Genomic DNA, 56,411 nt, shown 5'->3' on the forward strand with positions numbered 1-56,411 from the left:
CGCACGCACAGCGCGCCGGGCTCGAGGTCCAGGCGCTCGGCGATGTCCGGCGGAGCGGGGACCTTGGCGATGCTGTCCGCCTCGTAGGTGCCGTCGGCGCCCAGACCGGCCAAGCCGGCGGCCGGGGTGCGCAGCATGGTGCGCCGCTGGTATGGGGCCCGTACGTAGGTGCCGGATCCTGCGCGGCCCTCGAGCAGCCCTTCGGTGATCAGCAGCTCCTGGGCGCGGCGGATGACGTTCTCCCCGACGCCGAACTCGGCGCCCAGTTCGCCGCGTGAGGGCAGCCGCTCGCCGTGGGCCCAGGTGCCGTCGGCGATGCGGGCGCGGAACGCGGCGGCAACGCCCAGATACGGGGCGGCTCGTGAGCTGCCGTCAGCCATGCTTCTCCTCGCCCACGGCGCTGACCTGTGCTGATTGACAATCTAGTGGACTAGATCAAAGCTAGTGACTAGTGTCACGTTCTGTGCTGATTGGGGGTGAGTGCGTGGCTGAAGACCACCAATCGGACGCAGTCCAGGACGCGGCCTCGCAGCTGGAGACCCTCGGCGGCATCCGGCCCCGCATCGTCCCCGGACCCGGCGACATACGCATCGAGGCCGATGTGACACCGCGCCTGGCCGACAACTGGCCCCAGGTCCTGCGAGTTCTCAACCGCGGTGCCGACTTCGGCCTGACCCTCACCGACACCGGCCAGGTCGCCTGGCTGCGCATCCCACGGGAGACCGGCAAGCACCCATGACCGACCCCGCACTCCACCCGTTCGTCAAAGGACACGGTGCCGAAAACGACTTCGTCATCCTCCCCGACCCCGAGAACCACCTCATCCTCACTCCGGAGGAAGTGGCCCGTCTGTGCGACCGGCGCACCGGCCTTGGCGCCGACGGGATCCTGCGGGCCGTGCGCTGCGCCGCCGACCCCGAGGCCATCACGATGACCGATGCCGAGTGGTTCATGGACTACCGCAATCCTGACGGCGGCCTCGGCGCCATGTGCGGCAACGGGTTGCTTCTGCTGGCCCGCTACCTGGTCGACGTCGGCCTGCACCGCCCCGGCGCCCTTCTCATCGCCACCCGCGCCGGCACCCGCCGGGTCCACGTTCCCGACGACCACACCGGTCCGGTCACCATTGACATGGGACGCCCCTGCCTCTCCGGAGCCGGGGGCATAGAGGTCACCGCGGCGGGCCGTACCTGGCCCGCCGTCCACGTCGACATGGGCAACCCCCACGCCGTCGTCTTCCTCGAGGACACCGCGCTCGCCGAAGACCTGCGCACCGCGCCCACTGTGACGCCCGCCGCCGCATACCCGCACGGAGCCACCGTCGAGTTCGTCGCCGCGCGCGGCCCTCACCACCTCCAGTTGAGGGTCCACGAGCGGGGTGTCGGCGAGACCCGGGCCTGCGGCACCGGGGCCTGCGCCGCCGTCGCGGCCGCCCGCGCTCACCAACCGTCCCCGCCCCTGGCCGTCCACTACGCCGCCGACCTGCCCGGTGGGCGCCTCCACATCGTCGTACGGCCCAGCGGGGCCATAGACCTCACCGGGCCCGCCGTCATCACCGCTCAAGGCACTGTCCACCTCACCCAGCCCAGCGACTCCAAACTCCCGATGGGAGCAGCCCGCACATGGGCACAGCGAGGGTCTGGAGAATCCGAGACCGGCCCATTCAGGGGGAGCCGTGCTGAACACGCCCAAGGCTGAGGCCGATCCTGAGTGGTCCGCGCTGGTCGAGCCGGAGGAAGCCACAAAGAGCTCGTGGGATTCCTCGCCGTACGTCACCAGGCTGGTCGACTGCGGCCTGGAGTGGGACGCCATCGTCATCACGCCGCTGAAACGCGGCCTGGCCGCGCTCACCCGCCTCAGCCTCCCAATCAACCGCGGCTACCCCGTCCTGGCGGACTACGTCCGCCAGGAGCTCATCGTCCACGTTCCCGCCGGCACCGCCCGCCGGTGCACCGTCAATGGCACCCGCTCCCTGACAACGGGCTCGTGGCTGCTCATGCCGACAGGCCAGCGCGGATCCCTCTCCGCCACGTGGCTCAGCACTCCGCACCCCACCCGGCCTCGATTCGTTGACCCCGGCGAGCTGTCCGACGCATTACGGCAGGTCGACCAGACCGGCGCCGCCTGAGTAAGCAGCCTGCTGTCTCCCCCCGTGGCAGCAGGCCGCAGGGAGCCCCGGCGGGCCACACATGGCCTGCCGGGACCTCTCTACACGGGTTCCCTACGCTCTTCCAGGGACTCGTTGCGCATGGCCGGCTGGGCGCGGGAGCTGTGGTTGGGGGGAGCGTGGGCGTCCAAGTCTTCGGGGGAAGGATCAGTTCCCTGGTAGCCGACAAACTGGAAGACCGCTATATGGCGGCCGGCGCAACGTGTGATGAGCTGGCCGTCAGACCACGCTTCCGGTACGGCGGCTCCGTTGCGGTACGCCTCGCGTCCGGCCATCTGGGTCAGCGCGGTGACGAGCAATTCATCGATCAGGGTCGTCGGCAGCTGCCTCGCGATGGCGGCGGCCCGCCCGGTGAGCTCATATCGTTCATCCTGTCCGGTGGTGACCACGCGAACGGAAGTACTGACCCCCCTGGCCCGGCGGCGTGGACGCTGGGACAGGGGGCGCTCGTGGCGGCGAGCGCGGAGCCGTGTGTAGGCGTTGACGTAGAAGTGCCTCTCTACAGGGGTAACTCCACAGGCTATGAGAAACCTGAACAGTTGATCGCCGTTAGCTGGCAGGCCCTTGCCGTTGACGATCCGCCACGCGGTGGTGGTCGGCACTGAGCACTCGCGCAGAGAAGGGGCGCCGCCCCGCTCGTAGACCGCGGCCAGGGCTGTGGCGAGGTCGGCGCGGGTGCGGATGTGGTCGAGGGCCGGGGCGTTCAGGGCACCCAGCCGGTTACGGGCTGCCGCGCGGCCGCGGTTGCGCAGTTCCTTCGCCCGTGCAAGGTCGTCAGCGTCGCCCCGGCATGCGCGGACGTAAGCACTGAGGACCGGCGGAGAAGGCGCAACGGTGCCAGATTCCGCGCGCTGGACGGTGTTGCGGGAGATGCTGGCGGCCTCTGCCAAGGCGCGCTGGGTCAGACGAGCGGCCCAGCGCAGGGAGAACAGATGCTCGGCGAGGAGAGCGTATGGGAGGTCGTGGTCGCTGGCGGAGCGGGAGTGGATCACCACGCTGCCCCCCTACTTTCCGGCGGAGGACCGCACGGCGGTCTCAGCGAGGACCGTCACCAGGCGGCGGCCGCCACCGACCGCAGTGAGGGTGGCCGCGCCAATCGCACCACAGCCTCCGAGGAGTAAAAAGATGCTGCTCAGCGAGGTGCCGACGAGAAACAGGCCGCTGCCCAGCACCAGGACTGCGATCAGCAGGATCAGCCTGTGCGTGGGTCCCAGGCGCCCGGTGGCGCTGGATACGCAGGGGCAGACCGAGTCCGGCGGGGTCGGGCAGGAAGTGACAGCAAGGCCGCTCATGGTAGGAGAAGTCCGTCCTGACAGGGGTCATCGGCAGAACACCGGGACCCGGGCTACTGGTTGCAAAGTCGCGCAGCGCAAACGGCAGTTGGCCCTGCCGAACGAGCGGGCTGCGCGGCCCATAGCCTTCCATGTCCCGGCGCTGCGCGGCCCGGACGCCGTGGGGGAATTGTCTGAATGGCTCTGTACTGGCCTCGACGGGTTTTCACCTGCTCGCTACGGGGCTCTCCGCCCCTCGGTGCTGTGAACTGGCGATCGACCACGATGAGTGCGAAGGCGGCCCCTGTGGCCCCACGTTTGTTTCAACCGGCTTGCGGCCAGGCCGTTTCGCCATGAGAGTGCATTCCGAACAACGCCGATGGCGCGAGCCGTTGGCAACCTCCTGACGGCTACTGGTTGCAACTCGAAACCGCTTCAGGATCCCACCGGACGCGTTGGCCCGCGTCCACGGTTGTAGAAGCCAGCGCCGCCCACGGTGCTGGCTTCTACACCATTCCCCGGCGCCAACTGCCAGGCCACAGGCCACTCCTCATCCCCACCCGATCCGGTCTGCCTCTGCTCGCAGCGCACGTCCCACCAGGTGCGTGCCCAGCTCGGGCTGGGGCACGCTTCTTGACCTACACGATCATCTGGGACGAGGGCGCGGTGAACGCGGCCGCCCGGTTTCTCAAGGACGATCCTGACGGCCTGCGGCAGCTGATGGACGCTGTCGACCTGCTCGCCGACACACCCCGACCGGCGGGCACCGCGGAGTACGGCTCACCAGACCTGCGCCGCATGCACGTCGGCCGCTACCGGGTCCTTTACGAGATCACAGAAACCACGGTCACCATCGTGGTCATCCACATCGGCCGAACCGGCTGAACACGGCCGCAGCAGGCGGCCCGCCCTCACCTGCGCGGAGAGCACGGGCGGACGGGGAAGCGGCGTGGGGGTGCGGGCAGCTCACCTCCGCTCGCGCGGAGAGCACCGGAGAGCGGCCTGGAGGGTCGGCTCGTAGTCCGGCTCACCTCCGCTCGCGCGGAGAGCACGGCACCGCCACCGCTTCCGACGGCACCCAGACCGGCTCACCTCCGCTCGCGCGGAGAGCACTGGCGCTCGGCGTCGATAGCCTCGGCGAACTGCGGCTCACCTCCGCTCGCGCGGAGAGCACGGGCTCCCGGTCCGCCGGACCTGAGCACACTCCGGCTCACCTCCGCTCGCGCGGAGAGCACTGCTTCGCATCTGGGGGCAGCGGCCCCGGCTTCGGCTCACCTCCGCTCGCGCGGAGAGCACCGGCAAAGCCGACTCCAGCTCGATCGCGGGCGCGGCTCACCTCCGCTCGCGCGGAGAGCACGTCACGGTGTGGTCACACAGGACACCCCGGAAAGGCTCACCTCCGCTCGCGCGGAGAGCACCTGTCCGTCGGCTCCGGCTGCGGTGCACCGTCCGGCTCACCTCCGCTCGCGCGGAGAGCACGTGCATGATGGCCCCGGTGACGAGGTCCTCGGCGGCTCACCTCCGCTCGCGCGGAGAGCACCCGGTGATGAAGGACCCGATGCTGGGGAATCTCGGCTCACCTCCGCTCGCGCGGAGAGCACGGCGGCACCGTCCGTCGCGCTGCGCCCGTTCCTGGCTCACCTCCGCTCGCGCGGAGAGCACTCGTCATAGGACTCCCCCGTACCGAACGGGAACGGCTCACCTCCGCTCGCGCGGAGAGCACTCCAGCTCCGCGGTGCCGGTCACCCCGAAGTACGGCTCACCTCCGCTCGCGCGGAGAGCACAAGTTCGATCATGTGAACATGCGTAACTGTTACGGCTCACCTCCGCTCGCGCGGAGAGCACTTGAGCTGCGGCGGGATCGAGATACCCAAATCCGGCTCACCTCCGCTCGCGCGGAGAGCACGCACGCATCCCCGCCCTCCAGCGCGCCCACGTCGGCTCACCTCCGCTCGCGCGGAGAGCACCCTTCGCGACCTGCGATGTTAGAGGGGTTTTGCGTGTTCTTGACTCAAGGAGCAGCTGTTGTGCATGCGCGCCAATCTATCGCGCGGTGGGCGGTTGTCAGTGGCTGCTGGTAGTCGTACGGCATGGACGAGATGCCGTTAGTACCTGCCGGGACTTGCCTCGATGCGCGGTTGTGGGGGAAGGAAAAGGGGCTGCTGAGGCCCTACCCGTTGATCTGTCACCTGCTGGATACGGCGGCCATCGCCGGTCGGCTGTGGGACGTGATGCTGGGGACCCGTTCACGCGGGCTGATCGCTGAGCGGCTGGGACTGGGTGAGGATGCGTCGCGGCGGTGGGTGTGTTGTTGGGCGGGGTTGCATGATTTGGGGAAGATCACTCCGCCGTTTCAGAGTATGTCGGCCAGCAGGTATGCCGTCCTCGCCGCAGACGAGGCGTATGCATCGGCGCCGGGTGCGGAGGGGGAGCGGGGGCTGCGGCATGAGCGGGCGACGCACTGGGCGCTGACGGGCTTGTTCGCGGAGTGGGGCTATCCGCACGGCCGGCTGTCGCAGTCGGTGGCTCATCAGGTGGCGCAGTTGCTCGGTGGGCATCACGGGGTGTTCGGGTGTGCGTTGGAGGCGTCGAAGCTGCGTGCGCCTGAGGTGTGGGAGCCGGGGTTGGGCGGGCCTGGTTGGGCGGGGCAGCGGGCGGTTCATGCTGGTGTGGTGCGAGCGTTGACGGGGGCGGGTGGGGTGCCGTCGGGCCGGTTGTCGGGTGAGGCGGCGGTGGTGGTGGCGGCGGTGGTGGTGGTTGCGGATTGGCTTGCCAGTCAGGAGTCGGTGATCGCGGGGCGGTTGCCGGTGGATGGCTGGGCGAGGGAGAGGAAGGAGTTGGTGGCGCACTGGCGGGAGGCGGTGGAGGCGGCTCCCCGGGTGGTGGCGGGGGCCGGGCTGGGGTCGGCGGTTTTCCCGGTCCGGTCGTTCGCGGGGCAGTTTCCGTTTTCGGCGAATGCGTTGCAGGAGAGTGTGGAGCGGGGTTTGCCGGGGTTGGTGGGTGAGTGTGGTTCGGGGTTGGTGCTGGTGACGGCGCCGACGGGGGATGGGAAGACGGAGGCGGCGTTGCATGCGGCGTCGGTGTTGGGGCGGGTGTCGGGGGCGGGGGGTGTGTTTGTGGCGTTGCCGACGATGGCGACGGCGGATGCGATGGTGTCGCGGGTGGAGGCGTTCGCCCAGGTGAATGTCGGTGGGGATCGGGCGTTGGTGTTGTTGCACAGCATGGCGTGGCTGAGCCGCTGGCGTGGGTCTGATCAGGGTGATCGTGGGCCGGTGGTGGCTGATGGGGTGACGGCGCTGGAGGCGGGGGAGTGGTTGCGGGGTGGGCGGCGTGGGTTGTTGGCGCCGTTGGGGGTGGGGACGGTGGATCAGGTGCTGACGGGTGTGTTGCCGGTGCGGTTCAACGTGCTGCGGTTGCTGGGGTTGGCGAACAAGGTACTGGTGGTTGATGAGGCGCATGCGTATGGGCCGTGGATGCATACGTTGCTGGTGCGGTTGCTGGAGTGGTTGGGGGCGTTGGGTGCGCCGGTGGTGTTGTTGTCGGCGACGTTGTCGGGGCGGGTGGCGTCGTCGCTGGTGGAGGCGTATCGGCGGGGCTGTGGGTTTCGGGAGCCGGCCGTGGTCGAGCCGTGTTACCCGGGCTGGCTGTTCGTCGATGCGGCATCTGGTGAGGTCTCGCGTCCGCGGGCGGTGGGCAGTGACCGGCCACGGACGTTGCGAGTGGTGGTCGAGCCGGTGGCGTGGGATGTGCGTGAGCCGACCGGCGTCCCGGCGGCGGGCTCGCGTCGGGCGGCCCTGGCCGAGTATCTGACGCCGGTGGTGGAGCAGGGCGGCTGCGTGCTGGTGTGCTGCACCACGGTGGACGAGGCGCAGCGCACATTCCGTTTTCTGCGGTCGGTGTTCCCTGAGCTGGCGGGGGAGGAGGGCGGGCTGCGGTTGCTGCATGCGCGGTTTCCGGCGTGGCGGCGTGAGGAGATCACGGGGGAGTGCGAGAGGGCGTTCGGTAAGCCGGGGGCCGAGGGTGTGGTGCGGCCGGTGCGTTCGGTTTTGGTGGCGACGCAGGTGGTGGAGCAGTCGCTGGATCTGGATTTCGATCTCGTGGTGAGTGATCTGGCGCCGTTGGCGCAGTTGCTGCAGCGGGCTGGTCGGTGTCTGCGGCATGAGCGTGGGGGGCGGCCGGGGTGGGTGGGGAGTGATCCGCGGTTGGTGGTGCTGGATCCGCTGGGAGAGGAGGGGATGGAGCCGCCGCGGAGTTGGGGTGAGGTGTATGACGCGTCCCTGCTGATCCGGACACGGCGGCTGCTGGCTGAACGGGCGGGGAAGGGGATCGCGGTCCCCGGGGATGTGCAGCAGGTCGTGGACGAGGTCTACGCGGAGGACTTCGGCGAGCGGCTGGACCAGGCGGCCGCGGAGGAGCTGCGGCGCCGGGATGCCCGGCGGGTCGCGGGCGAGGCGGCGGAGACGCAGTTGGCGAAGCTGACGGCCATCCCTTCACCGTATGCCTCGTCGCTGCGGGACCTGTCGCTGCTCAGCGGTGCGGAGGGCCTGGTCGATGAGGCGTTGGTGACGACGCGGCTGGGTGCTGATTCCGAGCGTGCGGTGTGCGTGTACGAGCATGCGGGCGGGGCGTTGACGCTGGATCCGGAGGGGCGGCGGGAGCTGCCGGGAGTGGATGGGCAGCGGTTGTCCCGGGGGCAAGTGGCTGAGGTGATGCGGCATACGGTGCCGTTGCCCGGGCGGTGGCTGGCGGCGCGGGACGAGCGGCATGCCGCGTTGGAGGCGTGGTCGGATCGGCCGGTGCTGGCGTCGTTGGTGGTACTGCGGTTCCGCCTCGGGATGAACGAGAAGTGGTCGTGTTCGGTCGGAGATCGGTCATTGCTGCTCGATGACCTCGGTGTCAGCGAGCGATAGTGGCCAATCTCCGCATTCAGCAACATTTACCCACATCTCGCTTCTACTGTTCAGCGTGGTCGTCCCGCCCGCGAGCTCGGGGCGGGACGACATCGGCCCCGGCTCCCGAGCTCGAGGCGAGACAACTGGGCCCCCGCTCGCGCGGGGAGAGCAGGAACCTCCGGGCGAGCCTTTGCCCACCTCTCGCGGCTCACCCCCGCGCCAGCGGGGTCTCCTGTCTTGTTGAAGGCTACCCACTCACACGCCTGGGGAGGCGGTATGGAGCAGACACCACCCGATGAGGGCTACGACCTGTTAGAGCAGCGGTGGATACCGGTGCGCTGGGCGGCAGAGACCCTCGCGGCTGCCGGAGGAACGGCTGCGGGCGCCGGGGGAGCAGCCGCTGAAGGCGGGGAGGAACTGCCTGCTGCAGTGGGGTTGGGTGAGTTGCTGGAGCGGGCGCACGAGATCGAGGCTCTGGCGGTGACGGTGCCGCCGGCGCTGGCGGGTTTGTACCGGGTGCTGTACGCGTTCACCGCCCGGGTCACGGGGCTGGACCGGCCAGGCGATGACTGGAGTGACCGCCGGTACGACGTCCTGGACGATGGCCGGCTGGACCCGGATCGGGTAAGGGCCTACCTGAGCCGTTACGCGGATCGGTTCCGTCTGTTCGATCCGGTGTGGCCGTTCCTGCAGGACCCGCGGCTGGCGCAGCAGTGTGAGAAGGCCGCCGGGGTGAACAAGCTGATCACGACGCGTCCGTCGGGGAACAATCACGCCTGGTTCCAGCACACCCGGGATGCGGCGCCGCAGGCTCCGTCCGCGGCGGAGGCGGTGCTGCATCTGCTGGTGTGGCGGTATTGGGGGCCATCGGGGCGGTGTTCGTCGAGGACGGTCGGGTCGGTGAAGGCGGCGAATGTGACCGCCGGACCGCTGCGGAGTGCGCTGTCCTACCACCCGGAGGGCCGCACGCTGCTCGAGACGCTGCTGGCCGGGGTGGCCGAGCCGGATCCGGATGTGCGGCCGGAGGCGGACCTGTGTCCGTGGGAGTGGGAGGAGTTGCCGGACCCGATTCAGGCTCCGGACGTGGTGCGCGGGCCGTGTTCGGGGCTGACGGCGCGGTCGCAGCACGCGCTGCTGCTGGTGCCCGAACCCGGCGGGCAGGCGGTGCGGGATGCGTACATCTCCTGGGCGTTCCTGGAGAAGATGCCGCGGGACGATGACTTCCTGATCTGGCAGACCAGTAAGGAGGGCAATCGGTACCCGCGGGCAGCGGATGCGGGCCGGGCGCTGTGGCGGGATGTGGATGCGCTGTTGCTGGAGGATCCGCCAGGGGTGGCGCGGCCGCGGCGGCCGAAGGTGTTCCGCACCGCGGTGGAGGCGTATGAGGAGCTGCGGGTGCGGGCGGTGGGATTCGACCAGGACGGCCAGGCCAAGGACATCCAGTTCGTTTCCGCGTGCACGCCGCCGTTGGTGGGGCTGCTGAAACTTGAGGATGTGCCGGCGGCGCGGGAGGTGGGGCGGCTGCGGGTGTGGGGGGAGACAGCCGGGTTCCGCCTGGCCGCGGCGACGCGGAGGGCGTGGGCGCTGTTCACCGATGCGTCCAAGGCGGTCGAGTGCGGCTGGTCGCAGGAGGCGGCGGCCAGGTTCTGGCCGCGGGCGGAAGAGGAGTTCTGGCGCCGGGTGCGCGAGCGGGACTTCGAGGGCGCGGCGCGCGGGTTCAGAAGGATCGCTGAGCAGGTGTATGAGCAGGTCACCTACGGGGCGGCGGGTACGGCTCGAGGGGCTCGGGCGCGTGAGGAGGCCCGGGTGGAGCTGTATGGGGGCCGGCCGAAGACGGTGAAGAAGAAAGCCGCCGCGGGCGGCGGGGGAGGGGAAGCGCGATGAGCGAAGGAACGATCCCCGCACAGCAGACCGGGGCAGAAGAGCCGGGCGAGGCGCGGGTACCGGGTCGGTTGGCGCATGCCAGGGAGTTCGTGGCCGCGATGCTCCAGCTGTGTGCGCAGGACCGCGGGGCGCGGGCCGCGTTGCGGACCGGTGTGGGGAAGCATCCGGATGAGGCCCGGCGGATGCACCGGTATGTGGCGGTGTGGCTGCCGTCGCTGGATGAGGACACGCAGCGGGCCTACTACGCGGTGGCCGCGCTGATCGCCGCCCGCCGCGACAGCGAAGCGCCCGGCCAGGCAGGGCAGGCGGGGAAGCGGCCGCCGGGGTCGCGGTTCGGGGAAAGCCTGGGCGTGGCCTTCGCGGCAGCGGTCGCCCGGCCGCGGGACGGGCTGCGGGAGAGCAGCGCCGAGATGCGGCTGAATCTGCTGACGCGGCAGAGCGTGGCCGGGATTCACCGGCATCTGCCTGCGGCGGTGCGGCAGCTGTGTGACAAGCAGATCCAGCCGGACTGGGCGCAGCTGGTGGTGGACGTGCGCGGCTGGCGTGACCAGCGGGGGCGTACGGGGCGGCGGTGGCTGCAGGACTTCTACCGCGCCAGGCGGCAGGCCGAGATCGCGGCCGCCAAGGACGCCGCCGAGCGGGCTGATGCCGCCGACGCCGACCAGCCTGCGGCAGCGGCCAGCTGACCCCACCTCACCGAACCTCTGGCATCACACCCGGACCTGGCCGAGCCCGGCCGTGGTTGTGGTCCGAGGGGCTGTTCCATCGCTATGTCCGGGCCGGACCCTGTCGGGCACCGGTTTGACCTGCTGTTTTTCGACTAAAGGGGAGAAGTTTTCATGCAGCGAGCGGTTCATGCTCCGGGGCGTTTCGTCGATCTGCACGTGCTGCAGAGCGTGCCGTACGCCAACCTCAACCGGGACGACACCAACTCGGTCAAGACCGTCCAGTACGGGAACGTGGAGCGCACGAGGGTCAGCAGCCAGTGCTGGAAGCGGGCGACGCGCCTGTACTTCGAGCGGACGCTGGGGCAGAAGGCGCTGCGGACCCGCCGGATCGGGGAAGCCGTCGCGAAGGATCTGCGGGAGCGGTGCGGCTGGCCGGAGGATCTGGCGCGGCGGGCCGGGCAGCACATCGCGGCCGGCAGCAGCATCAAGGCGGACCCGCCGGACGATGCTGTGCCGGCGTGGTCGACCAACGCGATGGTGTACGTGCCGGGTACCGCGGTCACCGAGCTGGCGGACCTGGCCACCGAGCACCGCCAGGTCCTCGAGGCGGCGCCGGATATGAAGAAGGGCGGCAAGAGCGTTCTGCCCAAGGGCGATATCGATGCGGTGCTGCGGTCCCGTAACGGGGTCATCAGCCTCCTCGGCCGGATGCTCGCGGAGGTCGACGGCGCCGGTGTCGACGGCGCCGTCCAGGTCGCCCACGCGATGACCACCCACGCCACCGACGTGGAAGTCGACTACTTCTCCGCCGTCGACGACATCACCGCCGACTGGAAGGACACCGCAGGCAGCGCCCACATGGGCAGCACCGAGCACAGCGCCGGCGTCTTCTACCGGTACGCCACCGTTGACCTCGATGACCTGCTGCGCAACATCGACGGCGACATCACCGCGGCGCGGGAGCTGACCTCGGCTTTCGCCGAGGCCTTCGTGCTCTCCGTGCCGCAGGCGAAGAAGAACTCCACCGCCCCGCACACTATCCCCGACCTGGTGCACATCGCCGTCCGCGGCGACCGGCCGGTCTCCTTCGCGGCGGGGTTCGAGGAGCCGGTCACCGCCGACCGCCACGGCGGCTACGCAACAGCCTCCCGTCAGCAGCTCGCCGCCTACGCCACAGCGGCGCACCAGCTCCTCGGCGAGCGCGGCCTGCTCGCCTCCGGCTGGGCCAGCCTCGAGGACAAAGACCTCACCGGGCTCGGCGAGCGTCACAGCTCCTTCCCCGAACTGATCGACCTCAACCTCGATGCCGCCCTCGCCCCCACCGCTCCTGCCGAGGCGGAGGCATGACGGCGCCGTCGGCCAAGCCGTTCCTGGGGCTGCTGCTGCACCTGGCCGGACCGCTGCAGTCCTGGGGCGAGCACAGCCGCTTCAACCAGCGCGACACCGCGCCTTTCCCCACCAAGTCCGGCATCACCGGCTTGCTGGCATGCGCCCTGGGCCGCCGCCGTGGCGAAACCGTAGAGGACCTGGCCGGCATGTCGCTGACCGTCCGTGCGGATCGCCGCGGTGTTCTGCTGCGCGACCTGCACACCGTCGGCGGCGGCCTGCCCGCCAAGCAGACCGTCGCCACTGCCGAAGGCAAGAAACGCCCCTCCTCAGCAGCCACCCTGCTCTCCCACCGCTACTACCTGGCAGATGCCGCTTTCACCGCCGCCATCACCAGCGACGACCACCAGCTCCTGCATCGATGCGCCGCAGCGCTCAAGGAACCTGCCTGGCCCCTCTACCTGGGGCGCCGTTCCTGCCCACCCCACGGGCCCCTGCTCATCGGCAACGGACTCTTCCGGAATCCGCTGCACCACCTCATCCACCTGCCCCTGGCCCAGGCATCGCCCTCCCGCCACGGCGACCCGGCCGTGGAGGAGACCGTGATGGTCGACTTCATCGGTGACCAGCCCCTGGACGCCCTGACCGAAACCCCGGAGGCCGCTGGGCTGCACGACGGCGCCACCCCGACCGGCGAGCTCAACGACTATCCCCTGGATTTCGGCCCGCACCAGCGCACATATCGGGCTCGTCCGGTCTACCGGCGCGCCCTCCCTCTGCCCGCCACCCAGCGCGGCGGCCTGGGCACCGCCTACCTGACCCGGATCCACACCTACCTCAACGTCCACCGTGACGACCTGCACCAGGAGGCGGACGCATGACCGAGCTGTGGCTCACCCGCATCATCCCTGACCTCCGCAGCCGCCAAGCACGCCGCGACCTGCCCAGCGCAGTGGGCATGCACCACCGCGTCATGCAGCTCTTCCCCGACACCGAAGCCGAACAGGCTCGCGCCGTACTCGGTGTCCTGTTCCGCATCGAAGACGGCCCCCAGGGCCCCCACATCCTGATCCAGAGCCAGGCCCAGCCCGACACCACAGCCCTACCCGTCGGCTACGGCACCATCGCCACCAAACCCCTCACCCCACTGCTCGAGGGCCTCCGGGCCGGGCGCCCGGTGCGCTACCGCATCGCCGCCAGCGCCGTCCGCAAACCCGGCAAAACCACCCGAGCCCTCTACAACCTCAAACCCGTCGTCCCCCTGTCCGGCACCGCCGCCGACGACTGGTGGATCCGCCAAGCCCACCAAAGCGGCCTCACCATCCACACCATCCACAGCACACCCCTGGACGCCGCCCGCGGAGAACACGCCCAGGGAAAGCACCGCATCCACCACGCCCGCACCCGCTTCGACGGCACCGCCACCATCACCGACCCCGCCCTCCTCCAGAGCCGCCTCACCGAAGGCATCGGGCGCGGCAAGGCGTACGGATGCGGCCTGCTCACTCTGGCACCCGCATGACCACACCCCGGCGCACATCAAAAAGCGGGACCGCAGCTCGTCGCCGACTCGCCGCACCGACAGTCGCCATGCTGCCGCGCATCGGCGACAGCCTGTCTTTCCTCTACCTGGACATCGTGCGCCTCCATCAGGACGACACCGGGGTATGCGCCGTCATCACCACCGAGGAACGCGGCACCGAGATTGTCTACCTGCCCACCGCGGCCCTGTCGTGCCTGATGCTCGGCCCAGGCACATCCATCACGGCCCGGGCTCTGACCACCCTGGCCCGGCACGGCACCACCGTCGTGTGTACCGGAGCCGGTGGAGTGCGCTGCTACACGGCCACCACACCCAGTTCCCTCACCACCCGCTGGCTTGAGCACCAAGCCCGTGCCTGGGCCGACGACGAGCAACGCCTCGTCGTCGCCGTTCGCATGTACGAACAGCGTTTCGGGGCCGACGCTGCCCCTCACGCCCCGACGCTGGCACAGCTGCGTGGCCTTGAAGGGCAGCGCATGAAAGCGCTGTACCGCCTCCTCGCCCAGCAACACCGCATCGGGCGCTTCCGCAGAACCTACGATCCCGAGCAATGGGAAGCCCAGGACCCGGTCAGCCTCGCCCTCTCCGCGGCCAATACCTGCCTCTACGGCATCGTCCACGCCACCATCACTGCCCTGGGTTGCTCGCCCGCCCTCGGATTCGTCCACAGCGGCAACCAGCAGGCCTTTGTCTACGACATCGCCGACCTGTACAAAGCAGACCTCACCATTCCCCTGGCCTTCAGCCTCCACAACAGCGACCACCCAGAGCAACAGGCCCGCCGCAGCTTCCGCGACGGGCTACGCCTGTTCAAACTCATGCCTCGTATCGCGGCCGACATCCAGCGCATTCTCGACCCCCAGCGCGCCGCTGATGTCCAGGAACCAGAAGAACAACTCGTCGACCTGTGGGACCCGGTCTCCGGTCCGATTCCTGGCGGCATCAACTACGCAGCGGACGCACCATGACCACACGAGAGCTCCCATGGCATCCATGATCACAATCGCGGCCTCGGCGGTCCCCGAGCACCTACGCGGGGCGCTGACCCGGTGGCTGCTGGAGGTCACACCCCAGCTGTATGTCGGTACTGTCTCGGCCCGTGTACGCGACGAACTGTGGAGCACGGTCACAGCCTGCACCGCAGACGGTGTCGCCGTGCTCGTCTATCCCGCCGACAACGAGCAGGGCTTCGAATTACGAACCGCAGGCCAACAACGACGGCGACCGATCGACTTCGAGGGACTGACGCTCGTCGCCTTCGGATCTCTCCAACCAGATCCGCTAAGCAATAGTCAAGGAATGGCAAATCGGTTCTAACCGTGCAGGTCGCGAAGGGTGCTCTCCGCGCGAGCGGAGGTGAGCCGCGGGCTCGGCGGCGTATGCCGGTGGGCTGGTCGTGCTCTCCGCGCGAGCGGAGGTGAGCCGGCGGACAAGGCCGCGCTCAAGAGCATGGCTGGGTGCTCTCCGCGCGAGCGGAGGTGAGCCGACGTTCATGGAGGCCGTGGTCTCCGAGAACGTGTGCTCTCCGCGCGAGCGGAGGTGAGCCGGACTGGTCGATCCCCATAAAGGCGTCTGTCACGTGCTCTCCGCGCGAGCGGAGGTGAGCCGCGCGTTCGCCTGCTGCGTGGTGAACACCGGTTGTGCTCTCCGCGCGAGCGGAGGTGAGCCGTCCTCACCCGCACCGAACCACACATCGCGCTGGTGCTCTCCGCGCGAGCGGAGGTGAGCCGGAGTCGAGCACGGCGGCCGCACTTCTTGATGGGTGCTCTCCGCGCGAGCGGAGGTGAGCCGCCCCAGGTGTCAGACCTGCGCGAGTCGGGATCGTGCTCTCCGCGCGAGCGGAGGTGAGCCGCAGAAGCTCGAGGCGTCGTGATGGAGACCGCCGTGCTCTCCGCGCGAGCGGAGGTGAGCCGGTGGTTGACCCGCCGACGGTCTCGGCGCGGACGTGCTCTCCGCGCGAGCGGAGGTGAGCCGTTCACCACGTGGGACACCGTCGGGCCGGGCGAGTGCTCTCCGCGCGAGCGGAGGTGAGCCGCACGCGTGGCACTGCATCACATGCGCGCCGGGACGATGGGCGACGAGGACTGGACGTCTAAAACTGACGTTCACACGAGGCGGCGGCTCGAGGAAGGGCCATGACCTACCAGCGCAACCAAGACGACTACGGACCACACAGTCCGGACTACGGGCTCTCCTACGACCCAGACCCTCACGCGAACCCCGAACCCATCGACGATCCGGAATCCTGGGAAAGTGACTTCCATGAACAGGACCCTCACGAGGACCATGCCGAGGCCCAGTGGGAACTGGCCTACCGCAACGGCTGGATCGACCGCGATCAGTTCGCTCGCAGGCACCAGCGTGAGCAAGTCGACCCGGCGCCTGAAGCTCCGGACCCAGGGCCCGTCGTCCGTAGCGCCATCGAGAAGCTGAAGGCCAAACTCGCCAGCGGTGAGGTGAGTGAGGAGGAACGGGCGCAGGAGGAGAAGGTGTTGGCCTCGCTGGAGCGGATGCTCAAGCCAGGCGAGTAGCACGGAATCCAGTCAGACGCGCCCGGCCTGACCGGCTGCTTCATGCGTGGCCCCGGCGCCGTACGGCCCATACTGGGTCACACCCCTGCCAGTCTCAACCGGGCGGTGCTGCTGCCGGGGGAGCAGAGGCGCCCCCGATCGGGTCGGGGAGCGGGAGGGCGCCTTGCCTGGGCAGCGGCGGTGGGGACGGTACGGCGGCTGGGCCGCCGTCCAGAACCTCGATGCGCTGTCCGGGGCGGGCCTGCGCGGCGATGCGCCGCCGCTCCCTGCCGGATGCCACGAACAACACCAGCGCCGCGAGGCGGTCCCTGGCGGCGGCGACCCGGCTGGCCACGGGGCAGATGACGCCGTAGGGGGTCATCCCGACGTACACCGGCACGCCCATGGCGAACTCGGCGACGCCGCCGTCCTCTACGAACGGGTGGATGCCGGTCTCTCGGCGCACGAACTCGAAGGCCGGTTTCTCCAGGGCAGCCTGCCGTTCGAGCAGAGCGTGAATAGCCCCCTCGTGATCACCACGCGCTCTGGCCCGCTCCAGGTCCTCCCGTCGCCGGCGCTCTTGGAACCGCTCCCACCGGGCCCGCTCCTCCTCCCGGAAGCGGCGCTTCTCCTCCTGCGCCAGACGTTTCCGGCGTTCCTCCGCCTCCAGATGGACGACCTCCTGCTGGGCATACTGCGGGGCCGTCCAGACCGAACGCCGAGCCTGAAGGGGGCTGCGTACGAGAGCCCGCCGCCAGTGCGACACCACCCGGCTGGCGAACACCCACCGCAAGAACTCCGCGAGCGGCACCTGCGGGCCCGCCTCCCACTGCCCACCGGAGAACTTCGCCAAGCCCTCCACCACGACCAGGCCACCGCAGTCGACGGCCTTCACCCGTGCCGAGGGCACCCACCCGAACCACGGCAGCTGGTACCGGTCGCTGAACCACACCGAGGGCACACCGTCCGCCTGCATCCGCTCCATGCGGGCCGCGATGTCATCCGGCGTGATGGGCGAGAGCTGGGCCTCCAGGGCCATCCGCCAAGCTCCGGCCGGATCGCTCGCCAGCACATCGGCCCGCCATGCACCCTCCGGACCGCTGACCTCCAACTCGGCGTGCACGCCGACGTCCCGGGCGGCGGCTGCCAGCTCCAGCTTCAGCAGGTGGTGCGCCAGCGTCTCCCCTGCGAGCGCGCATTCCGGGGCCCCCGGGGCGTGGGCGAAGAACCGCAGGCCGCTGGGGGACCGCTTGGCGTACATCGAGTGCCGGCACTCGTCGCAGGTCAGCGGCGCGGGCGGCTTTACCTTCCATACCTGGTCCCACGAGCGCCCGCAGCCGAGATTGGGTAAGTGCGCGAAGACGGTCCCCCACTGTGATGGGGATTCTTGGAAACGACCAGGGCTACTCTTCGACTCACTTGATCAAGTCGTCAAGGGAGTGGGGAAGTTCGGTGAGCGCCGGCCCCGGGGTGAGCCGGGGCCGCCCGCTCGTTCAGTGTCGGGGCCGTGTCGGCCCGTCAAGGGCGCCTTCGGCGTCGCTTACGCGATGCGCTGCGCGCACCCTGGACCGGCCACCACGTCCCTGGTGCTGGCTGGCTACCGGGCGGCCCCTCCCATCTGGCGCCCGTCCGCAGGTCAGCGCGGGTCTGACTGGGGAATCGAGCCGAGCAACTCTGAGGCGGAGCCGATCAGGGGTGGCCGAATTCAAGGAGCCCCATCAACTGCGCGTGCACGGCCCGGAACGCCATCGGCCCCCCTGCTTCATCGGCGAGAAAACCAGTGTGGCGTGAACCACTGACCTCGCATCAGACCGCGATCCGGCCGTACGAGATCACCAGCGGGGCCTGGGCACGGTGGCCGCCATCGGTCACCACGGCCCTCGCCTCCCTGAAGCGGATGGCCGACCTTGCCCCGCCCGTGATCCTCCCCTCCCACGGACCGATCCCGTGGGGACCGCCACGCTCCGGGTGATCTCCGCGCCGACCTCTTCGGGCACCATCTCGATCAGCACGGCGAACGCGTCGGCCGCCTCCAGCGCCTTCGCGGCGGCACCAGCCGCTGCGCGTCCTCACCCCGCCCCTACGCGGTGGGCAGGACCAGGCGGCCGGGTTATCCGACTGCGCGGTGAGGGGCGTTCGCCGGCCGGACGGACCGAGACCGGCCCGGCGGCGCCCCCGTTCCCGAGGAAGCCGCCCCAGACCCACCCAGCTCCACCCCCAGCGGAAAAGGCGGCGTACGAGGGAAAGTCCGGGCTCGGTACGACATTGACCACGCGGCGCCACCTGCACAAACATCGCGGCGCCCGGGACGGGGCCCGCACCGCATCCCGCACACGGTCTCGCAAGGGAAATCGCAACGAAATCTGCGCCCCTATGCGGCCGTCCGCTCGTGGGGACCGTCGCCTGTCACGCCCCGCGAGCTATCTCCATCAGCGCGTCCCGGTCTTCGATCTCATAGAACCGGTTTGTGCGACCACCCGGCATCGACTTCATGAGGGCCTTGCGCTCGCGCAGTGTGGCAAGGATCTTCTCCACCGTCGCTCGGCCCAGTGCCAGAGCGTCGGCGAGGTCTGCTTGAGTGGGCCCCTCGACAAGGCCTCCCGGGGCGTGCTGCACGACCATCTGGCCGCGCTCGTCGCGCACGTGGTAGATCGCATTAGTAGTACCGGCTGAGAGATACAGGAGCAGATTGGCCACCCGAGACGTGGGGGACCGCCTGCTCACCCCGTACAGGGATTCCGTCAGGTGGTAGCGCTCGGCCCCCATCGCTGCAAGCGCAGTGAGGAGATCGGGGTGCTCCCTGGCGAGCTGGCGCACGTCCATCACGGGGATGGACAGTCCCGTGCCCGCGGTCGACAGGAGGATTCCGTTCGCCCCGTAGAAGCCCCTCTTCGAGGCGGTCCACTCGCCGAACATTGTGTCCGATCTCCACAGTCGGACTTCGCCAGTGGGGAGTTCCTCCCTGATGCAGCCCTGGCGGAGAAAGAAGATCCTGCCCCCCCGCCTGCGGACTGTGAAGCAGACTTTGTCCCTGGTGAAGTGGCGCGCCATCATCCGCTCGGCAACAGCCCTGACGACGTCCTCCGACAGCGCGTGTTCCTTGAAGAGATCTTCCGCGTGCCGGAGCACAGCACGACGGATACGAGGCGCGGTGCGCGGTGCACGAACGGGTTCGGATTCCATGGCCGGCCCCGTCACAAGCCGCTCGCGCTAGAAGTGGCCGCGGGCTGCTTCGAGGCCGGCGCTGTGGCAGGCCCCGAAGGGGTAGCGGGCTCGCTGGGCGCGACGGTTTCGGCGCGCTGAGGCTCGCTCAGCAGCGCGACGAGGGGCTTGAGCGCGCCGACCAGAGCGGCCAAAGCCATGATCACCGCGACGATGCGCGCTGGCGTGCTGGACAGGCGGCGGATCGCGTAGCAGACCACGGCCAGCACGCCGAGACAGATGAGCAGGATTGTCAGGTTCGCATCCAAAGCGACACCATCCTTGAAACATGGCCGACGCGGAAAGGGTTTCGGCTACCTGAGCCGAAACCCTTTCCGCGTACACGGAATTGGGCGCACCGACACAGGTGGATCTTGGCTAGAGATCCGCTATCGGCTTAGCGCAAAAGCGTACGCCATCCGTGCAGATCCTCTCCAATTCCCGCCCGAGCGTGGACGTTCGCGTCCCAGATAACGTGAAGGAGGCTCATCCTCCGGAAACTCCGGTTGCTTTGACCTCTCGCCGGATCCGGGATGTCCCGAGCGGACGCCCGGATGCACGGAGGCCCCGCCCGGAGCGGGCGGGGCCTCAATGAAGAAGAGGGCCGGGCTCTCCCGGGGGAGCCACCCCCGGGAGAGCCCGGCAACGCTGATGCAGCCCAATTCCGTAAGCCGTGTCTCAGCGCTAAATAGGTAACCCCCGCTCGCCCTCGAATAATCCCTACCGCGAGGGATTATGGCTGTGATGCAGCAGACATTCCCTCCCTGTAGGGATTCCGGGACCACTATTAGGGTGTTTCCGTGGGATCTGGCCGAGCACACCCCCGAAGCCCATAGGTAGCCACTCGTGATCACGCTCTTCCTGATGGAGAAGCGCGTGCTTCAGGCGCAACAGGACCTCGTTGGCGGGAGATGGCGCTGTGGGTGATAGACGCCCGCGCCGCGGCGCGGGATGCTGCCGCGCGTAGCGCGGTGCGGGGCGTCGCCGGCCGGATGGACGAGACCGGCCCGGCGGCGCCCCCGTTCCCGAGGACGCCGCACCAGACCAACCAGCTCCACCCCCAGCGGAATAAGGCGGCGTACGAGGGAAAGTCCGGTCTTGGTCAACGTTGACCACGCGGCGCCACCTGCACAAACGCCACCGTGCTCCGGACGGGGTCCGCAACGCATCCCCACACGACCTCGCAAGGCATCCCGCAACCGACGGCGCAACGCATCTCGCGCCCTATGCGGCTGTCCACTGGTGCGGGCCGTCGCGGCGCCACTCCACCCAGGCGGGGCCGTCGAGCAGTGTCTCGGGATCGGTCAGACCCGTCCGCCGGAGGAACCCGACCAGGTCGGGATCGCTGGACGCCCAACCGAGGACCCTGCCGTACGCGGTGACCCGCCGCCCGCCGACGACTCCGGAGATCGAGTGGACGACGATCGGCGCGCTGCTCATGAGGTCAAGGTCCGTCGGGTGGGCCGTCGACCGCATCCTCGCCGCTGCCCGGTGTGGTCGTCACCTCCTGCGCTCCTGAAGGCGCCGCATCAGGTGTCGCACCTTCAGTGGGCGACTCACCCGGGGGCTACGTATGGTAATCACATTTTTGCTCTGCGTGCATATTTTGGGGCTGTCGGCTAGACATTCAAGGTTCCCGCGACGGCATAAGAGGTGAGAGCGAACGAGCTCTACCGAGGCCGTGTGGGGGCGGTGCTCGGTCCCAACCCACCGAGGGGAACACGATGGTCTCGGGCGTAACGCCGCCGACCCGCAAGGCGAAGGGCATCAGCCAGCGGAGCGCGCTCAGCCGCTCCATGGCATCTGGTACCTGGCAGGCGGGGCGGTGACCCTCCAGAAGGCCGTGCTGGGCGCGGCAGATGAGATGGCCGGGGAACAGCCCTCCGTGATCTTCGAGTCTTTCGTCGCGGGGAACCGTGACTACTTCGTCCGCTGGGCGTACAGCCGGACCGGCTCCATGGACGACGCCCGGGAGGCGGCCAATGACGCGTTCCTGACGATCTACAAGCGGTGGGATGTGGTTCTCGCCAGCGAGAACGCCGATGCCTTCGCCCGCAAGATCCTCAAGGACGCCGTAGCCGACATCCTGCGCAAACGCGATCGCCGCCGCTACTCCCTGGTCGGACTGGCCTTCGACCCTTCGGCGAGCCCGGTCAACTGTGCGCCTGACGAGGAAATCGACCTGGTCGCGCTGCGCTTGCAGGTCTACAAGGCCGTCGAAGCCCTTCCGGACCAGCAGCGGGCCTGTGTCACCGAGCACTACCTTCTCGACACTCCGGTCGAGCAGATCGCCAGGCGCATGGGCATCACGGCCTCCACTGTCCGCAGCCATCTGGCCGCTGCCAGGACCACCCTCGCCGAGGCGTTCGGCGTGCACTCCGAACCTTCCGACGAGAAAGGCGTTAACGGATGATCGAGGACATCCTGCGAGCTGCCCGAATCAACGTCCCCGTGTACACGCTCGAGCAGCGCATGGAAGACGAACGACGGCTCGCCGAGAGGATCAAGAAGGCCACAGGCAGCCTGGGGGCGGCCGAACGCCGTAGCGCCAAGCGCTGGCTGGCTCCGTCCTCCCCGGAACTGTCCGTCCTCCTCCAGGACCTCACCGACGCGGCGGCCGAAACGACCGCCATCGTCAGCCTCAAGCAACGTCTGATGACTGACCTGCAAGCCCTCTGCCGTCGCGTACTCAAGGGTGACGGAGCCGCGGACCGGCTGGTCGAATTCGCCGAAGCGGTGCGCCGCACCGACGCCGCCGGCGCGCTCGCCTTCGGCTGCCTGATCTACCTCGCCGGCAACGAGGACGGCGCCCGCTTCTGGTGGCGCTTCGCGGCAGGGGCCGAGGACTCCACGGCCGCCTACTGCCTCTTCCTCGAGGGCCTGCTGCGTGAGGAGCCGACCGAAGCAGTCCACTGCTACCGGGCCCTGAACGCAGCCGCCTTCGTCCGCGGCACCCCCGGAGAACAACTACGCCACGCACACGAGGCCAGCCCGCCGGCAAGACTCCAGGCCGAGGTCAACGAGCACATCCGTGAAGTCAACGTCAGCGCCGGCATCGACGGACGCGTACCCATCCCCGAGAAGTACCTCGAAGAGGTCCCCGCAGAGCACCGTGCCGAACTCGTAGCCCGGTAAGCCCCTCACCGGGGTGACCCGCAAGGCGCCCGCACCATCGACCTGACGTTTCCGGGCTCGTCCCGGGCGCCGTCAGGGGACAGCTGACACTCGGGAAACATGCTGTGGTGGGGGCCCGGCATGCGAGAGCCGGTACCGCGATGCGGTACCGGCTCTCGGCGGACTCGTGCGGCAACACGAGCCCGGTAAGTCCCTGTTCGGCGTTGGTTGGAGCCAGTAGGAATCAGGGCCAGCGCTGGAGGACCAAAGGGCCCCCCGGGGGAGCTTGAACGCCCCTGCCTGGACGCGGATCGTCGCAGCCAGGGCAGAGTCCGCGCAACCGTGATTGACACGGGAATGCATCAATCCTCCCGTAACACGAGGCACCGACACCGTTTTCTTCTCTCGCCGAGGATGACGGAGGTGCAGGTCGCGACCCATTTCGCTGCATTAGGTTGACCGTGCGTCATTTAATGTGCCAAGGAATCATCCTTTTGCACGGGTACGGCAGCAGTGCATCAAAAGCTCTGGGTGACCGGGCAACCGGCCGGGGGAGTCCCGCACTGCTGCCACCATCTTGTCCACGCACCACGCGGAGGGCGGCGGCAACTGCTCTGTGGCGCGTGTCCGGTTGGAGCCAGTAACCAGGGTGTCCGGCGGCCTCGAGGCCGCCGGACCCAGATCAGGAGTACCTGTGTCCAAGCCCCCCGCCGTCTCCTGCGTGGAGCACGGATCTCCGGCCCCCCGGCGCCTCAGCGGCGCCGAAGCCATCGTCATCATCGTCATCGTCGGCATGGCCGCCGGCCTGGTGACGCTCGCGGACTTGCCCATGGGCCCCGTGCTGCAGCTGCTCACGGGGGCCGGCCTGGTCGCTGTCCTCCTGGTGGGCCTGCTCACCGCGGGACCGCTGCGGGCCGTGCGCGGAGTGCTCGGCACCCTGCTCTCGCCGACCGTGTGAGGGCCGGACCATGGGGCGCAGGGAGAAGCCGGTCACCACCAGCCGCAGGGCGTTGCGCGAGCTCGCCGAGTGGCTGCGGGAGCAGCGTGAACGTGTGGGCCTGTCCTATCGGGAACTAGCAGTACGGGCCGCGGTCTGCCACGCCACGACATTGCAGCGGGCGGCCTCCGGCGACTACGTGCCGCCGTTGCCGACCGTGCTCGCCTACGCCCGTGCCTGTGATGCGTCCCCCAAGGAGGCCAGGCGTCTGTGGGCGGCCGCCCGCTGCGAGGAGAAGCGAGCTGAGAGGGGCGGGCGCAGCCTGCCCGCCCCTCGCCCCCAGTACATACGCGACCTGGTGGAACTGAGCGCCGCGCTGGTCGATCTGTACGAGAAGGCCGGCTCACCGCCGCTGCGCACGATGGAACATCGGGCGGGCGAGTACGGGCTCCTGCCGCACAGCACGGCTGGACGCATCGTGCACAAGCAGACAGTGCCGAAGACCCTCCGGCAGTTCGACGCATATCTGCGGGCCTGCGAAGTCCCCGAGAACGAGTGGCCAGCCTGGCAAGCGGCATGGAACCGGGCGTGGCGGCAGGAGAAACAGGACGACTTCCTCTCCGCATCTCTATCTCTCGTATCCCGTGAGGCGGCGGAGATGGAGGGCTGGCGGGTGGAGCGTCACCGAATTGACGATCCGGAATTGATCGGCGAGCTCCGCAAGCTTCACGCGCGCGTCCAGGCTCGCAGCTCGCGGAAGGCTCGCGCACGCCCTCGAGGCCGAGCACAGCACCGGGTCGAACGCGCCATGCCTGGGCAGCAGCTCGCCCTCCCTGTCGGTGAGACGCCGACGGAGGTCAGCACCCTCTGGTAGGGCTTGGGTGTTTGGGATCCGGTTGACCGTCGTCTCGGCTCCGGTGAACAGCACAATGCGCGGGAAGCCGGACGGCGTGGGCTGGTGCGGCTCGGAGCCGGGGCGGCACGATGGCGGCCGCTCCCACCGTAGCGGCCTCGCCCCGGCGAACGGTTACAGTCACGCGCGAGGGGGCCGGAGCCACTGGCATTGGCTCCGGCCCCCTCGCCTTCCCGACGGTGTCAGTCGGTGTCCTCATGCGGTTCGAGCAGTGCGAAGTACGTCTGGCGCTGCTGCTCGGTCACCCGGGCGGCGGATGCGCACTCAGCGTGGGCGGGGGCCTGCTCGCGCACACGCTCCCTCCCGTCGGCGCTCACTCCCGCGTCCGGCTTGTCCGCTGGCGCTTGCGCTGGGAACGGCGGTCCCAGTACCGCAGCCCCGCCAGCCACAGGTCTCGCCTGTGCTCGGAGTCCTTGGGGACGAAGGCTTGGACCAGGAGGATGGAGCCGGGCACCACGATCGCGAGGACCACGGCGATGGCCACTACCCACCAAGGGGCGTCCACGAGAGCGAGCGCGGTGATGGCGGCGGCTCCGCCGAGTACGGTGACGCCCGCCCGGCGTGTGGCCCCCTGGCGAGGCGTGGCCGGTGCAGGGTGCGGCCCCGGCTGCTGCATCGGGGTGGTCATCAGGCGGCCTTCTTCCTGCTCTTGGCCTTGGCGCGGGCGCCGCGCGCCCACTCGGCCTGGATCGACGGCGGGACGTGCAGCTCACCGCTCTGTCTGAGCTGCCTGATCTTGTTGCGCAGGCCGTAGCGGGCGTTCTCGACGTCGCCGGCCTTGATGCCGAGGACGTCGGCTATCTCGTTCTGGGTGAGGCCGTCCACCGTCAGGCGCCATACGGCCCGGTCGCGCGGCTTGAGGCTGTTCATGATGTCGGTGACGGTGTTGCACAGGTCGGCGACGTCCTCGGGGACGGGCTCGGGGCCGGTCTGGCCGAGCGCGTGGGCGAGGAGGCCGTCTCCCATCCCCGCGGCGTGGAGGAGGAAACGGTCCGTGCGTTCGGACTTCCAGGTGTAGAACACCCGGGGGAAGACGAGTCCGCACCGGCCGTAGAAGTACGACGTGAGCCGGGGCGGTCTGCCGTCTTTGCCGCGGTTGTGCGCGGGGTCGTACCCGCCCAGCTTCAGCCGCTGCGGGAAGGTCTCCATCGCGACGCTGATCGTCAGGATGGTGAGGTGCTCGCGGTCCGGGGCGCTGCGGTACAGCGTGGACCGGTCCTTGTCGGTCATCGACAGAGGCGTCTTCGACTTCGCGGTCAGGTCCATGAGCTTGTCGGTGCGGCGCATCGCCGCGCGCAGCGGCGTAAACGCGTAGGCGTACAGCTCATCGGCCATCTGGCGCCATACCGGGCCCGTGAAGCCCGCCTCGACCACGTCGGCGACGCGGTCCACGTCGTACTGGACGTCCTCCGGCAGGTCCTGCCCGCCGCTGATGCTGTAGTCCCGGAACTGGGTGTCCGAGTCCCCCGTAGAGTTGAAGCGCATGACCTTCCTTCTCGACGGGGTCGTTGTCGGCGATGACGCCCTGGTTGCCGAAGCCGACCCACTGGGAGAACCGGTTGAAGGACTCGACCTTGTTCGTCGCCGCCGTCACCCGTCGGCGAAGTGGGGCGTCCGTCAGATACCGCAGCAGTTGCACGGTGCGGATGACGCGGCCGACCTCGCGGAACGCGGTGTAGGTGGCGTTCTTGTGCGACCCCGACCGCAGCCGCTTGAGCTGCGTCGCCGAGGAGATGACGCCCTCGCGGACGGAGACGGCTACCCGCATCAGGTGCCGGAACTGGGACTCGATCAGGTCCCAGTCGATGACGTTCTTGCCCGGCTCGCCGAACAGGGCGTCGATGTGCACGTACTCGCTCTGATTGCTCGGCCGGTAGAAGGTCAGGCCCTTCCAATTCCGGATCCTGGGCATCAAGTCGAAGCCCAGCAGGTGCGCAAGGGTAAAGACAGGCAGCGACTGGCCCTGCGTATCTGCATGCACGGTGGTGGGTCTGACCTCGGAGGCGTTCTTGAGCAGGCCCTCGATGATGTAGACGGCCTCCCACACCCCACATGGAATGAAATGGGTGAAAAGCGCAATATAAGTATCTGAGATGTGATGGTACGCAATGCCACCCGGCTTCCCGTACCGGACGGACGTCTCGGCGAGCAGGTTGTTGAGGTAGGTGTCCATGTGGGTGCCGTCGGCGGCCACGGCGGTGCCGTCGCCCCACGCCTGCGAGATGTCGAGGCGGGCGTGCGCGTTGACCAGGTCGGCGACGGCCTTGTTCAGCAGCGCGATGGAGAAGTGCCGGTTCGCCGTGTACGACAGCTCGTGCCCGGAGATCCCGGGGATGTGCTTGGCCGCCTCGTACGGGCCCATATTGGTGCCCTTGACGAAGGTGGTGAGCACGTAGCGGCCGAATGGGTCGGCGAGTTTCGGGTCGTGGCCCGAGGGCGGGCCGAAGCGGCGCCACCACTCCACCCAGTACGCGGTGCGGGCCACGATCCCCATCAGAGTGCGTTCCGGCATCCTCGCTTTGACCTCCTGCTCCAACCGCTTCGCCGAGGGCCGCTGTCCCTCCGAGCGGTGGGCCTTGAGGGAGGGGATGCCGGTGGCCGGGTCGATGACCAGGCCCTCGTTGTCCGGATACCCGGCATCCGCCGCCGCGGCGGCGGACCGCAGCTTGTCCTCCAGCTGCCGGCGGAAGGACGCCCCGTCGAAGCCGCCGGTCTCGCCCTCCTCGCACAGCCCGACATCCACCAGGTAGTCGGCGAGCTTGTCCTGGACGTCCTCCCAGGCCAGCAGCTGTGTGGACCAGTCCGCGTACTCCTCCGAGCCCACCACCGCGACGTCTCCCGTGCGCAGTTCCTCGGCGAGGTGGGTGAAGACCATCGCCTCGAAGTACTTGCGCACGAACCGCCTCGGACGCGTCCTGTCGAGCACGGCCTTGCGCCAGTTCTGCGTGGCGAAGGAGATGTCGACCGGCCTGCCATCCTCGCCGAGCGCGCTGATGTACTCACCGCGGGCACCCTCGTTGCGCATCGCGTGCGCGAGCGCGTCCAGACCCGCCCGTCCTCGGACGTCGCGGTGAACTCCAGCTTCTCGGCCAGGTCGAACATCACCGACCGGTCCCGGCCGATCTGCCCGTACAGCAGCACCTCCCAGAAGTTGCCGTGATGCGCGGAGACCTTCTCGATCTGCTCGTACTGCCCGGCGAACCCGCCGAAGCCCTCCACCGCCCTGGTGACCGCCCCCAGGCCCCCGGCCTGCACCAACTGGGCCTGCACCAGGGCGAGCACGGCCGGGGAGATGTCTCCGCCCAGACGGCGGGCGACCTCCTCCGCCGGCGCCGCCTCATCCAGCCCGTCCAGGGCCCTGACCGCCTCGGCGCTCATCGCCGCCGCCCGCTCAAGCGCCTCCTGAGCAGGGCCGTCGGCGTCGAGGTTCTTGAGCACGGTGCGGTAGTTCCCGATCAGCCTCTCGACGATCTCCCGCTCGGCGAGCCGGATCTCCTCCAACTCCTCCTTGGCCTTCTTGATCTTCATGGCGACCCGCTTGCAGAACATCGTCGCCAGGTCGTCCCGCACCCGCATCCGCGCCTTGTGGGCCAGGCAGGCCAGCAGCGCGACCCGCTTGACGGCTGCGTAGTCCCGCAGCTCGGAGGCGTCCGCCGCATCCGCCTCCCCGGCGAAGTCGGTGACCTTCGGCGCGGCCACTCCGTCCACCCACACCGCACTGTCGCCGAGCGCGTCCAGCCACTCCAGGCGCATACACAAGCGCTTGAAGTGCGACCAGGTCGGAGCCTGCGCGGTCTGCTTCAGCCGGTTGAACTGCGTCGTTCCGTCACTGTCGCGCTCTTCCGGCAGACGCAGCAGCCCCGCCCGCTGGACGGCACTCATCCGGTCGTGGATGCCGCGGCAGATCGAGGCGTTCACCTCGGTGCGGACCGTCGAGGTCATCAAGTCGAAAGTAGAGAACGCCGGTAGCTCCAGCCCGGCCGCCACCACCTTCTCCAGCGCGATATTGATCAGGTCGGCGGGCCGATTCTTCGACGCGGCCTCCTTGCGGATCGCCGCCTCAGCGATCTGCCGGGCCTGGGACTGCTGGTACTTCGTCCCCACCCGCTGGCGCACCTCCGCACGCTGACGCTCAGCGGTGCGGCCCGTCTCGTACAACGGGAGCGTGCCCTCCGGCAGCTCGACCGTACGGCGGACGAAGTCGACCACCATCTCCGGATACTCGTCCGGCTTCGGGAACCGCCCCATCCGCTGATACGACTTCAGCGCCAGCAGCAACGCGAGCTGATGGCCGTCAGAGTCCATCCGCTCGGCGGCCCACGCCGCCTCCTCCCGCGTCGGCGCGAAGAACAAGTGCAGCTCATGCGCGGTGATCAGCCGCTTGAACCGCGGGTAAGCGGTCCGCTCGATCGAGGTCAAAGTCCCGCCCCAGGCCCAGATTCAGTCAGTACCATTACCAACGACCTTCAGCCGAATGGGTGACGGCCCCCATCCGACCGGGACCAAGATCAAGTTCTGACGGCTTCTGGGCTTACCTCGGCGCTACCCCCCATCACCCGGACCCGGACGGGCTGCCGCACGTGTGCCGGCGCCGCTCCCGGGGCGTGGTCGAGGACCGGGTCCGCCGCTTCGTCTTCCGCGTTCCGGCCTCACCGCGTGCCTTGGCGGCTTCTCGGGCTTGGTGCAGTGCGACCCGGGCCAGGTCCACTCCACTGGTGTTGCGTGCTTCGGTCATGACCACTGCCTGACGGGAAAGCCAACACGGATGGCAAGCGGGGCGAGCGAGGGAATTGGGTGATTCTTCGCGCAGATGGCGAGGCACATGTCCGGGCGGTCGATGGTCACGAGCCGAAGGTCTCGGATCTCTGTGGCTTTGGCGCCGTGGCGCCCGTGATCGGCGAGCTCAGCCACGGCGCGGACCGGAGCACTGGTGCCAGCGGTCGTCGCGGCGTGCTGGGCAGCCCAGTCCGCGACGAACTGGTCAGCAGGAGTCTGTGCCGTGTGCCGCAGGATGACGGGATGTCCCAGACCTGGACGGCGTCGTGGCAGGTTTCCAGCAGTACGCCGTCGAGGACCTGGTGGTTGGTGTTGGGGCATGACCCAGATACGCCAGAAACCCGGCACGGGATGATCTTGGTTACTGGTCGAGGTTGCTGACGCGGTTCTCGTACTCGCGGCGGGCCGGCTGCAGAAGGAGGACGCCGCGTCCGGCAAGCACTCCGTTCCCGATGTGGCAACGCAGGTCAGCGCGGTGCGCGCATCCGCAGCAGCGCGGCTCTCAAAGAGAGCGGCAGAAGGCGCCGCGCCGTCATCACGTGCCGGGAGGGATCGCGTTACCTCCGCCAAGGAGGCGGACCGGCCTAGCGGAGGCACCGCGGCTACTGCGGGCGCCGCCAGCATCAGGGGCTCAAGCCCTCCGATGCTCGTCAGGCATCCGGAGTTACGCCGGACAGCGTGCCCGCGGACCCTCAGGGTGTCCCAGCTCCGAACGGCATCACGGCCCGCTTCCCGGACAGGGGCATGCTGATGCTTTTCGCCTTTCTCACGGTATTGGTGTTGATCGCGGCCGTCACTCTCCTCCTTTTACCGCGGGACGCCCCGGGCGGGAGCCACCTGCAGGACGCCTCGGGCGAGAGCCGCGGGGAGATGACCGAACGTGCGCTGGCGTGGGCAAGGACGGAGTACGGCGTCGGCTGCGAGGGGTCATGCCGCATCTTCAGCTTGGCCCAGGCTGCCGCCTTCGACGCCGACAGCTGGGGTATCAGCGCAGCAGATGATGTTGACGTCATTGCGGATCCGAAAGAGGCGCGGTTCTCGTACGGGCTGGAGGCACTCAACCAGGGGCCCTGCGTGTGCTGCCCAACGCGACGAAGGCGCTGGACGCGCGGCGGTGCTCCACGGTCAGCACGGAATACACGGGCACGGCACAGGCCGCTGACGGAGCGGCCGTCTGCCTTCTCACTGCGGGCGGTACCCGCGTGATGCTCATGCGTATGGGTAAGCCGCCCGACGGTATCGGGCGGCTCTTCATCGCTTCGGTCGATCCTTCCTGAGGCAGCCGCCGGATCCTCAGCCCTTCGCCTGGCGGGTGCTGGCCTTCGCCCAGCTCGCTCCGGATCTGATTCAAAAACTCCGTGCGCACCAGTCGGCACCTGCGGGAAACCGTCTTGCCGACCGAGCCGAAATAGAAGGAGAAGCTGGGTGGCTATGTACATGAGGAACTCGCGTACATAGCCAATGGCACTGTCACAGTTATGCCGGTAACTGTGTCAGTTTGACCAGGTTGAGGGTAGGAGTAGTCCGGTCGGCATGGGGGACACACCTGCTAGAACCAGGCCAGACGGTGCAGAGCCGGTCGCGTTGCTGAAATCCACCTCGCCCCCTGAGAACGTGGCGTTGTCGAAGTGCACATCGCTCCCGGAGAATCTCGCACCCTCGAACGTGACCTCGCTCCCGGAGAATGTCGCCAAGCCGAAGTCCACCTTGCCGCCCAAGAACTTAGCGAAGCGAAACGCGACGTTGCCTCCGGAGAAGGTTCCCGAGATGAAGTTGACCGTACTACTACCTTCGAACGTCGCCATCGTGAAGTCGACGACGCCGTGAGGGAACGCTGCGTTGATGAGGTCGACCTCGCCACCGAGGAACTTCGCATCGGTGAAGAGAACTCTGCCCCCGGAGAATTCTGCTTTGTTGAATTGGATCTCGCCATCGGAGAACTTTGCGCCGTTGAAATAGACCTCGCCGCCGGAGAACTTCGCGCCGTTGAAATAGACCGCGGCACCAGAGAATCTGGCCCAGGTGAAGTTGAACTTGCCACCGGCGAATGTGGCCGAGCTGAAGTCAACTATGCCGCCGGAGAATGTTGCAGCCGACATGTCTCCTCCATCGAAGACGACTTCCGTGAAGTCGAAATCATGTCCTTGCCACGAGCGAGGGTGCTGGCGAGGCAAGCGGAGACGGTCGGCGATGACTCTGATGATCGTGTGGCGCACTTCGCGATTAGCCAGGTAACCAAGTCGGGCTTCCGCGTCATCGTCAGGTAGATCGGTATCGGCAGTGTAGGGCAGGCGAAGGTAGGCGCACAGGACGTCGATGCACGTCTGGCGCAGGTCGCGGGTGGGGGCGTCGTCGGCGAGGCCGGCCAGGGCGTGCACGCCGCCGAGGCGGACGGCGGCGGATTCGTCGCCGAGCTGAGAGACAGCGGTAGTAAAGCGCTCGGTGTGCAGGCGGGTGGCCTCACGCAGGGCGCCGTCCTCGTCGACACGCTGGCGCCGGTAGGCGACGACCAGAGCGACTAGGGCGCCGGCTCCGGCGACCACTCCGAAGGACAACTTCACCAAGTCGAACAGCGTCTTTGAGTCGATGCGGTGTTCGGGCCTGAGCCCGCGGGCGCCGAGCAGGTCCCATCCGGTGTAGAACACCGCGGCGGCCACTAGCACCGCAGTGGTGAAGCTCAGCACGAGCACGGTGCCGACCGGCCACAGCCGCAGACCGCGCCGTTCCGCCCGGCGCCGCAACGTAGGTACTCCCATACCGGATCAAGACTGTGGCCGCCGCCAGTTGGTTGCGGCCGCCGTGCCGGCCCGACGGGAGCCGGTCGGGTGCCCTCCGTGTGGGCGCCGGATAAGGTCCCCATGTCCGAGAGGGGAACTCAGTCAGGAGGTGTCAGGCTCCAGGCAGAGCCCCGGTCAGGAGATGGTGAATCCCTTATCAGGTGTGATTGCGATCGTGACCATCTGGCGGGGAGGATGGCCGCCCTTCCGCTCCCAAAGCAGTCCATAGGCATCGACATACTGGATTGTCGGGACTGGTTGTTCCTGTGTTTGCGGCTCCAGGGCCTCGACCACGTCCTGCGGCACCGGCCACTCCCAACACTTCCCACCTGCGATGATGTCGCTTAAGGAGGGAGGGGCACGCTGTAGCGGTAGGGGAGGCCACCCCAGGCGCGTTGGTGAACTCGACCCAGTAGTCTCAACTCGGGCACAAGGGGGGAAGTGGCTCACTGGTGGACTTAACGCCTGAGATTGTGTATCACCTGGATGGGAAGTCGGTGGGAATCTCTCCTCCGCCAGGGGCTATAGCATCGGCATCGTCCTCGTCTGCGGGGAAGGTGCGATAGGTGCCCTCGGTGCCGGGAAGGGTGGTGGTCTCGGCGCCCTGCGGGCCATCCCAGTCCAGGTGCAGTCGCCAGCGACAATCTGTTTGCTTTGACTGGAACTTCAAACGGATACGTACGGTGTCTCGCTTGTGGACGGTGTATGAGAAGGCAGACGGTGACAGGCGGGGTTGGGTGTCGTCCAGGTCAACGAGGTAGTGATGTTCGGGGAGGTCACCGCACCCTCCAGGAATCACGAACGATGGCACGGGGGTGACCTTCGTCCGTTCGACGACCTCGATGCGGATCCGCTTGAGCACGACGTCGTCGCTCAAGGAACTGCGCACCACCAGATCAAGCTCCTCGATCAGGCGGTCAGCCCCAATCTTGTGCAAGCCCGCCTCGAACCTGTCCCAGCGCTCGATCATGGCTTGCTCGTTGCCATCAGTCATCTCATCAACCTTCCGTTGTATGTCAGCCACGGAAAGCTGGCTGGGCAGCGCGTAGAGAGGAGGACAACCTAAGGGATCAGCGCGGGCAGTAAGCGGTGCGGGCGGCGCATCGTCACCGATGCCTTGGTCGAGCCGAGTCACGAACTGCGTGGCTAGCGCGGCTCCCAACGCTGTCAGGAACGTTCCCGTTCCCACCAGGACCCGTCGCCGCGAACGCCTGGCTCGTTGCCGAATCCCCGCCGATCGCTGATTTTGCCCGGGCTCTCCTGCTGCAGGAGTTGTCAGGTCATCGTCGCCATCGGCTGGGGTCGTGTCGCCGGCCGATGACGAAGGCGCAGCTGAGTCGATGGCATCGGCCAGGACCTGATCACGGCCGCGGCGCACATAGCCGGGCAGCGCCCGCTGCGCCCTGGCACCGGAGCCGGCTGAGACGGTGGCGGTTCCGGCGGGATGGACCTCCAAGTCGTGAGGATCCCACCGTCCGATCGGCTTGCCGAGCCCCTCATCCCGCACATGCGCCACAGGGCCCGCCGCCGGGATGCGGCTGATCAGTTCGAAGGCGAAGGCGGCCGCGTGCCGGGAGGCCGCCGGCTGCCAGCGCTCGTCGTGCGCCTCGCCCTTGTCGCCGAGCAGGTCCGAGATGCCGCGGATCACCAGCGCGTCCAGCTGCTGGTTGGCATACGCGCCGGCGAGGAAGCCGAAGCCCTCCATGTCCACCGCGAGCGCGTCACCTGCACTGGCGGCAAGCCTGAGCCCGACGTCCGAGCGGTGGTGCGCCACCACCCGGCCGCCCGCCGCGAGGGGTTTGACATGGGCACGGGGGCGTGGCGCGTCGTCGCCCGGGCGGATCCGCCGCTGCCATGCGTCGGCCGCCGCCACCAGCCGGGCCAGCTGCACCAGCCCGTACGCGGACTGATAGGTCTTCTGCCGGGGCAGAAAACCCGACTCGGTGTCCTTGCCGGTCTCGTAGTCGTACACCGCGTCGGCGGCCACCACATCGCCCAGCGCGACGTCCTTGACGCCGCCCGCCACCCCCACGAACAGCACCGCCCGGGGCGCGAAGAGCGCCGCCGCCCGCTCGACCGACACCCCGGCACCCGGATTCCCCGGCCCCGTCATATGGATGGCGACCCCCTCCGCTCCCCGGCCCCCTCGCGGAACACCCCCAGCTCGAACACCGCGCCCCGCTCCGCCTGAACCGGACGCGGATCCTCCAGATGGGCGCGCACCGCCCGGTACTCGACCTCCAGCGCGGTCAGGACCACCACATCGGCCCGCACCGTACCCCCGTTATCACCTGTGCCCACGGATCCCCTAGGACTGCCCTTGCCCATACCTTACGGACGCCGACGAGCACCATGCGGCTCTATTCACGAGAACGAACAGCCAGCAGTTGTTCAACCCCGGGAACGCGCTCTAGTCGAACGGGTCCGTGGCCCGTGCCCGGGTGGACCACGTCTTCTGACGGATGAAGTGCTGCGAGATTCTGCGCGACTGTCGGCAGGGTGGTGACGGCCTGCCCTCGCTCCAGGCCGTCACCCGCATACACAGTCGCGGCCTCACCGCAGGGCCAGCACCTGCTGGCCCTGCTCAGGTGCTGGCCTGCGCTCAGCCTCGTAACAGGCTTTTAGCCGCCGCAGGCAGTGTTGTTGTTCTTGAGAGAGTGCGTTGAGTCATTGAGCTGGTACGAGCGGAGGTCGTGGATGGAGCCGCCGTTACGTCCCACGCAGACGCGGCGGCCGTGGAAATTGTCTTTCTGGTAGACCCGAGCGGTCCTGCCGGAGTTGTTGATCACGGAACTTCCCTGACTGCGGATGTAGTCCGGCAGGTGCTTGACGCTTCCATCGGAGGCGCGCTTGACGTACGGCTGCCCACCGAAGTTGATGCTCGGGTAGATGCACACGAAACCGCTCGGGCACGCGACCCGCGCCTGTGTCCGTCCTTGAGGAGCGGACACAGCGGCATCCGCAGTGGCGGGCACGGCAACTGCCAACGCGGCACCTACGGCCAGTGCCGTCAGAGCCCCGCTCTTCGTGTTGCGCATGTTGTTTCCTTCCCCGTCGATGTTGAGGGCGGCGCGGGCCGTCCCGCGCCGCCCCGGTTTGCACCACAGAGATTGCTGGCCAATCCGCATCCGCGTCTGTGAATTCGGATACATTGCGACACTGCGGGACGCCTCACCCATGGCCTGCTGAGATGCCCGGCAAGATGCGGTAGCTATGGGACGTTCGCCTCCGTGGGGCGTGCCAGAACGGCATGGGGTACGCCGTCTCGGTCGGGCCCGGAGCCCGTGTATCGCCCTCGGCGACAACCTCTCCGAGTGGGTCTCGCCCAGCTGTGCGAGCGTGGCGTGCTCGGCTCACCTGATCGGCCCTCCTGACCGTGGTGCGTGACGACAGGCCGTGGTCCGGCTGCCCACAACCCCGTCGTCGCCTTCCTCGATCTCGACCTCACCGACGAGGAGGCCCACTGCCTGGAGGCCCCTTCACCCCCCGCTACTACTTCCAGGGCATCTCTGATGTACGCGAACTCGAGCGCATCAAGGCCAGCATTCCCGGCTACACCAACGTCTGTCCGGGCGCGCCGGGCATTGCGCTGGCACCGAGTTGCCGGGAAATCAGTTGTTTAATTCACTATTAAATATCACACTATAAGATCCGGTCATTTTCGCTTATTATCGGCCACCTTTTAGGTGCGCCACGTTCGAGCTGGACGCCGGGGGTGCATTGGGCTGTACCGCAGAGGTGAGGCTCGCGGGGCGAGCGGTAGGTGAACTGGTGCGGGGCCCGGCTCGGAGATGCTTCCTGCGTCTTGCCGGGCCCGGCCCAGGTTGCAGTCGGCGACTGGTGGGCTGATGGCTTTGTCTGGTGGCACGCCTGGTTCTGTACTGTAACTATGTGATGACTGTGCGTTTTCGGCCATTGTGGCTGCAGGGGTCCGCGTGAGCATTACGGAGAGCGGCTGAACCTCGGGGCGGTCTCGGATTGCGACTCGCTCACGCGTGCGACCTGGATGGATGCGGCATCCACCTCTTCGGTCGAGCGATGCGGTCGCTTACGAGTGGATTCGAACGATGCGAAAAGCAGTGCGACACTCGCACGCTTTTGGTCGTTATTCAGCGCGATCATCGCTGTGAATCGGAGATGTGGATATATGTTCGTGCAGCGATCGCGAGCACGACAGCGCTGCATCCGGGGGGAATGCGAAAGGTGCTTCCTCCGTCATGCCTGCATGGCTCATGTCATGCGCAGGACACAGGAGCAAAGAATGCACATGCACCGGAAAGCCGTTGGTCTCGTCGCTGGGGCCGTGTTGCTGGGATTCGCCGGCGCGGTCCCGGCCCATGCCGAGGGCAGCCGCACCACGTACTTCACCGGCTGGCACCCCGGCAACGAGTCCTCCCGCTGGAGTGACAACAACACCGACGGTGTCAGCACCTCGGTGACCCTCAGCGGCTGCCACACCGACGGGGCCAACGGCTTCCAGAAGGCCAACCTGAAGCTGTGGAAGAACCGCGACCTGCTGCCCGACGACGACAAGGGCACCCGCAGCAACAGCTGCGGCAAGTCCGCCTGGGGGGACCAGTCGTCTGGTAAGTACTACTTCGAGCTCTTCAGCTTCACCACGGGCGGCACCATGAGCGCCAACAAGGTGGTCATCGCCTACTAGAACCCGAAGACAGTACGGCACGTCTTCACAGGTGCCCGGGCGCAGGCGGGCTCTGCCTGCGCCCGGGCACCTCCCGCTCCGCTCCTCACTACAGCCTCCTCGGGGTCACCCCTGGCGGCGGATTGTGCGGCTCATGGCCTTGGAATTCCGCGGTGTCTCCTTCCGGTACAACCGGAAGACGACCGTTCTCGACAGCTTCGACCTTCGCGTCAGCAGCACGGCAACGGTGCTGCTCGGCCCGAACGGGGCGGGGAAGTCCACGCTGATGGCGCTGGCCGCCTCCCAGCTCAAGCCCCTGGACGGCACTGTCACCTGGAAGGGCCGCAGCCCCGCGGCCCGCAAGGACGTGACGGCGTACCGGAAGGCCGTGGCCTGGCTGCCGCAGCACATCACGCCCGTACCAGGCCTGACCGTACGGGAGCAAGTCGCGTATGCCGGCTGGCTCAAAGGCATGAACCGCACTGACGCCTGGAAGGCATCGGCCACCACGCTCGGCCGTGTCGGCCTGGACAAGCTCGCCGACCGCCGCAGCCACCAGGTCTCCGGCGGCCAACTGCGCCGGATGGGCATCGCCGGAGCCCTCACCCACCACAGCGAGCTCATCCTCATGGACGAACCGACCGCCGGCCTGGACCCCACCCAGCGCAAGGTCTTCCGGTCCTTACTCGAACAGCTCGCCGACGACGTGCACATCGTCGTCTCCACCCACCAGACCGAAGACCTCGCCGACCTCTACCAGCACGTGGTCGTCCTGGACCGGGGAACGGTGCGCTTCCACGGCACCACCACCGAATTCCACGCCATGGCCGACAACGCCGGCAACGCCCAAGGCCCTCGCGAGCGCGCGGAAGCCGCCTACACCCAGCTCGTAGGCGAGGAGATCTGACCCGTGCTGCTCCGTACCCTCGTCCGCGTCTCGTCCGGCACCCGCCTTCTGCCGTTTCTGGCCGGCTTCATCGTCATAGCCCTCGGGGACAACTTGTCCGAGTGGGTCACACCCCACTACTGGCTCTCCGCCACCGGCACCGCGAGCCTGGCCCTGTCCTTCGTGGGCCCCGCGTGTGCCGGAGCCGGTGCCTGGGAGGGAAGCCGACTCAGGCGCGCACGCATCTCCGACCAGAACGCGGTCCGCTCGCCACTTGCCATCGCCTTCCCCCTCTTGCTGCCGGTGTTCGTGATGGGCGTGGTCGGCATGACGGCGGCCCTGTTCGTATCCGCGGCCGCCGCCGACGTCGGCTTCGGCATGCCGAATCCCGGCATCCTCGCGGTCGAAGCGGTGCTGCTCGCGGCCAACACCCTGGTCGGTTTCGTTCTGGGCCGTCTGTGGGCTCCGATCGTCGCGGTGCCGGTCACGCTGATCGCGAGCTTCGTCGCCAACGCCTACCCGGTCTCCTGGAGCATCGTGTGGATCCGCCACCTCGTAGGCGGAGGACTACAGGACTGCTGTGTGCTCGACCAGAGCCTGGACGTATGGGCGCTGGTGAGCGCGGGAGCATTCGGTACGGGCGTCTGCCTGTCCGCCGCCGTACTGATCCAGTACCGAAAGTCCGCTCCCGCCGTCGTCGCCGCGGCCGCGCTGCTCGCCGGAGGGCTCGCGGGCGGTGCCGCCTCCGCCCACGGCATGGGTGCCGACCCGGTGACCTCCCGCCCGACCAGCGACCTGGTGTGCGACCACGGGCAGCCCCGCATTTGCCTGTGGCCCGAGATGGACCAGCGAGCCGACATGGTCCGCACCGAGTCACGCAAGGCCGTCGCAAGGCTCCGCCAGGCCGGCGTCGCGGTGCCCGCAACCCTGACCATGGCCGACCGACCCGGCCCCGACGAGACCAAGCTCGCCATCGGGCCCGGCATCAGTGCCCTCGGTGTGCCCACAGGCGTGGCGGCAGGGCTCCTTCCACAATCCCCTGCCTGCGCGGACAACGGGGAACCTTACCCGGCCGCTGACGCCTACGGCCCCGTCGGAGCGTGGCTCTCCCTGACCGCCGGCGCCTCGCCCCGGACCCTCACGAACCGGGTCGCACCGCCGGAACTGGCCCTGGCCCAACACGTCCTCAAACAGTCCCGACAGGTCCAGCTCGACTGGTACGAGCGCAACACCCGCGCCATGCGATCCTGCAACACAACCCCCCAACTGGACATCAACGGGAGCCACGGATGAACTGGTGGCTGAAAGCCCGCGCCGTTCCCGCACTGGGCGTGTCCGTCGCCGCCACCAATGCGGTGGGACTCCTCATGGGCAACGCCGAACTCCCCGTGCCCGTGCTGACCGGCCAGTCCGGACACTTCCTCGTCGGCCACCTCATCACCCTGCTGCCGGCGGTGATGCTGCTCCACGGCATGGGACGCGGCGACCTGCGCACCGAAGGCGTCGCCTGCCGCCCCGTTCGCAGGTGGGACGCCGCACTCGGCTCGGCGGTCGCCGCCACCGGGGCGGGGGTGGCAGCCCTCTGCTACGCCCTGGGGGCCGACAGCATCGCTCTGGTGCTGGGGCGCAACATCGCCGGATACGTCGGCCTGGCGCTGCTGCTGTTTCCCTTCCTCGGCCACCGCATCGCGGCTGTCACCGTCGCCATCGTGCCCCTGCTGTGCGCGGCGGCCGGCTGGAGAAGCGGCGGCCGCCCCGAGCCATGGGCCTGGATCCTGTACCCCGCGAACTCCCTGGTCGCCCCGCTCATCACGGCAGCCATCGTCCTGGTGGGCATTCTCGCCTGCCTCACCCGACAGGACCCGTTGCGGTCCGCTCACTGAGGAAGCCATCGGTATGGAACAACCCGGCTACTTGGGATCGCTGGCAGTGGTGCGGCCGGGTCAGGTGACGGGTGCGGTGGGTTCACCGCGCAGCAGGTCGGGGCGGGCATCGGCGATCGCGAAGGCCCGCCGGAGCCCTTCCACCAGTGCCGGGTCGATGTTGTAGAGCCGGGCCCGCTCGTCCCGTTGGAGCAGCCGGGCAGAGCCGGCCGGGCCGACGCGGCGCTGTACCGCCGGGATGCTGGTGAGGGTCCCGCCGATCTTCGCCTTCGTGATCGGGGTGGTCGGATGGTCGGCGAAGTACTGCTGCACTTCGTCGAACGAGGCGGTGCCGCCCAGGTCGGTGATCCGTCGCAGCGCCGCGCGGGCCCCGGGTATCAGGGAGGCGATCACCCGGAAGAGCGCCTGCTCACTCCAGCCGTCCCCGATGTCATCGTCGCCCAGGTCCTGCGGGCCGGGACGTGGGTCGACCGGTGGTGGTTCCGGCCAGTCGCCAGGGGTGACGGGACGCAGTCCGTAGGCGGCCTGCACCGCCGCAATCGCCTGCTCGTAAGTGTCCGTCTCGGTGTCGATCGTCAGCCGCACGACGCCCCCTTCGTGATCGCCGCCAGGCATTCTTCCTCAGGACGGTGATGTGCCTGCTGCCGAAGGCTGGGCGCGCCGGGAGCACACCACCGCGTGGACCAGACCGAGGTCGGGGGACGAGGCGGGGCGACCTCACATCGACAGCGCCCGCTCATATCGGTCGCAGACGCTTCGTCGGGATCCACTCCCCGGGCGGGTGGTACAGAGTAGGTTCATCGCTCCGGGCTCGGATTGGGAGGGGACAGGGTGGGATCGCTGCGTTTTCCTGATCTGCAGGATCTTGGGCCGTTGAGCGAGGTGGAGTGGGAGACGCTGCGTTCATTGAACCGAGCGTGTGTGGATCTGGAGCAGGAGTGGGAGGCGGCTCGCGTCCAGGCCAGCCGTGCCATGACCCGGTTGGAGGTGGCCGAGGGCTACACGGAGGACGGCGGGTTTCGCTACCACGTTGCGGCCGTGGACGAGGTGAGCGAGCCTGCTGCCCAGTACGAGCGGCAGATCAGCGAGATCACCTGGTGGTACGCAAGCGCGAGTGCGCTGCTCGGTATCACGGTCCTGGACCGGCTCGTTTCCGGCCGACCCCCGCTGAACCGGAGCGTGGTGAAGCAGCTCGCATCCACCGAGCCCACCCTCGGCCAGCTGCAGGAGGCGTTCTCCATCCCGTCGAGCCGGCTGCGTGCGGCCCGCGGTGCCAAGGAGCAGCAGTTCGGCGAGGAGCAGCGCGAACTGCTGCTGGCGGGCTTGAAGGGGGCCTACTACAACGTCACGCACCAGGAAGTCGACGGTCGACGCAGAAGCAGGGAGGAAGCCGACGGGTGCCGGCTGACCGTGGTCTCCGAAGAGGGCATGGACCCGTTCTGGGACCACCTGTTGGAGCCCGTCCTGCATCTGGCCGAGTCGTTGCCGTACGAGATCTCCTGCTCGCTTCCGTACCTGGGTGCCTACCGGCACGTTGTCCCTCGGGAGTCCGACGCGCCGGTGGGCCGTCGGCCGGGCGCAGGAAGAGAGGTCACCGGACTACCAACCGTCCTGGACTGCTCCACATCCGGCACGGCGCTGCGTCAGGGCCCCGACACTGGCGACGGACCGGCTTGGCTCCTCCATCTGTGCCCCGCGCACACCGAGGCGCTTGCCTCGTGGCCCGGTGCATGCACGGACACCCCTGAGCTCGCACTGGATTGCGGAACGGTCATCGAATACCGCACCACCGAACAACTTCTGCAATCCCACGCCGGCCTGTGGCTCACCAGATTGACGGGCCTACGGCCCGGAATCCCCGAGAGAACCTGGGCTGATCTTCTTGAGCAGGCGCACCAGCAGCAGGCCACCGTCGCCCTCATGAGACCCATCTGACCCCCTGTCACCCCTCCCCGCATCTCGGGGGAACCTCAACCGCGATGAGGGCTGCGGACTCATCAGCGGAGACAGCCGACACGTCAACAATGCCGAGTGGACACCGGTCGGCGAAGCACAAGATGCTGGATATCGACCCTGCGCACGCTGTGGTGGTTGACGGCTGTCCTCTCTCAGCCCGCTCAGGAATAGCGGCTGTGGCGGGCCCTTGAGCCGGTTGTCCTCCCGGAGCCGTGTGGCCCTGACACGGCAGTACCGGGATCTCCCGCTGTCTGGCAATGGGACGGGGCTCTATGGTGGCGACGGCGCCCAGGCGGCTCTGTCCTCCCTGCGGTGACTGGATAGGGACGCAGACGGCCCTGGAGATCAATCGAACCGTGGTTGGCGCTGAGATTGATCAAGGTCCGAATGTAGCCGTCGGGAGGCGCTGACGCAGTTCTCGTACTCGCGGCGTACTTTGTGCTGTGCCGGGATGGCTGGGGTGCCCTGGGCGCCGGAACTGCAGGTCGGCTGAGGTCCCGTCGGCGGCAGGCGGCCAGCCGGTGTCTTCCGGATCGGGGGCTCCCCGCTGCCAGGCGGAGGCCCCCGAACCGCGGCCGCGTGCCAAACGCGACCCTCATCCTTTTCCCCGGACTGTTGGAGTCAGCAGCAATACAGGGGGTGTGGTGCAAGGTGCTCGCGAACCGAGTTCGCGCATTCACCCGCCACTTACTAGATGTGAGTGTAGATACGGCGCACCAGAAGAGCGGGTCTTGAAGCTGGACAGATGATGAGCCAACCCGCGACGGCGTGGTGAACCCCGAGGTCAAGCGTGTGCGGCCTTCAGCGCTCCAACTTAGACGGAATATGAGCCAATCCGTAAGTCGTCCGTTTCCGAGGCGATTTGCTGGAAGGCTAGGGGATTGGAGGACCGACGTCACGCCTGGGCCGAATGCCAATCGGCTCGTGACCGGCCTCCGCCACGGACTCGTGACCGCGGATTTCGGGGGCCAGCCAAGCTCCCGCGTGGTCCCCCGGGTTCGAGGAGTCAGCAGCAAGAGGACAGGGAGCGGGGCGGTGGCCGCGGTGGCGCCGCCCCCTTGGTGCAGAGGACTTTTCCATGAACGGTAATCACGAGGCATCCGCCTCGTCGTCGGCCGCGTACGGCTTCGACATGGCGCGAGCCCTGGTAGTGCTGGGCTTCATCGCCGCCACGGTCATCCTGCGGATCGTCGCGCACATGAGTGTCAGGGACATCGTGGTGCTGCTGTCGGCCAGCGGCGCTATCGCCGTCGCTGTGCTGGTCTCGGCGAGCGTGAGGCTGCGGAGCCGTCGTCTGGTGCACCGCTTCCTTCAGGCGGCGCTGAACAACGGTGCGGGCAGCTGAGGGGCGGCATGGGACGTCCCGAGACTCCCGTCGACGACACCGTGCCGGAGCTGGCCGCGTTCGCGCACTGGCTGCGGGCGCTACGGTGTGCGGCGGATCTGACGTATGCCGAGCTTGCCGAGCTGGTGCCATACTCAGCCGCGCAGTTGAAGCGGGCGGCCAGCGGCAAGTACCTGCCGCCGTTCCCGCTGGCGTTCGCCTATGCGTCGGCTTGCCACGACCTGACGAAGGGCAGCGATCTGAGGCGGATCGCTGCCCTCCACATCCAGGCGGAGCGTGCGGTGGCCGAGCACAAGCTCCGCGAGCGCCGCTCGACCGTCCAGGCGAAACCGCACTTGGCCCGCAACCGGGCGGATCTCTGTGGAGCAATGCGTGATCAGTGGGCGTATGCCGGGCGGCCGCCGTTCCGCTGGATCGAGCGGGACACGAAGAACTGGGTGTCGCACAGCACTGCGCACATGATCGTCACCGCGCGGACCATTCCGCGCGACCTCCGGCAGTACGTGGCCTTCCTGGAGGCGTGCGGGGTCTTCGGTCTGAGCCTGACGCCCTGGCTCAGGGCGTGGATCAGAGTCTGCGGCTTTCCGAAGACCGACGAGGAATTCGCCCGCACCACCGAGTGGATGAACCCTGTGCTCAATGAGCTGTACCGGAAGGTGCTGCGTGATGAGTACTGTGCGCTGCTGAGGCGCTCGCGGGAGGGCGGGATCCCGGAGGTGCGCGAGCTGGAGGCGCAAGCGAAAGACGCGATGCACGAGCTGATCGCCAAGGCGACTCTACCGGTACGACCGATGGCGTCCGTGCACGGGACTCGCCGGGTGCACCGGACCATCAGTCCTGCGGCGGTCGGTATCCGTTCCAGCCTGCCGACGGCTCCGTAAGAACGGCGCGGCCCCCTGTATCCGAAACACCGGGGGCCGCACCGCCCGCAATCTGTCGGAACTCGCCGCGTCACGTACGGATTACCTCAAGTCGGCAACTCACTGCGAGATGCGTTCCCCTGCTTGGGTCCCTACCCTGGGATTATGCCCGGCGAGCAGGAGCTGTGGAGATCATTTACAGAAGGTCGCCCACTGGTTTATAGCAGGCTTCCCCACGCCCTTCTCGAGGAGGTCCAATCCATGCCAGAGTTCGCTGTCCCAGCTGAATTGATACGGGAGCGTCTCTTGGTGGCGACGCCGTTCACCCGGCCTGTTGAGATACAAGGAGCCGTGGTACATGGTGAGCTGAATCTGGAGGATGTGAATTCGCCTGCATCACTGCACCTGAAGGGATGCTACTTCTTGCACCCGGTGATTATGCGCAACGCCCGTCTCGCCCGGGTAGCCCTGGATGGAAGCCGGTTGGAATCCCTCGATGCGCGCGGACTCCACGTAACCCAGGACGTGTCCCTCGGCAGGTTCGAGGTGCACAAAGGACGCAAGCCGCAGGCATTCACTGTCACCAATGGAGTGTTGCTTGACGGTGCAAGAATTAAAGGAGACCTGATATGCACCGGGGCGCACCTAGAATCCAACGAAGGGCCAGCGTTCTCCGGGGAGGGGATCCGCGTCCGAAACCTCCTTCTTGACGAAATGACAGTCGAGACGAAGGGAAGTAAAGAGGTACAGAGCAGGGATAAGGAGAGCGCCGAGAAGGGAGCGATCCAACTTTCGGGTGCGTATGTCACTGGAGGGTTGGTGGACTGCCGAATGAGCACGGTGAAGAACAGTGTGGGTCACGGCTTTCAGGGGAACGGGCTCAGAGTCCGCGGCAGCATGTTCTTCGGAGGCATCGAGGTCACCTCAAGGGACACCGCGATCAAACTGCTGGGGGCCGAAGTCGGGATCGCGCTCGTGTTCGGCCGGATCAGCATGGAGCGCAGGGACCGCCAGGAAGACACCCACCTGACGTCCACAAGTGACTCAGCGGTCCGTGCTGATCACCTGCACGTCGGCGAGCGGACCACGTTGGTCGGTGGAACGTATCGAGGGAGCCGGAAGCAAGAGGGGGTGCTCGGCTTCCTCGGCGCCGAACTCGGGATTTCCCTCGACCTCAGGGAAATCCACATGGTAAATGAAGATGGTCGCATCATCTTGAATCTTGAAGATTCTCGCGTCGCTCGCCTTATACTTCCAGCTGACGCGATATGCAACAATCTGCGCGGGAAGTGTGACACTGACACCGCAAAGAAGATCAAGCTTGACGGTGCCGAGTTCAGCAGGACCCGTAAAATCAGAGGCACCAATGCCAGTCAACGGGACGACTGGAAACACCTTCTGCGCTGGCATCATGACCCAGATTATTGCGCCCACCCGTACGAGCGGCTCGCTCTTTCCTATCGCGATTCCGGAAGGGATAAAGATGCACGCAATGTGCTGATCGCGCAGCAGAATCATCTCGCCAAGACCGAAGATGCGGGAAACTGTGTAAGCAAGGCTGGGCTTCATATCCTGCGCGCACTGAATGGGTACGGTTACCGGGTAAGTCTTCTTTTCCTCGTGTGGGTACCGGTCTTGCTGACCGTCACTTTCTCCGCAGGCGTGTTCGCACACTGGTTTGATGCAACGAATGGGTGCAACTGCAACTTGGTCAATCAGTTCGCCATCGGCCTGAATAAAGTGTTCTACGTATTCGGTGCCGCCAGTGGTACAGAGCAGTGCACGCTGGACATGAGGACTGGTGCAGGTCAGGGAGTCTATGCCTTTTTCTGGCTCTTGCGGTTCGCCTCGTGGGTCATCTTTACGTTCCTCTTGGGCGCCTTCTTGAACCTGATCCGGAAGCTGCACTGAGGTGCTTCCAGCCTGTGGCTGGCGCGCCCGAGGAACGACTGATCGCGCCCTCTGCCCTACTAGCGATGGCCGAACGTCGTATGTGAATCGGCAAACCTGAATTTCTAACGGAGTGTGCGCATCCGATTACGTGCGCGCCCCCTCGAAGCGCCGCGCGCCCCCTCGAAGCGCCGCGCGCCCCCGAGTGGCGGGCGCAGCGAGCAGCTGCCGGACGCACGACTGCCGCACCGCCAGCGCATCGTTACCGCGACGAGCCCCAGCGCCAAGCCCATCGGCGCCGACGGACAGTCGGCGGCTCCAGGACGGGGCGCAACGCCTCATGGAACGCCGCCAGCGCCCGGGCCGCCCGGTCCTCGTCGGCGTAGTGTTCGGCGACCGCCGTGAACACCTCCCCCACTGCCGCCTTCAGCTCCGGCTCCTGGCGCCTGAGCAACGGCGCGGCCGCTGCCCCGAGTCGGCTGAGCGGCGCCGCCAGCCTGGCCGCCGACGCTGCGCTCTCCCGGTCCCACTGGCCAATCACCCTGGCCGCGTCGCCGTAACCGGTGAGGACGGCCGGGAATCCCCGCTGCCCGGACCGGACGTACCCCGCGCCTCCTCGGATCGCCGCCCTCAGGGCGACCGTCGCTCTCGCCCGCCATCCGCCCCACACGTGGTCATGGGCATCGCCTGCCACTCTCACCGCCAGCACCGCCGCGATCAGTTCGTCCGCCTGGGCTTCCAGCACCGCCCGGTCCGCGGCCGCTTCCTTGCGGGCCTCCGTCCGACGGGTTCGTCTGTCGCTCTCCCATGCCCCGAGGAACAGGAGAGCCACGGCACCGGCGGCGCTGGCTGCCGTGTTGATCAGATCCGTGTCCATGTCCCCCGGGACATCGCGGCGGGCATCAGGGTTCCGCCCGCGCGTCTCGTGCACTCGTGCGAGATCTCGCCAAGGTCAACCGCATATCCGAACCGCGACCGGTTCTTCGACGAGGGTGTTGGGCTCATCGACAGTCCATGGACGACGTCATTAACCGTGGAGTTCACTGCTGGTTGCCGAGCTGGTGGAGCTCATCAAGATGGTCGTCACGAGGGCCAGACCTTCAGTATGAGTTCCCTGCGGGACCCACCCGTGTGTTCTATCCCACGGGGCAGCAGGTCGAAGCGGATCAATTCGCACCTGTCCGGAGGTGGGGGAAGAAACGCTTCTCTGTTGGAAATTCAGGCCGTTTCATATGGCTGACCTGCAAGGACGCCTTTCCGGGGTGGCAGCGGACCACGAAGGGAGCAGACGATAGCGGGTCACTGCCACATCGTTCCCCCCGGTCGCCGTCTGGGGCCAAGGGCCGGGGTATCGGACGGAACGGCTGTGTCGGTCATGTCGGTACCGTTAGTGAAGCAGGCCGAAGTCTGGTTACGACAAAGGGAAGTTGCAGGCCCATGCTTGGCGGCTGACCTAAAACTTCCCTGTCGTGCCAGAGGCTGCGCCGTCCCACCCACCTCGCAGAAGGAAGGACTTCACGCACCGTGGCTTCTCTCGACGGTACCCCAGATCCGGGGTACCCCAGCCGTGTGGCCCCCTGGATCCCGGCCGTTGTCGCTCTCGTGACCATCACCGTGGTCGTCGTCCTCGGCCTGTCTGGGCACGAAGGGCTAGCGGCAGTCGTAGCTGGTGTCGGAGCCACCGCAGGCGGTGTTCAGGTGACCGTACACATCCGTCGGTGATCAAAGTCGCGTCCCAGAGGCGCCCGGGGACGGCATCTGATCAAGTTGTTCACCGGGGGGAAGATCCGTTACATGCGGGATGCATCCGCAGCCTCAGGTGAGGTCTTGTGGGCGTCGCGCGGCATCACTGATCGGTGGCAGCGCGCTTCTTGGGAACGCGCACGAAGCGTCGTTTCGGGCTGAGGGGCGCGGTCTCGTTCAGCCTGTCGAGCTTGAGGTAGTGGACGTTGCGCATGTGGACGACGTCGAAGTCCATGGGGTTGATGGCGCGGCGCTTGGTCATCACGAGCCCGGCATCCGCGAATTCCCGCAGGCCCTTGCCGCGGGTGTCCTCACTCAGGTCGTACCTGTTCTGCGCTTCCTTCGGGCTGAACCACAGGGCAGTGTGGCGTTCGGCGAGGCTCCAAGCGCCCGAGGAGAGGGGGCTTAACCATGCCCACTGAATGGGATTACCGCGAACACCCCGTTAGTCGCTCGCTCTCAAACGAAATGGCGCGAGACTCCGCCGAATCGCCCACCCAGCCGCTCCGGAGGCCGGGCTCAATTTCTGAGAATTCATCGGTAATTCCGCGATGCCACTCCTCCCCCTGTGCGTCCATAAAAACAATCCCCCGGGCGTTTATTTTGCGACTCGGGTCCAGGCTGCTGTCGTTCAAATCTACGCCCCGCCTGAATTTGGTCAAGTCGATCAACGCCCGGGTGCATGGCGGAATCGATTTCCCTATCCCTATTGACGTTGGAGATCCATTCCAGCTCTCTCTGTCCCGGGCGGGGTCCGAATCTATGAGGAAATAGAGTCCCCACCTTTCGATGGGGTAAACAGAATAGTTGGCAACCGCCACCACGCCGTCAAAGGGGCTTCCATCGTCCTCTAACCACACGGACACCTGCGACGCTTGCTCACGCGCCCGCAACTCGTCTTCCTGCCTCGCATCCGCTCGCTGCTCGTTCAAGGCTTCGACTGCCGCCCAGGTCGCAACCCCGCTCACCAGGAGACCGATAGCGGCTGCGATAGCCGAGATGAAAGTGCCCCAAGAGTTCAACCAGTCGCCGCGGGCGCGGCGAGATGAGCCACCCCGACCCGCGGGCGGACGCTGATGAACTCTCTGTGGCGCCGGCCGCCGCCGCGCCATCCGGGCCCTCCTCAGCCGTACCTGCATCGAACCGCCCCTCTCGCGCTCTGCCTCCGCTGGTCTGACGACGGGGCGAAGAACAGTAGTCCACGCCCCACTGCCCCGTCAGGCGTTCACCGGGGCTCGATGGACTCCTGACCGGCGTAGATCTCCAGGACGCGGGCCGTGATGGCGTCGCAAGCGGCCACATACGAATCTGCGAGCTGCTTTGCACGGATCACGTCGCGTGCTTGTTTCGTACGCAGGCGGCAAATAACGAGCTCGACCGCGGCGACGAGTACGACGTCATCAAGCGCGAAGATGTCCTCGCCCTCGTCGACAACTGCGACAGCGGCACCCCTCTGACGACCAGTGGGACATTCTGACCCAGGCACTCAGCGACGCTCCCATCGACGGCCCCCGCGACCGCGCCCCCACAGGTCGCCTCCCGTCGGGCCGCACAGCATCCTCGGCGCCGTCGTCACGCCGGTCCAGCTCGTGGTGGGCGACTGGATCGCCCGCTTCGTGGCCGACTACCAGCCGGTCAAGCTCGCTGCCATGGAGGCCGGTCATGTGCCGCTCACCGTGGGCGGTTCGCGGGCGACCATGGCCTCATGGGCGGTCTGGAGATCCCATACGGTCTGTCCCTGCTCGTCGGCTTCAGCCCCAGCACGGTCATCGAGGGGCTGAACCAGGCGCCTCCCGCGCGGCGGCCCCCGGTCACCGGCACCCATCTGGCGTTCGACCTGATGGTGCTCGGCGGGCTGTTCCTGATCGGGCTCGAGGTCTGGCTGAGGCCGCCGCCTATCAGGGCGGGCCGCGGCGCCTGGCCGACGAGCTGGAGCCTGTCTGGGACTGGTGGCTGGCCGCAGGGGAGCCGACCCTGTACGACTTCGGCATGACCGTGGAACCCGAGCGCCAGTACGTATGGTGCCGAGATGCGGCAACGGGCCCGCGCTGGCCGCTTCAGGGCCACGCCCGGGCTGCGGTGTAGAGGTCGTTCACCCGGCACCGCACCATGCGGTGAACGTCCTGTCCGCTGGTCTCTGAGCCGCTGTCTTGTGCTGCCCGGCATCGAAGCGCCGCTGCCGGGCGACGTCATCGCTGTCTGGCTCCAGCACCTCCGGTGAGCCCACCCTGGACACAGTCCACAAGGATCGAAAAGTTGAGGGGGATTCGTTGCTGTTCAGGCACTCTGAGAAGCCCGGTGGCCAGCACGTGCGTCTCCTGCGGGAAACGGTGGCCACCCGGCCTTCCGCATTCCGCGGCGGGGATCTGCGTGAGGGGTGGGTGCTGTACCGGTGGGACACGGAGGCCGGAAGGGTCGTGCTGGCCTATCCGGTCCGCGAGGGCCTCGGCATGGTGATGCCGAGCGCGTCCCTGCTGGACGAACTCGCTGCCGATGCGGCCGCGCTGGCCGTGGTCGAGGCCGACTACAACGTCCCCCACGGGCCGAGCCTGGAGGCGGTCGATGCCGCAGCACCGGACATGCCCTACGGGACGACGTGGAAGCTGCTGGAGCGCGTGCTGGGCCATCCCGCACTGGCTTTGTTCACGAGTCGTGGTTCTGGCTCAGCTTCCGGATGCTGTTGGTGATCTTCGCTCGTTGGGGTGAAGCTGTGCGGTCTTCCGTTCTCGCTTGGTTGTGGGTGTGCTGCTCTTGTCTGAGCGGGGCGGATCGAGCGGTCGGAGGGCCGCGATGGCGATGGGCTCGGGTGCGGGGCGGGTGGTTCCGCCGTTGACGGTGCGGATGGCTCGGGCGAGCAACCCGCGAGGCACGGCCGCGATGTGGGTGCGGGACCGGCTGGATGAACTGTTCGTCGATGAGGACTTCGCGGACTGGTATCCGGCTGACGGGAGAAAGGGGCTGTCACCAGCCCGGCTCGCGTTGGTGTCCGTGCTGCAGTACGCCGAGAACTTGACCGACCGGCACGCCGCTGAGGCCGTGCGGTGCCGTCTCGATTGGAAGTACTGCCTGGGCCTGGAGCTGGATGATCCGGGGTTCGACTTCTCAGTACTCAGCGAATTCAGGGACCGGATGGCCCAGGGCGACCGGGCCGACCGGCTGCTGGCTGCGATGGTCGACCATCTTGTGGCGGCCGGGCTGGTCAAACGCCGCGGCCGGGTGCGGACGGACTCCACCCATGTGCTCGCTGCGGTCCGTCGCCTGAACAGGGGAGAACTGGTCGCCGAGACCTTACGGACCGCGCTGGAGGAGCTCTCGGAGCACGGTGAGGAATGGCTGGCCCGGCTCGTCACCCGGGACTGGGCAGACCGCTATGGCCGGCCAGTGCGTTATGACCGGCTGCCTCGCGGCGGGGACGCGCTGATCGACTACGTCCTGAAGGTCGGCGAGGACGGCATGCACATTCTGCGGGCCGTCTACCAGGACGAGGCGCCGCCCGGACTGCGGGAGCTGCCCGCCGTGCAGGTATTGCGGCAGGTCTGGGTTCAGCAGTACTGGTACGACGGCGATGGCCAACTGCGCTGGCGCGGACCGAAATCCACGCGCGACCGGGCCAGCCGACGGGCAACCGACCAGAGGAACACCGGCAAGACCAAGGCAGACGGTCGGCCTGATCCCACCTCGGCACGAGTGCCATGGTCCAGTATGGAGATCGTTACCCCGCATGATCCCGAGGCCCGTTACAGCCAGAAGGTCACAGCAGCCGGACAGCGCGACTGGATCGGCTACCGCGACCACCAGAGTGAAACCTGTGACCGCCCCGGCCCGAACGTGATCGTGCAGGTCGTAACCCGGCCGGCACCGGAACAGGACATCGATGCTCTCGACCGCATCCACCAGGGCCTGACCGAGCAGGGCTTCCAGCCGGCAGAGCACGTCCTCGACGGTGGCTACGTCACTCCGGACAGCATCCACCGCACCGAACAGCAGTGGGGCATCGGACTGCTCGGTCCGGTCCGCGACGATCCCCGTGCCTGTCAACGGCCGGGTTTTGCCAAAGAGGACTTCCGCATCGACTGGCAGGCCCGCACCCTGACCTGTCCGCGCGGTGTGACCAGCCCGCCGTGGAAGTCCACTCTTGGCGATGGACACCCCCGGCTGTCGGTTCTCTTCCCCCGCAAAGCCTGTAGAGAGTGCCAGGACAGGCTTCAGTGCACCGGCAACGTCGACGGCAAAGGACGCCACATCTTCCTTCTGCCAGAGCCCCAGCAGAAGATCCAGACGAAGGTCCGGAAGGAACAGAAGACCGATCAGTGGCGTCGGCGCTTTGCCATCCGCGCGGGCTGCGAGGCCACTGTCTCCGAGACCGTCCACGCTCATGGACTCCGCCGCTGCCGCTACCGAGGCTTGGCCAAAGCTCACGTCCAGCACGTGCTGACGGCCGCCGGAGCCAACATCATCCGCCTCAGCGAGTGCTTCCCACCCGGCACGGCCCCACCCCGCGAGCCTCGACCGACGAGCCACTTCCAGCGACTCTGCCAAAGACTCACGACCTAGAGATCACCAACAGCATCGCTTCCGTGCTCGATGACGCTTCGTGGCCTGTAGTCGTCGGCGGAGCGACCGCCCTGCTGTAAGCGCGGCATGATGCGATGATGAGGAGTCAGCCTGTACTCGTTTTTGACGGAGACTGCGGCTTTTGCTCTACCTCGGTGAGGTTCGCTGAGCGACGCCTACAGCCTCGTTGCGAGACCATTCCTTGGCAGTTCGCGGACTTGGAAGCTCTTGGTGTCACCTCAACGCGAGCCGAGCATGAAGTCCTGTGGGTGACTCGAAGGGGCGTTGTGTATGGAGGCGCCCAGGCTGTTGCCAAGGCATTGTTGAGCGCAGGCGGAGGCTGGGCGCTGGCAGGTGCATTGCTCATGTTGCCTCCCATGCGATGGGCTGCCCACGGTATGTACCGACTCGTCGCAAACAATCGTCACCGCATGCCAGGAGGCACCGCGGCATGTGCTTTGCCCGAGCGGCGAGCGGTTGGCCTGTAGCCGAACTTCCCAGCACCGTCAGGACAGCAGGACGCGTTTGCGGATTCTCTGAACTAGTGATCTTGGTCTGCTGAGGTGTCCTGTCGCCGTGGGGACGGGATCCCGAGGTCGACGGTTTGAGGCGATCGGCGGTCGATCTGGGCGAGCTTGTCGTTGGCGCCGGCGAGGCTGATCTGGAGCCCTTCGACCTCACCCAGCCAGCCTTCGCGTTCCGCCTCGTCGATGCGGGCGAGAAGGTTGTCGCGGATCTCGACGATGCGAGCACGCTGGGCCGGGTCGGGCCAGTGCATCGAACACCGCAGACAGGCGTGCTCATGGATGCAGGGCGTCGAGTAGGCGCGGCCGCATAGCCCGGTGGAGACCTTGCGCCGCTCGAAGTGGCCCAGGAACTCCTCCCATTCGTCGTCGGTGGGCGCCCGATATTCCTCGGAGGGCCGCTGGCTGCGGCGCCGGGCCAGGAACGCCAGGTGCGCTTGGATGGCCTCGTCCGGATAGACGGCCTTGTAGCCGAGGGTGACGTTGATATCCCGGTGCCCGACGATCACTTGGGCGATGTGTGGAGGCAGACCGTTCATGACGGCGTCGGTGATGAACATCCTGCGGAAGTCGTGGGGCGTGTAGTTCAGCGGACGGCCGTCGCTCGGGTCGACCAGGCCGGTGCTGGCCAGAGCGGCCTTGAGCATCTTGCGGACGGTGCCATGGTTGATCGCGCGGCACTCGGTGTGGAACCGACGCTGGAACAGCAGCGGAGCCGGCGGCATCCACACGCATTCGTGCCAGTCGTAGGCGCGGATCAGCGGGACCGGCCCGGAGGGTTCCCGGATTCTGCTGATGATGGTCGACAGCACTTCGGCCAGCTCGGGGCTGACCACCAGCAGCCGTTCCGCGTCGGTCTTGGAAGGAGCGATCTGCAGCAGCGGCACGACCTCGCCTGTGGTCGGCAGACGATACTGCACCAGGCTGTGATGGCTGATCTCGAGTAGTTCCTCGATGCGGACACCGGTGAGGCGGAGAACTTCCACCACAGCCCAGGCCCAGAACGCGTACTCCTCTTCCTGCCCCAGGTCCCGGCGCCGGCCGGTGCGCGGATCGTCCGCCCAGATCCTGGCCGCGGTCGTGCCGGGACGCAGGACGGATCGGGTCAGCGTCTGGTCGCCGACGGTGAAGGCAGTTCCGGGTTCGGCCCGCCGGGCCGCTTGGAGGAGGGCTTCGGCGGTCCTGCGCCGCTGGTCGACCGTGCGGACGAGCACGGGGAGGACCGGTAGCCGCTCACGAGTGCGGGCATCCATGCGGGCCTTGTGCTGTCGCTTGTGCTTGCGAGTCCCGATGTCCTCCCGGCTGACGGGGCAGGGGACGACCCAGCGCGCCCACCGTCCGGGATCCTCGATCGCCCACTGGGACAGGTCCAGGTAGAAGGCCCGCACCTTGACCAGGCACTCGCGGAAGCTGATCCGGGGAACGGGAACGACGGACTTCTCGCCGTCTCGCCCAGTGATCGCCTCCGCCCTGGTCAACAGGCGCTGCCGCCAGGCGGCGGCGACATCGGCAGGCAGGTGCAGCGTGTCGATGCCCGGATGGTGGAGTTCGAGATCCCGCCAGAAACGACAGCCAAGGAAGTAGGCGAGGTCGCGCAGGCTGTTGTAGTCCAGTGCGGGCTGGCGTTCTCGCAGGTAGTCCACGAGCAGATCCCTGACGGGCCGGCACTCGATCTGGTATCGGTCGATCAGCTCCTCCGGGGTCCGCTGTCCACCCGTGCGCAACTCGCGCCAGCCCGTGGGAGCTTCACGCCCGAGGATCTCCAGGTCCCGCAGCGTGCGGTAGAACACGGGGAGGTCCTTGGGCCACGATGCCCGCACTGCGGTCTCCGTATCGGCGAGTTCCAGCACATCGCCGAGGGTGATGTCGTTGACCAGACCGCCCTTGGCCGCAAGGATCACCGCGATTCGCTGCAGTATCAGCCGCCGGGACGACGCCGACAGGTCGGTGCGGCCCTCGCAGTGCGTTTTCAGCCGCGCGAACCCGTCCGGGTCCCGGACAAGGGCGAGGCCGGGAGCAAGATCCCCTTTCAGGGAGGGCACGGACACCAACCACTCCAGCGAGGGACGGATGGCGTCGGCGCAGATCAAGACCTTCAGGCCGTTGGACAGCTCGGACGGTAACCAGGTGGAGCATCGGCCGCGACGGCTGAGCCATTGCAGAGGCGCCTGTCGCCACCGAGCGCCCAGGGCCTCGGCGCCGCTGGTGAGCCATCGCTGCTGCCAAGACTCGCCCGGAAGGTGTTGCAGCCAGTCCAGCAAGTGGGCCAGGCCCCGGACCCGCTTGCCCTGGACCACGGGGTTCGCGAGAACGAACGGTGTGCCGGTCGTGTGCTGCCAAACCGCCGCCCGCGCCAACCGGGTGGCGGCCCAGCCGCCGGGGACGGTCCTCGCGGGGAACCGATCGCGCGGCAGCTTCAGGGCCGCCGCCGTGCTCGCCGCCTTCAGCGTCGCGGTTGTCATGGCCGACCGCCGAACAGGACGCTGAGGGTCTCGGCGCGGTAGCCCGCGGCGGGTTCCGGGGCGGTCCGTGCTGCGGCCTGCCGGGTCTGCTCAGCATGGTGGGCCAGAACCCGGCGGATCACCTCCTCCTTCCGAGGGTTGAGGTAGATCTGTGTGGTGGTCAACTGGGCGTGTCCGAGGACGAATTGGACATCGGTGAGCGGCAGTCTGGGGTCCTCGGCCATCCGGTAGGCCGCGGTATGCCGCAGCGCGTGCAGCGTCGCTGAGGTTCCGGCGAGCGCGTTGACACGCTCGAACATCCGGTGAGTTGCGTGGTAGGTCAGCGGGCGGGACGGGGCGCGAAGCGTCCACCACAGAGGCATCCGTCGCCCGAGAGGGATCGCGTCGTCCATCTCCAACTGGTAGAGCCGCAGCCAGACGAACGCGTCCGTCGAGGCCGGAAGCTCCTGCACCTCCCGGGTGCCCTTGCGGACCACTGCGATCAGCTGACGCCCCGGATCGGCTCCGCCCTGCGTGGCCGACAACAGTTCGCTGGCGCGGGCACCGGTGGACACGTAGAAGGCGACCAGAGCCCGGTCGCGGTGGGAGGGCAGCCGCGCGAAGAGCTCGTTGAACTCTTCGTCCGGGACGCTGCGGGGCACCCGCTTGGGCACCGTCGGGCGATAGAGCCCGGCACGCTCCTTGGCGTGCGGCTCCATCGGGTTGTGATGTGCATGGGCGCGGCCCCCGCGGCGAGACCGGTGCAGGGGGAAGGGGTTGAGGATCGGCCCAGTGCCCACCTCGAGGTGGAAGTCGTAGAAGGCCCGCAGGACCGTCTCGCTGTGTGCACGGACCGACGCCGCGTACGGCTTTCCACCCGCGGTCCACACCCTGGTGGTCGACGAGCGCCAGTGCGGACGCGTCGGCTGCCCAGCGACCAGCAGCCACCGGGAGAAGTCCCGAGCCTCAAGGCGCGTCGCCCGCTCCCATGGGACCTCGACGGCCCACAGGAACCGGAACCAGCGCAGCAGGTCCATCCCATACGAGCGTGCTGTCGCGGACGGCCTGCCGACCCCTTGGAGGCCCTGCAGATAATCGGCGACGCCGCCGACAGGCTCCCTGGACGGATCGAGGAGCCGGTACGGCTCCCACGGATCATCCGTGGCTACCAACTCGCCGGCGAGGGGCACGGCCAGGGACGCCAGGTCTCTCGAGGTATCCACGGCCAGACCAACGACGAATCCATGATCAGGTCACTGAGCTGGGCAAACGCCGCGGGTAGTTCAGTCAACAGGTAGCAGGGCGCAACCTGCACGGCCGAACATCTGGCGCTTGAGCATCTTGATCCGGTTGACATGGCCTTCGACAGGACCCGAGTTCCAGGGCAGGGTGAGGCCGGCGATGACGGCAGCACGGTCGCGGTCGATGCCGGCGGCGAGGGTATGAAGGCTGGGCAGATCGTCTTGTCGGACGGCATCGAGCCAGTCCGGCAGACGCTCGCCCTGGCGGTCGGTGAGCATGATCGCGAAAGACCGCACGTGGCGGGTGAGGGCGTCGAGTTCGGGGCAGCGTGTCCGGACGGCCTTGAGCTGGAGCTGTTCGGACTCGGTAAGAGGTCGTTTTCTCCCAGTGTTTCATCCCGGAATTGGTTGCTTAGTGACGGTTTTCGGATCGCGCCAGGAGATGGTGGCTTCGCCGGTCAGGCGGC

The 56,411-nt window shown here is 67.8% G+C and carries 51 protein-coding genes, 2 pseudogenes and 2 CRISPR repeat arrays; of the genes and pseudogenes, 32 read left to right on the forward strand and 21 right to left on the reverse strand.

The window, feature by feature from the left end; translation table 11 throughout:
* On the reverse strand, window positions 1–380 hold a 380-nt coding region (locus tag ABD329_RS38465), incomplete at its 3' end, for a GntR family transcriptional regulator (protein WP_344317596.1).
* A 104-nt stretch (window positions 381–484) separates the two neighbouring features.
* On the opposite strand from ABD329_RS38465, the gene ABD329_RS38470 reads away from it, so the two are divergent.
* From ABD329_RS38470 to ABD329_RS38480, 3 genes are read left to right on the forward strand one after another with little or no spacing between them, the layout of a single operon-like run.
* Window positions 485–739: a hypothetical protein gene (locus ABD329_RS38470; protein WP_198276097.1), complete on the forward strand. Its 255-nt coding sequence runs from the start codon at window positions 485–487 to the stop codon at window positions 737–739.
* Window positions 736–1,698, forward strand: a complete 963-nt coding sequence (gene dapF, locus ABD329_RS38475) for a diaminopimelate epimerase (RefSeq protein ID WP_198276098.1) — start codon at window positions 736–738, stop codon at window positions 1,696–1,698. Before ABD329_RS38470 ends, dapF begins: the two co-directional genes overlap by 4 nt.
* Complete coding sequence (locus tag ABD329_RS38480) at window positions 1,676–2,128, forward strand: hypothetical protein (RefSeq protein ID WP_198276099.1); 453 nt, start codon at window positions 1,676–1,678, stop codon at window positions 2,126–2,128. Before dapF ends, ABD329_RS38480 begins: the two co-directional genes overlap by 23 nt.
* A gap of 80 nt (window positions 2,129–2,208) precedes the next feature.
* Here the strand turns inward: ABD329_RS38480 and ABD329_RS38485 are convergent, their stop codons facing one another.
* A complete protein-coding gene (locus ABD329_RS38485; protein WP_198276100.1) occupies window positions 2,209–3,162 on the reverse strand; it encodes a helix-turn-helix domain-containing protein in 954 nt (317 codons plus the stop codon).
* A gap of 909 nt (window positions 3,163–4,071) precedes the next feature.
* Here ABD329_RS38485 and ABD329_RS38490 point away from each other — a divergent pair.
* The 10 genes from ABD329_RS38490 to ABD329_RS38535 all read left to right on the forward strand — a co-directional run bounded on the left by ABD329_RS38490 (window position 4,072) and on the right by ABD329_RS38535 (window position 16,282).
* Window positions 4,072–4,323: a type II toxin-antitoxin system RelE family toxin gene (locus ABD329_RS38490; RefSeq protein ID WP_198276101.1), complete on the forward strand. Its 252-nt coding sequence runs from the start codon at window positions 4,072–4,074 to the stop codon at window positions 4,321–4,323.
* Window positions 4,324–4,400: 77 nt separating this feature from the next.
* Window positions 4,401–5,405: a CRISPR direct-repeat array (repeat unit 29 nt; unit sequence CGGCTCACCTCCGCTCGCGCGGAGAGCAC).
* A 123-nt stretch (window positions 5,406–5,528) separates the two neighbouring features.
* Window positions 5,529–8,348, forward strand: coding sequence for a CRISPR-associated helicase Cas3' (gene cas3 / locus ABD329_RS38495; RefSeq protein ID WP_344317597.1), 2,820 nt, complete (start codon window positions 5,529–5,531; stop codon window positions 8,346–8,348).
* Between the two features lie 258 nt (window positions 8,349–8,606).
* Window positions 8,607–10,214: a type I-E CRISPR-associated protein Cse1/CasA gene (casA, locus tag ABD329_RS38500; protein WP_344317598.1), complete on the forward strand. Its 1,608-nt coding sequence runs from the start codon at window positions 8,607–8,609 to the stop codon at window positions 10,212–10,214.
* Complete coding sequence (gene casB, locus ABD329_RS38505; protein WP_198275279.1) at window positions 10,211–10,900, forward strand: type I-E CRISPR-associated protein Cse2/CasB; 690 nt, start codon at window positions 10,211–10,213, stop codon at window positions 10,898–10,900. The genes casA and casB overlap by 4 nt, the downstream gene beginning before the upstream one ends.
* Window positions 10,901–11,053: 153 nt before the next feature.
* Entirely contained in the window at window positions 11,054–12,229 is a 1,176-nt protein-coding gene (gene cas7e / locus ABD329_RS38510; protein WP_198275280.1) for a type I-E CRISPR-associated protein Cas7/Cse4/CasC, read from the forward strand.
* Window positions 12,226–13,089: a type I-E CRISPR-associated protein Cas5/CasD gene (gene cas5e / locus ABD329_RS38515; protein ID WP_198275281.1), complete on the forward strand. Its 864-nt coding sequence runs from the start codon at window positions 12,226–12,228 to the stop codon at window positions 13,087–13,089. The genes cas7e and cas5e overlap by 4 nt, the downstream gene beginning before the upstream one ends.
* On the forward strand, window positions 13,086–13,730 hold the full coding sequence (gene cas6e / locus ABD329_RS38520; RefSeq protein WP_198275282.1) for a type I-E CRISPR-associated protein Cas6/Cse3/CasE: 645 nt from the start codon (window positions 13,086–13,088) through the stop codon (window positions 13,728–13,730). The genes cas5e and cas6e overlap by 4 nt, the downstream gene beginning before the upstream one ends.
* A gap of 68 nt (window positions 13,731–13,798) precedes the next feature.
* Window positions 13,799–14,719, forward strand: a complete 921-nt coding sequence (gene cas1e / locus ABD329_RS38525; protein WP_198275283.1) for a type I-E CRISPR-associated endonuclease Cas1e — start codon at window positions 13,799–13,801, stop codon at window positions 14,717–14,719.
* A 16-nt stretch (window positions 14,720–14,735) separates the two neighbouring features.
* Window positions 14,736–15,068, forward strand: a complete 333-nt coding sequence (gene cas2e, locus ABD329_RS38530; RefSeq protein ID WP_198275284.1) for a type I-E CRISPR-associated endoribonuclease Cas2e — start codon at window positions 14,736–14,738, stop codon at window positions 15,066–15,068.
* Window positions 15,069–15,086: 18 nt separating this feature from the next.
* A CRISPR array of direct repeats spans window positions 15,087–15,786; the repeat unit is 29 nt; unit sequence GTGCTCTCCGCGCGAGCGGAGGTGAGCCG.
* Window positions 15,787–15,886: 100 nt separating this feature from the next.
* Entirely contained in the window at window positions 15,887–16,282 is a 396-nt protein-coding gene (locus tag ABD329_RS38535) for a hypothetical protein (protein WP_198275285.1), read from the forward strand.
* 94 nt (window positions 16,283–16,376) lie between these two features.
* Here the strand turns inward: ABD329_RS38535 and ABD329_RS38540 are convergent, their stop codons facing one another.
* The 5 genes from ABD329_RS38540 to ABD329_RS38560 form a co-directional block, all read right to left on the reverse strand.
* Window positions 16,377–17,522 carry a competence protein CoiA family protein gene (locus ABD329_RS38540; protein ID WP_198275286.1) on the reverse strand — a complete coding sequence of 382 codons (1,146 nt, stop codon included), beginning with the start codon at window positions 17,520–17,522 and terminating at the stop codon, window positions 16,377–16,379.
* Between the two features lie 607 nt (window positions 17,523–18,129).
* Window positions 18,130–18,261, reverse strand: a complete 132-nt coding sequence (locus ABD329_RS38545; RefSeq protein WP_246618167.1) for a hypothetical protein — start codon at window positions 18,259–18,261, stop codon at window positions 18,130–18,132.
* A gap of 406 nt (window positions 18,262–18,667) precedes the next feature.
* On the reverse strand, window positions 18,668–19,390 hold the full coding sequence (locus tag ABD329_RS38550) for a Crp/Fnr family transcriptional regulator (protein ID WP_198275287.1): 723 nt from the start codon (window positions 19,388–19,390) through the stop codon (window positions 18,668–18,670).
* Window positions 19,391–19,455: 65 nt separating this feature from the next.
* Window positions 19,456–19,731 (reverse strand): hypothetical protein, encoded by a 276-nt coding sequence (locus ABD329_RS38555; RefSeq protein WP_198275288.1) that lies wholly within the window; start codon window positions 19,729–19,731, stop codon window positions 19,456–19,458.
* 955 nt (window positions 19,732–20,686) lie between these two features.
* Window positions 20,687–20,902 (reverse strand): hypothetical protein, encoded by a 216-nt coding sequence (locus ABD329_RS38560; protein ID WP_198275289.1) that lies wholly within the window; start codon window positions 20,900–20,902, stop codon window positions 20,687–20,689.
* 385 nt (window positions 20,903–21,287) lie between these two features.
* On the opposite strand from ABD329_RS38560, the gene ABD329_RS38565 reads away from it, so the two are divergent.
* The 4 genes from ABD329_RS38565 to ABD329_RS38580 all read left to right on the forward strand — a co-directional run bounded on the left by ABD329_RS38565 (window position 21,288) and on the right by ABD329_RS38580 (window position 24,387).
* A complete protein-coding gene (locus tag ABD329_RS38565) occupies window positions 21,288–21,875 on the forward strand; it encodes an RNA polymerase sigma factor (RefSeq protein WP_198275290.1) in 588 nt (195 codons plus the stop codon).
* Window positions 21,872–22,597: a hypothetical protein gene (locus ABD329_RS38570; RefSeq protein WP_198275291.1), complete on the forward strand. Its 726-nt coding sequence runs from the start codon at window positions 21,872–21,874 to the stop codon at window positions 22,595–22,597. Before ABD329_RS38565 ends, ABD329_RS38570 begins: the two co-directional genes overlap by 4 nt.
* A gap of 673 nt (window positions 22,598–23,270) precedes the next feature.
* Window positions 23,271–23,534: a hypothetical protein gene (locus tag ABD329_RS38575; protein ID WP_198275292.1), complete on the forward strand. Its 264-nt coding sequence runs from the start codon at window positions 23,271–23,273 to the stop codon at window positions 23,532–23,534.
* 10 nt (window positions 23,535–23,544) lie between these two features.
* Window positions 23,545–24,387 (forward strand): helix-turn-helix domain-containing protein, encoded by an 843-nt coding sequence (locus tag ABD329_RS38580; RefSeq protein WP_198275293.1) that lies wholly within the window; start codon window positions 23,545–23,547, stop codon window positions 24,385–24,387.
* Window positions 24,388–24,739: 352 nt separating this feature from the next.
* On the opposite strand, the gene ABD329_RS38585 is transcribed toward ABD329_RS38580, so the two are convergent.
* Window positions 24,740–25,054, reverse strand: a complete 315-nt coding sequence (locus ABD329_RS38585; protein ID WP_214664531.1) for an RnfABCDGE type electron transport complex subunit D — start codon at window positions 25,052–25,054, stop codon at window positions 24,740–24,742.
* Between the two features lie 696 nt (window positions 25,055–25,750).
* A complete protein-coding gene (locus ABD329_RS38595) occupies window positions 25,751–27,451 on the reverse strand; it encodes a transposase (protein WP_246618163.1) in 1,701 nt (566 codons plus the stop codon).
* 3 nt (window positions 27,452–27,454) lie between these two features.
* Between ABD329_RS38595 and ABD329_RS38600 the strand changes: the two genes are divergently transcribed.
* Window positions 27,455–27,586 (forward strand): hypothetical protein, encoded by a 132-nt coding sequence (locus ABD329_RS38600; protein WP_281404597.1) that lies wholly within the window; start codon window positions 27,455–27,457, stop codon window positions 27,584–27,586.
* An 830-nt stretch (window positions 27,587–28,416) separates the two neighbouring features.
* Here the strand turns inward: ABD329_RS38600 and ABD329_RS48370 are convergent.
* Window positions 28,417–28,845 (reverse strand): annotated as a pseudogene (locus ABD329_RS48370) (DUF4158 domain-containing protein); the annotation flags it as partial.
* A 1,433-nt stretch (window positions 28,846–30,278) separates the two neighbouring features.
* Here ABD329_RS48370 and ABD329_RS38610 point away from each other — a divergent pair.
* Window positions 30,279–30,479: a hypothetical protein gene (locus ABD329_RS38610; RefSeq protein ID WP_198275297.1), complete on the forward strand. Its 201-nt coding sequence runs from the start codon at window positions 30,279–30,281 to the stop codon at window positions 30,477–30,479.
* 216 nt (window positions 30,480–30,695) lie between these two features.
* On the opposite strand, the gene ABD329_RS38615 is transcribed toward ABD329_RS38610, so the two are convergent.
* The 5 genes from ABD329_RS38615 to ABD329_RS38635 form a co-directional block, all read right to left on the reverse strand.
* The gene (locus ABD329_RS38615) at window positions 30,696–31,886 is read right to left on the reverse strand and encodes a pentapeptide repeat-containing protein (protein WP_309142604.1); all 1,191 of its coding nucleotides are present in this window, start codon (window positions 31,884–31,886) and stop codon (window positions 30,696–30,698) included.
* A gap of 228 nt (window positions 31,887–32,114) precedes the next feature.
* Window positions 32,115–32,285 (reverse strand): hypothetical protein, encoded by a 171-nt coding sequence (locus tag ABD329_RS38620; protein ID WP_198275299.1) that lies wholly within the window; start codon window positions 32,283–32,285, stop codon window positions 32,115–32,117.
* 172 nt (window positions 32,286–32,457) lie between these two features.
* Window positions 32,458–34,062, reverse strand: coding sequence for a 5'-methylthioadenosine/S-adenosylhomocysteine nucleosidase family protein (locus ABD329_RS38625; RefSeq protein WP_344317602.1), 1,605 nt, complete (start codon window positions 34,060–34,062; stop codon window positions 32,458–32,460).
* A gap of 26 nt (window positions 34,063–34,088) precedes the next feature.
* On the reverse strand, window positions 34,089–34,280 hold the full coding sequence (locus tag ABD329_RS38630) for a hypothetical protein (RefSeq protein WP_198276824.1): 192 nt from the start codon (window positions 34,278–34,280) through the stop codon (window positions 34,089–34,091).
* Between the two features lie 320 nt (window positions 34,281–34,600).
* A complete protein-coding gene (locus ABD329_RS38635) occupies window positions 34,601–35,017 on the reverse strand; it encodes a peptidase inhibitor family I36 protein (RefSeq protein ID WP_198276823.1) in 417 nt (138 codons plus the stop codon).
* 1,223 nt (window positions 35,018–36,240) lie between these two features.
* Between ABD329_RS38635 and ABD329_RS38640 the strand changes: the two genes are divergently transcribed.
* From ABD329_RS38640 to ABD329_RS38655, 4 genes are all read left to right on the forward strand, one after another.
* Window positions 36,241–36,642: a hypothetical protein gene (locus ABD329_RS38640; RefSeq protein WP_344317603.1), complete on the forward strand. Its 402-nt coding sequence runs from the start codon at window positions 36,241–36,243 to the stop codon at window positions 36,640–36,642.
* A 133-nt stretch (window positions 36,643–36,775) separates the two neighbouring features.
* Complete coding sequence (locus tag ABD329_RS38645) at window positions 36,776–37,528, forward strand: ATP-binding cassette domain-containing protein (protein ID WP_198276821.1); 753 nt, start codon at window positions 36,776–36,778, stop codon at window positions 37,526–37,528.
* 3 nt (window positions 37,529–37,531) lie between these two features.
* Window positions 37,532–38,800 carry a DUF7224 domain-containing protein gene (locus ABD329_RS38650; protein ID WP_198276820.1) on the forward strand — a complete coding sequence of 423 codons (1,269 nt, stop codon included), beginning with the start codon at window positions 37,532–37,534 and terminating at the stop codon, window positions 38,798–38,800.
* Window positions 38,797–39,390, forward strand: a complete 594-nt coding sequence (locus tag ABD329_RS38655) for a hypothetical protein (RefSeq protein WP_198276819.1) — start codon at window positions 38,797–38,799, stop codon at window positions 39,388–39,390. Before ABD329_RS38650 ends, ABD329_RS38655 begins: the two co-directional genes overlap by 4 nt.
* Before the next feature lie 60 nt (window positions 39,391–39,450).
* On the opposite strand, the gene ABD329_RS38660 is transcribed toward ABD329_RS38655, so the two are convergent.
* Window positions 39,451–39,975 (reverse strand): hypothetical protein, encoded by a 525-nt coding sequence (locus ABD329_RS38660; protein WP_198276818.1) that lies wholly within the window; start codon window positions 39,973–39,975, stop codon window positions 39,451–39,453.
* 336 nt (window positions 39,976–40,311) lie between these two features.
* Between ABD329_RS38660 and ABD329_RS38665 the strand changes: the two genes are divergently transcribed.
* The 4 genes from ABD329_RS38665 to ABD329_RS38680 all read left to right on the forward strand — a co-directional run bounded on the left by ABD329_RS38665 (window position 40,312) and on the right by ABD329_RS38680 (window position 45,462).
* On the forward strand, window positions 40,312–41,325 hold the full coding sequence (locus tag ABD329_RS38665; protein ID WP_198276817.1) for a hypothetical protein: 1,014 nt from the start codon (window positions 40,312–40,314) through the stop codon (window positions 41,323–41,325).
* 1,099 nt (window positions 41,326–42,424) lie between these two features.
* The gene (locus ABD329_RS38670; RefSeq protein WP_198276816.1) at window positions 42,425–42,691 is read left to right on the forward strand and encodes a hypothetical protein; all 267 of its coding nucleotides are present in this window, start codon (window positions 42,425–42,427) and stop codon (window positions 42,689–42,691) included.
* 8 nt (window positions 42,692–42,699) lie between these two features.
* Entirely contained in the window at window positions 42,700–43,572 is an 873-nt protein-coding gene (locus ABD329_RS38675; RefSeq protein ID WP_198276815.1) for a helix-turn-helix domain-containing protein, read from the forward strand.
* 240 nt (window positions 43,573–43,812) lie between these two features.
* Complete coding sequence (locus tag ABD329_RS38680; protein WP_198276814.1) at window positions 43,813–45,462, forward strand: hypothetical protein; 1,650 nt, start codon at window positions 43,813–43,815, stop codon at window positions 45,460–45,462.
* A 241-nt stretch (window positions 45,463–45,703) separates the two neighbouring features.
* Here ABD329_RS38680 and ABD329_RS38685 read toward each other — a convergent pair whose 3' ends face one another.
* Together ABD329_RS38685 and ABD329_RS38690 are read right to left on the reverse strand one after the other, a co-directional pair.
* Window positions 45,704–46,318 carry a hypothetical protein gene (locus tag ABD329_RS38685; RefSeq protein ID WP_198276813.1) on the reverse strand — a complete coding sequence of 205 codons (615 nt, stop codon included), beginning with the start codon at window positions 46,316–46,318 and terminating at the stop codon, window positions 45,704–45,706.
* A gap of 969 nt (window positions 46,319–47,287) precedes the next feature.
* Window positions 47,288–47,449 carry a hypothetical protein gene (locus ABD329_RS38690; RefSeq protein WP_344317604.1) on the reverse strand — a complete coding sequence of 54 codons (162 nt, stop codon included), beginning with the start codon at window positions 47,447–47,449 and terminating at the stop codon, window positions 47,288–47,290.
* Between the two features lie 1,327 nt (window positions 47,450–48,776).
* Between ABD329_RS38690 and ABD329_RS38695 the strand changes: the two genes are divergently transcribed.
* The 5 genes from ABD329_RS38695 to ABD329_RS38715 all read left to right on the forward strand — a co-directional run bounded on the left by ABD329_RS38695 (window position 48,777) and on the right by ABD329_RS38715 (window position 52,226).
* Complete coding sequence (locus tag ABD329_RS38695; RefSeq protein ID WP_344317605.1) at window positions 48,777–48,965, forward strand: hypothetical protein; 189 nt, start codon at window positions 48,777–48,779, stop codon at window positions 48,963–48,965.
* Entirely contained in the window at window positions 48,890–49,177 is a 288-nt protein-coding gene (locus ABD329_RS38700) for a cytochrome ubiquinol oxidase subunit I (protein WP_281404634.1), read from the forward strand. The genes ABD329_RS38695 and ABD329_RS38700 overlap by 76 nt, the downstream gene beginning before the upstream one ends.
* A 277-nt stretch (window positions 49,178–49,454) precedes the next feature.
* The gene (locus tag ABD329_RS38705; protein WP_198276811.1) at window positions 49,455–49,871 is read left to right on the forward strand and encodes a hypothetical protein; all 417 of its coding nucleotides are present in this window, start codon (window positions 49,455–49,457) and stop codon (window positions 49,869–49,871) included.
* 103 nt (window positions 49,872–49,974) lie between these two features.
* Entirely contained in the window at window positions 49,975–51,738 is a 1,764-nt protein-coding gene (locus tag ABD329_RS38710) for an IS1182 family transposase (protein WP_198276810.1), read from the forward strand.
* Between the two features lie 98 nt (window positions 51,739–51,836).
* Complete coding sequence (locus ABD329_RS38715; RefSeq protein WP_198276825.1) at window positions 51,837–52,226, forward strand: thiol-disulfide oxidoreductase DCC family protein; 390 nt, start codon at window positions 51,837–51,839, stop codon at window positions 52,224–52,226.
* A 53-nt stretch (window positions 52,227–52,279) separates the two neighbouring features.
* Here the strand turns inward: ABD329_RS38715 and ABD329_RS38720 are convergent, their stop codons facing one another.
* The 3 genes and pseudogenes from ABD329_RS38720 to ABD329_RS38730 all read right to left on the reverse strand — a co-directional run.
* A complete protein-coding gene (locus tag ABD329_RS38720; protein ID WP_246618399.1) occupies window positions 52,280–54,523 on the reverse strand; it encodes a site-specific integrase in 2,244 nt (747 codons plus the stop codon).
* 197 nt (window positions 54,524–54,720) lie between these two features.
* Entirely contained in the window at window positions 54,721–55,740 is a 1,020-nt protein-coding gene (locus ABD329_RS38725) for a tyrosine-type recombinase/integrase (RefSeq protein ID WP_198276808.1), read from the reverse strand.
* A 246-nt stretch (window positions 55,741–55,986) separates the two neighbouring features.
* Window positions 55,987–56,316, reverse strand: a pseudogene (locus tag ABD329_RS38730) (transposase); the annotation flags it as partial.
* Window positions 56,317–56,411: the final 95 nt, after the last annotated feature.

The organism is Streptomyces javensis (assembly GCF_039525925.1).
Classification (GTDB): domain Bacteria; phylum Actinomycetota; class Actinomycetes; order Streptomycetales; family Streptomycetaceae; genus Streptomyces; species Streptomyces asiaticus.

Excerpts from the sequence above, each read along its gene's own strand:
- ABD329_RS38715 (WP_198276825.1), top strand. The coding sequence starts at position 51,837 with ATGAGGAGTCAGCCTGTACTCGTTTTTGACGGAGACTGCGGCTTTTGC.
- ABD329_RS38560 (WP_198275289.1), bottom strand. The coding sequence starts at position 20,902 with ATGAGCAGCGCGCCGATCGTCGTCCACTCGATCTCCGGAGTCGTCGGC.
- cas3 (WP_344317597.1), top strand. The coding sequence starts at position 5,529 with ATGGACGAGATGCCGTTAGTACCTGCCGGGACTTGCCTCGATGCGCGG.
- ABD329_RS38645 (WP_198276821.1), top strand. The coding sequence starts at position 36,776 with ATGGCCTTGGAATTCCGCGGTGTCTCCTTCCGGTACAACCGGAAGACG.
- ABD329_RS38725 (WP_198276808.1), bottom strand. The coding sequence starts at position 55,740 with ATGGACCTGCTGCGCTGGTTCCGGTTCCTGTGGGCCGTCGAGGTCCCA.
- ABD329_RS38595 (WP_246618163.1), bottom strand. The coding sequence starts at position 27,451 with ATGCGCAACGAGGGTGCCCGCGGTGAGTACATCAGCGCGCTCGGCGAG.
- ABD329_RS38535 (WP_198275285.1), top strand. The coding sequence starts at position 15,887 with ATGACCTACCAGCGCAACCAAGACGACTACGGACCACACAGTCCGGAC.
- ABD329_RS38710 (WP_198276810.1), top strand. The coding sequence starts at position 49,975 with ATGGCGATGGGCTCGGGTGCGGGGCGGGTGGTTCCGCCGTTGACGGTG.
- ABD329_RS38585 (WP_214664531.1), bottom strand. The coding sequence starts at position 25,054 with ATGACCACCCCGATGCAGCAGCCGGGGCCGCACCCTGCACCGGCCACG.
- ABD329_RS38670 (WP_198276816.1), top strand. The coding sequence starts at position 42,425 with ATGAACGGTAATCACGAGGCATCCGCCTCGTCGTCGGCCGCGTACGGC.
- ABD329_RS38680 (WP_198276814.1), top strand. The coding sequence starts at position 43,813 with ATGCCAGAGTTCGCTGTCCCAGCTGAATTGATACGGGAGCGTCTCTTG.
- dapF (WP_198276098.1), top strand. The coding sequence starts at position 736 with ATGACCGACCCCGCACTCCACCCGTTCGTCAAAGGACACGGTGCCGAA.
- ABD329_RS38655 (WP_198276819.1), top strand. The coding sequence starts at position 38,797 with ATGAACTGGTGGCTGAAAGCCCGCGCCGTTCCCGCACTGGGCGTGTCC.
- ABD329_RS38570 (WP_198275291.1), top strand. The coding sequence starts at position 21,872 with ATGATCGAGGACATCCTGCGAGCTGCCCGAATCAACGTCCCCGTGTAC.
- ABD329_RS38635 (WP_198276823.1), bottom strand. The coding sequence starts at position 35,017 with ATGCGCAACACGAAGAGCGGGGCTCTGACGGCACTGGCCGTAGGTGCC.
- cas7e (WP_198275280.1), top strand. The coding sequence starts at position 11,054 with ATGCAGCGAGCGGTTCATGCTCCGGGGCGTTTCGTCGATCTGCACGTG.
- cas6e (WP_198275282.1), top strand. The coding sequence starts at position 13,086 with ATGACCGAGCTGTGGCTCACCCGCATCATCCCTGACCTCCGCAGCCGC.
- cas2e (WP_198275284.1), top strand. The coding sequence starts at position 14,736 with ATGGCATCCATGATCACAATCGCGGCCTCGGCGGTCCCCGAGCACCTA.
- casB (WP_198275279.1), top strand. The coding sequence starts at position 10,211 with ATGAGCGAAGGAACGATCCCCGCACAGCAGACCGGGGCAGAAGAGCCG.
- cas1e (WP_198275283.1), top strand. The coding sequence starts at position 13,799 with ATGCTGCCGCGCATCGGCGACAGCCTGTCTTTCCTCTACCTGGACATC.
- ABD329_RS38675 (WP_198276815.1), top strand. The coding sequence starts at position 42,700 with ATGGGACGTCCCGAGACTCCCGTCGACGACACCGTGCCGGAGCTGGCC.
- cas5e (WP_198275281.1), top strand. The coding sequence starts at position 12,226 with ATGACGGCGCCGTCGGCCAAGCCGTTCCTGGGGCTGCTGCTGCACCTG.
- ABD329_RS38545 (WP_246618167.1), bottom strand. The coding sequence starts at position 18,261 with ATGGTGCCCGAAGAGGTCGGCGCGGAGATCACCCGGAGCGTGGCGGTC.
- ABD329_RS38685 (WP_198276813.1), bottom strand. The coding sequence starts at position 46,318 with ATGGACACGGATCTGATCAACACGGCAGCCAGCGCCGCCGGTGCCGTG.
- ABD329_RS38700 (WP_281404634.1), top strand. The coding sequence starts at position 48,890 with ATGGGCGGTCTGGAGATCCCATACGGTCTGTCCCTGCTCGTCGGCTTC.
- ABD329_RS38540 (WP_198275286.1), bottom strand. The coding sequence starts at position 17,522 with ATGTACGCCAAGCGGTCCCCCAGCGGCCTGCGGTTCTTCGCCCACGCC.
- ABD329_RS38580 (WP_198275293.1), top strand. The coding sequence starts at position 23,545 with ATGGGGCGCAGGGAGAAGCCGGTCACCACCAGCCGCAGGGCGTTGCGC.
- ABD329_RS38640 (WP_344317603.1), top strand. The coding sequence starts at position 36,241 with ATGCACATGCACCGGAAAGCCGTTGGTCTCGTCGCTGGGGCCGTGTTG.
- casA (WP_344317598.1), top strand. The coding sequence starts at position 8,607 with ATGGAGCAGACACCACCCGATGAGGGCTACGACCTGTTAGAGCAGCGG.